The sequence below is a fragment of the Pseudomonas cichorii genome (genome assembly GCF_019719005.1).
Taxonomy (GTDB): Bacteria; Pseudomonadota; Gammaproteobacteria; order Pseudomonadales; family Pseudomonadaceae; genus Aquipseudomonas; species Aquipseudomonas cichorii_E.
Genome location: NZ_JAIGPJ010000005.1, coordinates 144,330 through 202,000, shown reverse-complemented (window position 1 = coordinate 202,000; position 57,671 = coordinate 144,330). Strand labels below are relative to the sequence as shown.

The following is a 57,671-nucleotide window of genomic DNA, read 5'->3' as shown; positions in this document are numbered from 1 at the left end:
CATGACCCTGATCGACACCGCCGAGATGTATGCCGACGGCGGCGCCGAAGAAGTGGTCAGGCAAGCCATTGCCGGGCAGCGCGACAAAGTGTTCGTGGTCAGCAAGGTCTACCCGTTCAACGCCAGCCGCCAAGGCATCCCCAAGGCCTGCGAAGCCAGTCTGCGACGGATGAACACCGACTACATCGATCTTTACCTGCTGCATTGGCCGGGCGAGTACCCGCTGGGGGAAACAGTCGAGGCTTTCGAGCGTCTGCGCGAGGCTGGCAAGATCGGCAGTTGGGGCGTCTCCAATTTCGATGTGTCGGACATGATGGAGCTGGACAACCCGCGCTGCGCCACCAATCAGGTGCTGTACAACCCCGAACAGCGAGGCATCGAGTTCGACCTGTTGCCCTGGGCCAATGACCGGCACTTGCCGATCATGGCGTACTGCCCGATCGGTCAGGCGGGCGACCTGCTCTATCACCCTGCCCTGCACGAAATCGCCAATCGTCACAGCGCCACGCCGGCACAGATCAGTCTGGCCTGGGTGCTGCGCCAGCCGAACATGATCGCCATTCCCAAGGCGACGAATCCTGAGCACATTCGCCTGAATGTCGAGGCCGAAAAAATCGTCCTGACAGCGCAGGATCTGGCCGATCTGGACCGTGCCTGGCCAGTTCCGACCCGCAAGCGGCCATTGGCAATGGTCTAGGCGTCGGGCCTGGAAACAACCCGCAATATTCGTCACAAATATGTAATGACGGCTTGTCATGATGCGCGCTTGACCTCCCCGTTCCGGGCAGGCTTGCACGTGGAAAGCCATGAACCACAGCATTGCGCGGCATCAGGATTCAGACCTTTTCGGCCTGCTGTATGGATTTCGCTTCTGTCCGGGTGAGCGGGGTCGGGAAATCGACTCTGCCGCCGTCATGGATTACCTGCACAACGCCCCGGACAACGACGATTTCATCTGGCTGCACCTGAACCTCTCCCACGCGGCCTGCGAGCGCTGGATGAAGACTCATCTGGAACTGCCGGAAGAGTTTTTTGAAGCGCTCAACGAAGGCTCGCGCTCGACACGGATCGAACACATCGACTCGGCCCTGCTGGCCGTGGTCAACGATGTGGTGTTCGACTTCAACATGCTGTCGACCGATATCTCGACCCTGTGGGTCTGCACCCGCAGTCACATGATGATCACGGCACGCCTGCAACCCTTGCGCTCGGTCGACAAGCTGCGCTCGGCAGTCAAGCGTGGCGAACAGTTCCACTCGCCGTTGGAGTTGCTGGCTCATTTGCTGAGCGATCAGGGCGAAGTGCTGACCCAGTTCCTGCGCAAGACCAGCCTCAGCGTCGACAGGATCGAAGACCAGTTGCTGTCCCAGCGCCTGAGCAACAACCGCTCGGAACTCGGAGCCATGCGCAGGGTGCTGGTGCGTCTGCAACGACTGCTGGCGCTGGAGCCCGGTTCGCTGATGCGCCTGCTGCATCGCCCGCCGCACTGGCTGCGCGAAGAAGACATGCAGGCCTTGCGTCAATCCACGGAGGAGTCGGCCCTGGTCATCAGTGACCTGACAGCCTTGGGCGAGCGCATCAAACTGTTGCAGGAAGAAATCGCCGCCAACCTCAACGAACAAAGCAGCCGCACCCTCTTCACCCTGACCGTGGTCACGGTTCTGGCCTTGCCCATCAACATCGTCGCCGGTTTCTTCGGCATGAACGTGGGCGGCATACCGCTGGCATCCGACCCGGAAGGCTTCTGGATACTGGTGGCACTGGTTGCGACCTTTACCCTGATTGCCGGACGCTGGGCGTTTCGCAAGCGCGGGGATTACTGAGGATCAGGCGGCACCTCACCTTGCGATTGGGTGTCGATCCTGACCACCACTGACATCCCCGGCCTCAGGCGTTCGGCCGCTGGCTGATAGGCATCGACGATGATGCGTACCGGTATGCGCTGGGAGATTTTCACGAAGTTGCCTGTGGCGTTATCGGCGGGCAGCAGGCTGAACTCCGAGCCAGCGGCAGGCGAAATACGCTGAACACGCCCCGTGAGCCGAGCGTTGTCCAGGGCATCGACGGTAAAGCTCACCGACTGGCCGAGGCGTACATTGGCCATCTGGGTTTCCTTCATGTTGGCGATGACCCACAACCGGTTCGGCACCAGCGCCATCAATTGCGCACCCGAGTTCACGTAAGCCCCCAGGCGCACGCCTATCTGCCCCAGTTGCCCGTCGCGGGGCGCCAGGATGCGGGTATTGTCCAGGTCGATGCGTGCCAGTTCGATGGCAGCCTGAGCGTTTTCCACCGAGGCCTGCAGCGAGTCGCGATTGATGATCACGGTCTGCAGGTCTTCCCGGGCGATCTGCAACGCGGCCTTGGCTTCGGCCACTGCGGCAATGGCCTGGGCATCGGCAGCGCGGGTCACGTCCAGTTCGCTGCGCGATACCGAGCCGTCAGTCACCAATGCCTGATTACGGCGCAGGTCTGCTGCGCTCTTGCTGCTCTGGGCGATGCTGCTCTGCAAGGCCGCCTGACGCTGGCCAATGGTCGCTTCGGCACTGCGCCGTTGTTGCAGGTTATTGGCCAGTGCGGCTTTCTGCACCGCCAGTTGCGCCATGGCCTGTTCCAGATTACGCCGATAGATGCGGTCATCCAGACGCACCAGCAGGTCGCCCGCCTTCACGAACTGAAAATCCTGCACCGGCACTTCATGCACATAGCCGCTCAACTGCGGGCCGATGATGGTTGTCTGGCCACGCACCTGAGCATTTTCGGTGCTCTGGATCGGGCTGGTGAACGGTGGCAGTTCCCACGCATACAGCACGATCAGCACACCCGCCAGGGCAATACCGGCAAAGATCGCCGACGAGATGATGCGCTTGCGCCTTGAACGTGGCTCGCTGGTGGGCGGCGTGGTCACCGGTGGTGGCGGTGGCGTGTCGGGGGCCTGAATGGACTCATCGTTGTTTTCAGTTCGGGATGACGCTTTGTCAGGCTGGTTCGGTTCGTTCATGAAGAGGTAGCGCCACTGCTGGGGACGGAAGGTGGATTAACGGCTGAAAGCGGGCGTGTGGTCATCTTCAGCCAGATCATGCGGGCTGAAATCCAGATCATCGTCAGTACGGCGATCACGGCAATCAACATGAAGACATCGTTATAGGCCAGGACATTGGCTTCGCGTGTTGCCAGGGTCGACAGCGAGCGAATCCCCTGGGTCGTGCGCAACGCGGGGTCAGCAATGCTCGAGGCGTAACCGGCAGCAGCGCTTTGCAGACGCGATTGCACCATAGGATCGATCAGGGTCAGGTGTTCGACCAGATGGCTGGAATGGAATTTCTCGCGCACGATCTGGAAAGTGCCCAGCACAGCAGCCCCGATCAGCCCGCCAATGTTCTGGGTGATCCCGAACAGGACGGAAAAACTCACCATGTTGCGCGGGTTGGCGATGACGCCACTGATGCCCAGCACCAGGGTCGGCCCCAGGAAAAACGTCCCGCCGAATGCCAGCAGAAACTGGCTGAGGTACATGTTCGATTGCCGGGTCAGGCTGGTGGAGCCGCTGTCCATCCAGGCCCCGACCGCCATCATGGCCAGGGAAATCAGCAGCGGCTTGATCAGGTGCGCGGGATTGATGGTCAGGGCGCTGACCGCCAGACCGGCAATACTGCCCAGCAGCATGACCATATAAAGAGTATGAAGCTGCTCGCTGCCCATGTTCAGGGTCTGCAGAAAACCCACGGCTCCCGTTGACTGTTCCGACAGCACAATGCGAAACAGGATCACCGCCAACCCCAGGCGCAGGATCGCGCCACTCCCCAGCCAGCGGGTAATCAGCAAAGGGTTGCTGCGGTTATGCTCGATGGCCAGGCCCGCACAGATCAAGGCGATGGAAGCCGCCGAAGCGATGCCTATCCAGGGCGCTTCCAGCCACCATTCGATACGTCCCAGCGACAGCACCGCGCACAACAGGGCAAAACCGCTGGCCAGCAGGCTGAAGGTCAGGAAGTCGAGCTTTTCAAATGCCTTGAAGCGATCACCGGGCGGCAGCTTGAGCATCAGCACGCAACCCAGCGACAACAACGCCATGCCCAGCTCGAACAGGTACAGGCCGCGCCATTCGGCAATCTGTAACAGGTCTTCGGACACCAGTCGCGCCAGCGGCGTCGCCAGTTGCGCTGTACCGAGCCCGAGCACCAGTGCCTTGAGCCGCCACTTCTGGGGGAAGGCCTGAATCATGTAATACAACCCAAGGGTGCTGAGCGCAGCGCCCACCATGCCGTGGGCTGCACGCACGGCAATCGCCGAATCGATGTCATTGACGAACAAGTGAGCCAGCGTCACCAGGGAATAGAGCACCAGAAACAATTCGGTGAAGGCACGCAAGCCATACTGCTGGCGAAACTTCACCAGCAGCAGGTTCATCGACACGTTGGTCATGACGTAGGCCGCAGGCAGCCAGGCGATGTCCGCCGAAGTCGCACCCAGTGCGCCTTGCAGGTAAGGCAGATTGGCCACCACCAACGCATTGCCCAGGCCGCCGGTAAGGGCAACGATAACGCCCACCAGCGCAAAGGCCCAGCGCCTGCGCGTGGAGTGCAGAGGCGTAGACGGCGAGCCCGGCATGGTGGGCCGCTCGTGGGGTTGCCACTGGCGGGGAGCGTATTTGTCGTTCATGGATTCCTTTCTGTTTTTTTCGCGAATGAATTCGCTCCTACTGGGGTTGTAGGAGCGAATTTATTCGCGAAAGATCCAGATAAGCGCTGAAAAATAGTCACTGCGTCTATGCTTAAGCGCAATTTTGTTTTGCTCATTGGCGCTGTTAGGATCTGTTCACGCTAAAAATAATAAGTAGAAGAAGAGCAAACGAACAAGGAGTTCAGAATGAGTTCACAGGTGTCACCCGCTCTCTCGGTTCGCAAACCCGGCCAGAAGCCGATTCTGGTTGAGGTCCGCAATCATATCGGCCATCTCACCCTGAATCGCCCCGCCAGCCTGAACGCCATCGATCTGGACATGATCCGTACCCTGCAGCGCCAGCTCGATGCCTGGGCCGAAGATCCCAAGGTGTATGCCGTGGTATTGCGCGGTGCAGGCGACAAGGCATTCTGTGCCGGCGGTGATATCCGCTCCCTGTATGAAACCTACAAAAGCGGCCAGAGCCAGCACCAGACATTCTTCATCGAAGAGTATGCACTGGATCTGACGATCCACGGCTACCGCAAACCGGTGCTGGCCCTGATGGATGGCCTGGTGCTGGGCGGTGGCATGGGGCTCGTGCAGGGTGCTGATCTGCGAGTGGTGACCGAGCGCAGCCGGTTGGGCATGCCGGAAGTGGCCATCGGTTATTTCCCGGATGTAGGCGGCAGTTATTTCCTGCCCCGTATACCCGGCGAACTGGGGACTTACCTGGGCATCACCGGCGTGCAGATCGAGGCAGCCGATGCCTTGTATTGCGGCCTTGCCGACTGGTCCATGAACAGCAATATGCTGCCTCGACTGGATCACATGCTCGATCACCTGAAATGGAAATCCACGCCCCTCAAGGATCTGCAGGGTGCCATGGCCAGACTGGGTACCCAGCGCCTGCCCTCTCCCCCGCTGGAAGCCCTGCGACCGGCCATCGACCACTTCTTCGGTTTGTCGGACTTGCCGGGCATCATCGAACAGTTGCAGCAAGTGACGATTGCCGACACCCATCAATGGGCCTTGAACACCGCCGACCTGATGCACAGACATTCGCCCCTGGCCATGGCGGTGACGCTGGAAATGATCCGGCGCGGTCGGCACATGTCCTTGCAGGCCTGCTTTGACATGGAACTGCATCTGGATCGTCTGTGGTTCGAGCATGGCGACCTGATCGAAGGCGTACGCGCCCTGATCATCGACAAGGACCGCCTGCCGCAGTGGAACCCTCCCAGCGTGAAAGCGTTGAACGCCGGGCATGTGCAGCGTTTCTTCAGCAGTCTGGAGGTGTGAGTCATGCACGATATCGAACTGAGCGAAGAGCAGGTGATGATCCGCGACATGGCGCGTGATTTCGCCCGCAATGAAATCGCGCCCCATGCACAAGCCTGGGAAAAGGCCGGCTGGATAGACGACGCCCTGGTCGACAAGCTTGGAGAGCTGGGTTTGCTGGGCATGATCGTGCCTGAACAATGGGGCGGGACTTACATCGATTACGTGGCTTATGCCCTTGCGGTCGAAGAAATCTCCGCCGCCGATGCCGCCACCGGCACGCTGATGAGTGTTCACAGTTCGGTGGGCTGCGGTCCTGTTCTCAAGTACGGCAATGAAGAACAGAAACAGACCTGGCTGGCAAAACTGGCCAGCGGCAAGGCCATCGGCTGTTTCTGCCTGACCGAACCCCACGCCGGCTCCGAAGCGCATAACCTGCGCACACGGGCCGAGTTGCAGGGTGATCATTGGGTCATCAACGGTGCCAAACAGTTCGTCAGCAACGGCAAGCGTGCGCAACTGGCCATCGTGTTTGCCGTAACCGATCCCGAACTCGGCAAGAAAGGCCTGTCAGCCTTCCTGGTCCCCACTGACAACCCCGGTTTCGTGGTCGATCGCAGTGAACACAAGATGGGCATTCGCGCTTCCGACACCTGCGCCGTGACGCTCAATGCGTGCCGTATTCCCGCCGCCAACCTGCTGGGCGAACGCGGCAAGGGGCTGGCCATTGCCCTGTCGAATCTGGAAGGCGGTCGCATCGGGATTGCCGCTCAGGCACTGGGCATCGCCCGCGCAGCTTTCGAGGCTGCACTGGGCTATGCACGGGAACGGGTGCAGTTCGACAAGCCGATCATCGAGCACCAGAGTATTTCCAACCTGCTGGCCGACATGCACACCCGAATCAACGCCGCACGCTTGCTGATCCTGCATGCCGCCCGTTTGCGCAGCGCCAGCCAGCCTTGTCTGTCAGAAGCCTCCCAAGCCAAGCTGTTCGCCTCGGAAATGGCCGAGTGGGTCTGTTCCAAGGCGATACAGATTCATGGTGGCTATGGCTATCTGGAGGACTACCCCGTGGAGCGTTATTACCGGGACGCCCGCATTACCCAGATTTATGAAGGCTCCAGCGAAATCCAGCGCCTGTTGATCGCCCGGGAATTGCGCCATTATCTGGTTTAGGCTCGGCGATCAGGTAAACCTCTGTCGCCCCAGCAAAGTAATCAGCAAGGCAACCGAGTCGGCATTGCCCAGCATGATATCGGTGCGCTTGTGGGGATCGGCATAGAACACGTCCCTGGCCGCGTCCAGATGACTCGTGCCCGTGATACGCAGGATCAGTTTCTTTGCATCACTTTGCCTCAAGTCATGCCATTCATAATCTTCAGCCTGCTTGAACAACTTGTCACGATCAGTCTGGTAGGAAAGAGATTTCTGTTGCTGGATGATCTGCTCGTTCTTGATCCGTAACCGATAGCCCGGTGCATCCTCCAGCAGGTCGATAAAGGGCGCGTAGGAATCGACGTAAGCGATATCTTCGGTACCGGCAACCAGATGGGACAGTTCATGGATCAGAATCGTCGAACGATAATGGTCCCCATAATTGAAACTGCCAGACCGGACGACCTTGACCTTGAAGCGATAGCGAGGCACCCGAAAATACTGCTCGGTCAGGAAAATCCTTTTCAAGGGGTCTTTGGCAAAGACAAATGCACTGGATGTCTCATTCCCTCTTTTATTGAAGCCGACCACGTAACGCTCCGAATCGATAGGCGACAGCGACGGAGAAATCAGCTCTTCATAGATGCTTGTCACGATCTGCTTGATGGACTTGTAGGTGTGCGGATTCGGATACCGCTCATCAAAGAAGTGGGCAACAATCTGTTCAACCCGAGGATCGGGCGTGCCATGCGCCGATTGCAGGTTCAGATTATCAAGGCAGTTTTCCAGATAGCGGCGAGCCTGAGCATGCGCCTGCTCGATGCACTGCGCCCTGTCCCGGTAGACCTGACGAATCTCGCGCATGCCTTTGGCATCGACCACCAGATTTTCATTGACCTCCGTTTCCACCATATTGTTTTTTATGCGGGTAACAATACCGCCGCCGCCCTTGAGGCCACCTTGCAACTGAAGCTTCCAGTGCTGGTTCGTATCAAGCTTGATAGAAGGTCCGACCTTGTCCTTTTTGACAATAAACCAGTTGTCCTTGTTGGACATGACCTGATAAACCTTGCCATCGACCGCAGCGTACAGGTTCCCCGTCTTGTCATCCCTGGAAACGTTGAACACCTCATCCTTGCGCAGCCCGTTCAACGCAATATCATGCACCTCGAACTCACTCAGACGACTGCGCAATTCTTCGCTCAGCGCATTGTTGCTCCAGGAGAACTCCGGAAAGGCTGTGCTCTCTTCATCAACGCTGGTGGTCACCTCCTCTGCTGCCAAGAGGCCTTTATGAGGTTCCTGCCGGGCTGCGATCAGTACACTCAACCCTGCTGCCAGTTCCGAGATCGCCTTGCCCCATCTCTGTTCGCCGATGGAAACGACAGAGGAATGAAACAGATCACGACTCTGCCATAGCCCGACCAGTGCGCCGAGACGTCCCGGTGCCAGTGACAGTATCTGTTCAACTGCAAGGCCGAACAGGTACTTTGACGAACGATGCCGGTGCTCGGCATTGGTGACGCTTTGCTGGCGTATATCAAACTTGAACCCCTCCAGAACCCCCGGTAACAGATACTCCAGCGCATTCCCCCGGCAGGGTTCCAGCATGAGCGTCACCGGCAGCGGTCGCTCAAAAGGCAGGCTCATGGAGTCTTCGGTACTGAAAGGCAAATGTGGCTCGTGAAAGCCGCCATTGTCATAGACATGGCGCATGGACGGGTCAATACGATCAAGGATAAATGCCTGAAACGTCTCCGAGGTGCACAGATCGGTCACCAGAGCAGCCTGATCCGCATACTCCTTGAACGTCCATTCCTCATAGAGCGGCGCATAAACCACCCAGGGGCCTGACTGCAAATCCTGTGAGGTAATCACGTAGACGCCGAGCACCGGCGTAGGCTCCCAGCCTTTGGGAGCCGGCAGAATCAATAAGGGACTCAGCACCACGTTCCAGCCACGGACCGGCAAGCGGGCAATACCGTCCGGCATGTTGAAGACCGACTCGATGAAGTCATATCCCTCAGCCGACAGTTTTTTCCTGAGCTTGAGCACAAACGCCTTCAACACTTCCGTGACCGGAATCTGCTCGGCAAAGTTTTTCTTGCGCTCCTGATAAGAAGGCCCTTGAAGGTCGAGCGCCGAGTCCACCAGTTGCCGGTAGCTGGCGGCGACATCCAGTGACTCCAGCAGGTCACGAATATAAGCGGGGGTCAGTGACGCGCTCAGTTTCCTGCCATCCTCATGCGCAACCGAAATGACCCCATCCTGGATGGAAGAAAAACGATTGATGGCAAAATCGGTGAGCGTTTCGCTGATTTTCTGGGTGGCCGCTGGCAAACCTTGAGGTGTCTGGCCTATCGCAACAGGCGCAGCGACATAGTGGGTCATGGTTACAAGCAACTTGTCGGGGTCCAGCTCATCTCCGGGAAAATCAAGCGTGAGCCTGGCGCTCAGTTTTTCCTTTGCATAGTCACGAATGTCGGGAACATCGAACAGGAAATCATCGTAGGTATTACTGGAGATATAAAAGCGCTGCACCATGTTGGTCAGCGTGATCAGATCCTCAAGCGAGGCTTCGGTCACCCAGACGGGCGCGATGGCTTTGTAGATCATGACCTGCAATGCCGCTCCCAGATCATTCACTGCCTGACGGTTGCCGTCGTCGCGTTCAGTGACCGCGAGCACTTTGTCAAACAGATCGGGGGCCAGATTCCAGGTCAAGGCTCGTTTGTAGATAAAAGCCACGGTTTGTTGCTGTCGCTGGTTTTCAACCTCCTGCAAGGCACGGATCAGATTTCCATCAATCACCCGCAGCACGATACTGATATCAAGTGTTTCAGTGCGCCCAAGGTGCTCAAGCAACAGATGCCTGTCCGTACCGGATAAAAGTTCGAGAACATTGTCGATCCTGTCCATACGGGTCAGGCAGCCCAGCAGATTGCCTTCCAGTTCCTGAAGAGAGCTGAAGGTCGTCAGGCCGTTCAGCATTGTCCACAGAACATGACGGTCAGGTTGACTGGCATTGTAGAGAACGAATGCATTGGCCAACGGGAGCGGCGGCTGATCAGGAGCACAAATCAGCGACAACATGGCGACCTCGACCCGGTCTTCGCCCAATGCCTCGCGCAAGGCTGGAAGCGGCCAATCCAGTACTTGTTGAAGCATATCGATGATGCTCGCATCAAACACTTCCAGATACCGCTCCAGCGACAGTTCCAGCCGCAAAGCATCCTCTCGGGAATGCGCCGCCCATACTCCCGGGTTTACTTGTGCATTGCCACGGCGAATCGGCAGTAAATAGAAGTCTCGCTGCTGACGATCGTAGCGCTCTGCAAAATCGTGCAGGACCCATTTGAGTATCGATTCAAGCAACACCAGCGGTAATCGGTGTTCAGGCTGACTCTCAAGAGCAGTGACCTGTCCCTTTAGCACCGTGCCATCGAGCAAGGGAGCCTGGCCGCTCTTGCTGACTCTCTCAAGGGCCAGGGAAAGCAGCTGGATAGCCCGTTTGTCTGGACCGGACCTCATCACCCAAAGAGCACGGACATCCAGAGGATCACCACCGATAAGGGCGAGATAGCGGTCTAGCGCACGATGCATGCATTCCTCGACACCGGCATGCAGCGTCGCCAGACGCTCCATTCGGGCATCCAGGTCGAGCATTCTGTCCGCCCAGGCTTTGAGTGCAGGATAATCGTGGTCACCCTGTTCGACAGCCGATGCTGAAAGCGGGCGCCCCCAGAGCGCTTCAAACTCGGTCTGCCCGGCCTGCCAGCGGCCCGAATCGCGCAGGCGCAACAGCCGGGCATCCAGCAGACCACGCACATCGAGCGCATCGTCGATCCGCACAGGTGCCTTTTGATAACCGATGGCTGGCAGGCTCAACGCATAACGAACGTTTCGCTTCTGCAAGGCGATGATCGACCTGATGAACTCCGGGAACCATGAAACAGTGAATGCATCTACCCGCAGCTTGAGCGCACCTTGCATGCCAAGCAATGCATGGTCGTCCAGGGAGGTAAAGCGCAGCAGTTCGGCTCGCCCCTGAACGCTGGAAAAATGCTCGCTGACCTGCGTCCTGTCAGTGAAACGCCTGAACCCTTGCTGCGATGAAAACAGGTACGACACCGGCAACTGATCGACCCGAAACTCGATCAGGAAGACACCGACCAGCTTGACGGGCTCCTGATCACCAATGCCGACAGACAGCCTGCTGACCAGCATCGACTTCAGATCGGCAGGCACACCGGGGTACGGCAACAGGGCTCGCAACTGACGGCATTCGTGCTCCGTCAGCGAACCCTGCGCGACACTGGTCAACAAGGTCTGACGCAGGGATTCGGCCAGAGCATGAGCCGCCACGTCGCGCATGGTGCGGCCATCCCTGGTGATCTGATTCCAGTAATCATCCAGCAATTGTTCGTAAGTGTCGGTAACGATAGCGCTCAGTTCATTGAGGGCCTGGACGTATGGCTGCGCCTGGATAGCCGTCAGGATACGGCCTTGCACATCCAGAAACCGCAGGGTGAGCCCGCTTTCTGGCTCTTCACCCCCATATTTATGGGCCGCGACCTCAACCAGTGTCTGGGAGCCCACCACCCTGCTTATCAACGCGCCATCATCGGACAACCGCTCTTCGATGATTTGTACCGGGTGATTGAAGACATCAAGAGAGTTGCCGGGCAGAAGCTGTGAAAGCCTGACAGCCAGGGCTTTCCCCAACACAGTGTGCAAGGACGGAAGTCGGTGCAGTCCCTCGGACAGTTGATCAAGATGCTGAACCTGTTGCTGGACGACGGACTCCATCTGTACCTCGAACAGCGGGTCATTGACCAACTGCGCCTCGATCTCAAGGGACATGTCCCGGATCTCGTCGAACCTTTTCTTGAGTCTGACGAGTAATGCAGCCCGGCTCTTGAAGCGCTCGATACCGAATATCAGGGTACTCAGGAACACCGGGGCCTCTCGGTCCCGGGGATTGCTCAGCAGTAACGCACCCGCCAGTTCGGCATTGGGCGTGGAGCCGTCATCCATCACCAGTCTGTCGACCCGCGGGGAAGGCCTTGGGCTGCTCAGGTCGTTGGTATCGTCAACCAGACTTTGCAGCCATCTGCCTTCGCCAGCGCTGATACGAGAGCTGCTGACTGCCTCTTGGATGCTTTGCGAGAACCGCGCCTTGAGTGATGCACTGAAAAAATACGGCGGTGATGACATCTGCGATTTCCTTTTCATGAAGCCTCAGCCCACGCCGGATGACCTGGCGTGGGCCAATAAGAAGGAAACAGCTTATTGAGGGTTCAGAATTGGCTGCGTTACATAAAGCAATTGATTGCCAGCAGGGCCGGACCGCTCGCCTCAGCCAGCCTTGCGGTTTTTCTCGACCCACACAGCGTAGGCATTGATGAAGGTTTGCAGGAACGGGCGAGTCTTCTCCGACAGCGTACCGGCCTCGTCGAAAAAGGTGCCGGCATTGCCCAGATAGGCTTCGGGCTGCTGCAGGCAAGGCACATCCAGAAAGACCAGCGACTGACGCAAGTGGTGATTGGCACCGAAGCCGCCGATCGCGCCGGGAGACGCACTGATCACCGCGCCCGGCTTGCCACTGAAAGCACTTTTGCCATAAGGACGCGAGCCCACATCGATGGCGTTTTTCAGCGCGCCCGGCACCGAGCGGTTGTATTCGGGGGTAACGAACAACAGGCCATCTGCGGCTGCAAGCTGCTCGCGAAATCTCGTGTAAGCCTGCGGAGCCGAAGCGCCATCAATGTCTTCGTTGTACAGCGGCAGGTCACCGATCTCGACAATATTCAACTTCAGTGTGTCAGGGGCCAGATCAGCCAATGCGAGCGCGATCTTGCGGTTGATGGAGTCTTTTCTCAGGCTGCCAACCAATACGGCGATGGAGTGAATCTGGCTCATGGGGCTATCCGTCATCTGATTCAAGGAATCATGAGGTATAGCCCAAGTCGCGTTCAGGGCAAGTGGTGACTAGCGTGATGTCGCATTACCCCACAACTGAAAAGCCCTGTGCTTTAGCAGCAGATGCATGACAGCACAGTGACCGGGCCTTCAAGACACATGAGGGAAACTCACCCGCCCGAGCAAGGACGTCAACAAGGCCAGTGAATCGGCATTATTCAACATGATTTCACTGCGCACGCGAGGATCGGCATAAAAGACATCCCGCGCTTGCGACAGGTTGTTCTTGCCGGTGATACGTAAAACCGCAGCCTTTGCGCCCCCCTCGCGATGTTTCAGATCCTTGAACGTCCCGTCGTTCAGTTGTGCAAACAGTTTGCTGCGATCGGTGTAATAGGACAACGTGTCCCTCTGCGCAGCCACCACCTCGTCCTTGAGACGCTTCCTGAACTCAGCCGTGTCCTCCATGAGATCATAGAACGGTGCATTAGAGTCGACATAAGCAATGTCTTCCGTATTCAGGCACAGATGGGAAACCTCATGAAGCAGGATCGTGCCACGATGATGCGACCCCATATTGAACTCGCCCGTACGAATGGCTGAAACCTTGAGGCGATAGTAAGGCAGACGAAAGAACTTGTCGGTCAGGAAGATCCGCTTCATCGGATCGTAAACGAATACAAATGCCGTGGAGTCATGATGGGCAGGCCTGTTGATCCCGACGACATAACGATCCGAGTCATGGGGCGAAAGCGAAGGGTCCATCAGGGCACCATACAAGGTGGTGAGAGAGTCTCTGACAGAATCGATCAGACGCGCATCGGGGTGTGAATAACTGAAAAACTCCGAGAGGATTTGCATACATCGAGGATGAAGGTTTTCCGAGTGCCCCTTGAGATTATCCAGGGCGTTCTCCAGGTATTTCCGGGCCTGGTTGTGGGCATCGGCGATCAACTCCGTCCGGTCGCGGAATACCTGGCGAATTTCAGACATCCCCCTGGCCTCGATCACCATATACCTGTCGACATCCAGGTTGACCATTCTATTTTGAAAGCGGCTCACGACCGGGCCGCCGCCCTTGAGCCCTGCAAGGTCCAGTTCCCATTGCTGTTTTATGTTGAGCCTGATCCCTGGCCCCGGCTGATCCTTACCGACAATGCGCCAATTGTTTTCACTCAACTGGACCTGATAAACCTTTCCTTGAATCGCGACATACTCTTTTTGGGTACGCTTGTCGCGGTAGGTATTGAGCAGGTTGTCCTTGTACAACTCGTTCAAGGCCACATCCCGGACTTCAAGCTGGCGCAACCGCCCTTGCAACTGCGACGAGAGAACATTGTTGCCCCAGCGAAACCTGAAAGACGTGTCTTCAGGTGCCAGCACCTCTTCAGGCTCTTCAAGCTGTTCGGCAAACTCCTCCTTGGATTTTTTCCGGGAAGATATCACCATGCTCAGCGCCGCCGTGAACTCCGAGGCGGCCTTGCCCCAGTGCTTGTCTGCAACAGCGTGAATAGAAGCCTGAAACAGGGTCCGGCTTTGCCAGACACCCACAAGCGCACCCAGCCTGCCCGGCAGGAACGACAAGATCTGCTCGCCCAGCAGGCCCCATAGATATTTGGAAGCGGCCCGATCATTCTCTGTATTGGTAACGCTGTCATCCTCAATGAGCTGCTTGAAGGTCTCCAGGGTCCCCTTGAACAGTAATTGCAGGGCATTCCCCTTGTAAGGCGTCGTTCTGATATCCACAGGCGCCGGACGTGTCCAGGGAACATCAAGGGAAGACTCGACACTGAACGAAAGATGCGGCTCCAGAAAACCGCCATTGGCATAAACATGCCGAGTTGCCGGATCAAGGCGTCCCAGGATGAAATCCTGCAAACTGCTGGAAGTCCGGATATCGGCCAGCAGCGCATTCCTGTTGGCATATTCCTTGATCGACAATGCACCGCCGAGTACCGAATACAGCACCCATGGACCTTCCTGAGGCGTACCGGGTGCAATCACATAGACACCCATGACGTTGTCGGGCGCCCAACCGGTATCGGCACGTAACAGTTGCAAGGGGCTGATGGTGATATCGCGTCCCTTGAAAGGTACTCGCGCAACACCGTCAGGCATGGTCATGACACTTTCGAGGGCGTCATAGCCTTCCATGGTCATAAGCCCCATGAGCTTGAGCTGGAAAGCCTTCAACAATTCATAAGACGGTACCTGATCGATGTAGTTGTTTTCCCGGACGGCGTAATCCGCGGACTTTTCATCGAGCTTCTGCGCCACCATCAATCGGTAGTTTGCTGCGATATCCAGTGAGCGAACCATCTGGCGAATGTACCCTGCCGTCAGTGAGGAAACCGGCTGAAAGCCCTCTTTCAACGAGATGGACACGACACCATCCTGGGCTGAAAAGAATCGGTCAATGGCAAAGTCGGTGAGGCTTTCACTGACCCGTGTAGTGGCGACAGGTAATGACTGTGGAACCTCTCCCGGTGCGACTGGTGCAGGGGTGTAACGCGTCAGGGTAACGCTCACTTGTTCAGGCGTGAGGTCCTGCCCCGGAAAATCTGCCTCCAGCCTTTCGGACAACTTGCGTTGTGCATACTCGTGAATATCAGGAATTTCGAACAGAAAATCCTTTTTACGGTCGTGGGTTGCATAGAAGCGCTGCCATATCCCCAATAACATTATCTGGTCATCAATGGAGGCGGCTTTGATCCACTTGGAAAGCAGCACATCGCCTTGCATCATTTGCAACCGGGTGCCCAGGCGTCCGACTATCCGCCGCTTGCTGTCATCATGCTCAGCCAGATCAAGTGCATTGCGAAACAGTTCGGGTTTGAGTTTCCATGTGCGCACCCGCTCGTACTGAAGCAGGTCCCCTTGCCGCTGACGCCCGTTTTCGGCATCTTCCAGAAACCGAATGAAATGCTCCTCGATACGTGTCAGTTCAAGATGAACAGTCGGCAGTTCATTGGCCTCGCAATACTGACGCACCACAGGCTTGTCCGACTCATTCAAGAGGTCCAGCACATAACTGCGATGGTCAAGACGAACGAGCCAGGAGCTGACGAGGCTATCGATATCCTGACCGGGCTCAAGCACCTTGAACCCCATGTGCAAGGACCACATGAGGTATTGAGCATCGCGCGTCGAATCAAACAACACGAAGGTATTGGTCAGGGGAATGTGGCGCGCTATGCCATCAAGCTTGAGGGCCAGCGCAAAAGCCTCGACACGCTGGCTGCCAAAAACGGCTCTCAAACTACGCAAAGGCCTGTCCAGAACCTGTTGGAGCATGTCCAGCGCATCCGCGTCGATCGTGCCGCGACGTCGCTCGATCTCCAGTTCAAGGCGTAGCGTTTGCTCACGAACAAGCTCCGACAGCCTGTCTGGATAAATCCGGGTATCGAGCAGCCGCACCGGTTTGCGGTAAAGACTCTTGAGCTGTAACTCATACCTGCGGGCAAAATCGCGCTGCACCAGAGAAACGATTTTCCCTGCCAACCGGGGCGGTAACAGATTCATGGAACTGGCCAGGGCCGGGTCCGATGAATCGCTCAGTTTCCAGCTTTCAGACCAGATACCCGAGCCTTCCTTGACGACCTCTTCAAACGCCATAGAAACAAGGCTTTTGGCTTCTTTGCCCGGAATATGCCCCCAAAGCCTGCGCGCATCGAGAAGGTGATTGCCGATGACTGCCAGATACCGGTTCAGAGCATGGCGCATGCAACTGGCAACCCCCGCGTACAACTGCCCCAAAAGCCGGACCACATCATCCATCTCATGCAGTTGCTCGCCCCAGGAGGCCAGAAAGTCACTTTCGAATTTCTTTTCAGCGAACAGGCTCTTCGGAACCTGCTCCAGACTCAACGAATACTCAGGGAGAAAAACACCCGAGCGCCATCGTCCGGAGTCATGAAGCCCATACAGCCGACTATCCAGCAGCCCCCGAATATCCAGCGCATCGTCGATCCGAACAGTCGCCAGACGATGGGAAACAGAAGGCAACCCCAGCACGTACTCCAGATTTCTCTTCTGCAGGGCGATGACAGATCCGGCATGCTCACTGAACAATGAGTGCTCGATCAGGCTCATTTGTATCTGTACACGACCAGAAGCACCCAGCACCCCATGGTCGTTCAAGGAGGAATAACGCAACAGTTCGAGACGCCCTGCCTCGGTTTCGAAATGCGTGGCCACCGCCTGTTCATCAGCAAAACGGCGAAAGCCCTCCACCATTGAAAACATGTAAAAACCCGGTAACGAGCCCGCCGCAAACTGGATCAGCAGCACACCGAGAATCTTGACCGGCCCTTGCCCTTCAACACTGGCCGCAATCCTGTGTACATGAACCCAATCACTGCCGGGAGTAGTGCTGGGCGATGGCAGGAGAGATCGCAAACGACGGAACTCGAACGAGGTCAGAACCCCCTCCTCCCTGGAGGACAACAGTTTCTGACGAAATGACTCGGCCAGCGCATACCCCGCAAAGGCCGTCATCGTCAGCCCACACTCAAGCTCCTGCCCCCAATAATCGACCAGGGACCTTTCATAGCTGGCGGGTAGCGCTTGCACGGTTCGGGCAAGGGACTGAACGTAGGGAAGTGCCTGATCGTCAGAAAGCACCTGGCCATAGGCTCCGAGAAAACGCTGCGCCGGCTTCGAGGAAGTGGACTGGGCGTCGTACTCATCCAGTACAGTGCTGGACAGATACTGCGCATAAAGGACCGCAGGAGCCGCAGAACCCTGGGTAGCTGGAACAAAGTCACTGAGGGTCTGTGACATGTCGCGATACACGTTGATGGACGATTGAGGCAGTTGCTCGCGCAGGTTCTCCTGCAGTGCCTGCGCCAGCACCGTCTGCAAGGAAGGCAACTGATGCAGACACTCGGACAAGGCATTCAGATGCTCCATCTGCTGCTGAAGAATCAGCTCCATCTGGCGCTCGAACAAAGAGCCTTCGATCAGCTCGGCATCCAGACGAAGCGGTTGGCTCGTACTGTGGGCATAACGTTCATTCAGCAGGTTGAGCAGTGCCTGTCGGTTCTGGAAACGCTCGACCCCAAAAAGCAGGGTGCTCAGAAATACAGGTGCATCGGTGCGGGTCGGATCACTGATCAATAACGCAGAGGCCAGTTCCGCATGAATCGGCGTATCGTCTTCCATGATCAACCTGTCGACCCGCGGATGAGGCGAAGTCTCCAGAATGTTGTTGGATATCTCGACCAGACGCTTGAGCCACTGGCATTCGCCAATACTGATCCGACTGTCACTGACGGCCTCAGTCAGGCTCTGGGTGAATCGGCGTTTGAGCGAATCGCTATAGAAATACGGAGCTGTTGATGCAGGCATAAGCCATTCTCCTTGTTCGCGTTCCCCCGCTTCAAAGGTTTGCAACGGGAATAAAGGAAAACGAGCTTATAGAAGGGCTGATCAGCGACTGCTGTACATATGGCAATTCAAAAAACGCCTGTGTCATAACCCGCGATGTTTAAAAGCTGGCTCATGACTATTTTTTCGTGAACGGCAAACTCACTCTCCAAACGAAGGTCTACAACGCTACATGACGGATGCAGAACACCTGCACCGGCCATGTGAATGGCATGCAAAATCAGTGGTTTTTCAGAGGTTACAAAGCAGATGGCTTCAGTTCTCGTCGGACAGTTTCATGCAAGAGATGCGGATGGTCGTATCTATCCGGTGCATGAATTCCAGGAATCACAGCCAGATGAGGCTGACGGCAAGGAGCCTGTCAAAACGTATCGCCTGGCTATCGGCGACAGGGTCAACCATTTGGGTGGAGATGATTTTGAGGTGATTCAGTCAGGCGTGAAGATGACTCGTATTCCCTGAATGCAAGCCTTGTGGATACCGGCACGGTATCAAGGCCTGGGGCCCTCGCGAGCACTCCTCCCCAAACACTCGTGGGAAGAAGTTCGCTCGCGACGGGTCAAAACGTCGATAACGTATCTCGGGACTATCCAACCATCGCTTCGCGCCCCAGCAACGTCACCAGCAGGGCCAATGAGTCGGCATTGCCAAGAATGATCTTCGCTCGCTTGTGTACATCGGCGTAGAAGATCTCACGCGCTTTCTCCAGCTTGCTTACACCCGTGACCTTGAAAATCAGTTTCCTGGCTGTCTTGTCGGATACGTCATACCAGTTACCGTCATCGCGCTGGATGCGGAACAACTCATTGCGTGGCGTGCGATAGGACAGGCCATGCTGATGGCGAATAATGTCGTTCTTGACCCCGCTGTAATAAGACGACGTGCTTGCCAGCAGGTCGGTAAAGGGCATCGTGGCATCGAGATAAGTGATGTCTTCGGCTCCGCAGAACAGGTGCGTCAGTTCGTGGAGCATGACCGCCGCCCGGGAATGAATGCCCGGATGAAACGTATTCGCCTGAACCACACTGGCCCTGAGAGACACGGGAGGATCCCTGAAGAATCGTTCGGTCATATAGAGGCGTTTTTTCGGATCTCTGGGATAAACGAAGGCTGAAATATCCTCCATGATCGACTTGCGCTGCCCTATCACGTAACGCTCAGAGTTGAACGGCGAGAACGTGGCGTCCGTGAGCGCACTGTAGAGTTTTCTGACCGCACTCAGGACCATCTCGTGAAGCTGAACGGAAACGACGGGCGCATCGAAGAAATCCGCCAGGATGGTCCGGACACCAGTGAGCGCAGCGGTTCCATCGGGATTGCGGTTCTGCAGGTTATCAATGCAGTTTTCCAGGTATTCACGGGCAAGCGCATGGGCCTCGCGAATCTTTTCCGCACGCTCGGGCCATTGGCGTCGTATTTCAGCCATGCTGCTGGACTGAAACACCATGAGGTCATCGGCGCTCATGTCAACGACGCTGCTTCTCAAGTACGACACGGTACCACCGCCGCCACTGAGTCCCTGGTTCAGGTTCAGCCGCCATCCATCGGCATGAAGGCTGACTCTGGGCCCACCGACAATGAACCAGCCGTTCGCATCCTTTTCGATATGAAAGACCGCTCCCGACAGCACGATATAGATATTGCCGCTGGCGGTGTCCCGGTAATAGTTCAACATCGGGTCCTTGACCATGCTGTTCAGTGCCACATCAGTGACCTGCAACGTACGTAATCGCGCCCACAACTCCGGTGTCAGGCTTTTGTTGCCCCACGTGAAGATCTGCGTTTCGATCGCCCATTCCGGTGCAGGTACAGCCCTGGATTCAAGCTTGACGCCAGCAACGGCTCCCGTAGGGGATTCTGACTCCTCAGACTCGGTCAGAACCACTTCTTCCTCTCGGGTCTGCCGGACAAGAATCAGTGAACCTATCGCCGACAGCAACTCCGCAGCGGCCTGGCTCCACTCCATTTTCCTGACATCCCTGATCGAGCTTTCCAGCAGACTGACGCTCTGCCATGCTCCAAGCAGCATGCCCAGCCGCCCCGGAAGCAATGTCATCAACAACTGCGCCCCCATGCCCCAGAGAAAACGGGTATCGGCACTACGCGCTTCAACGTTGGTTACGCTCAACCGGGAAAACCACCATTGCAACAACAGTGCGGTGCTGTCGAACATCGCGTGCAGGGCGTTGCCCATGATCGGCTCGACGACGATCCTGACCGGTTCAGGCCGTGCAGGCATCTCGAAATCAGACCCGTATATGACCGGTAGATGCGGCTCTCTGAAACCGCCGTGTTCATAGAGATAACGCGCTGGCGCAGGAAGACGCTCAAGAAGCATTTTCTGAAAATCGGAGTCAGTGTGGATCGCGGCCAATAATGCGGCTTCGTCCTCGAACTCCCGCACCTGGTAACCGGAGTTGAACAATGTGTAGATCACCCAGCGACCGGATGCTGGCGCACGTGGCGCAATGATGAAGGCCCCGAGCACCGTGTGCGGCGTCCAGTTGGGCGACACCCGAAGTTGCAGCGGGCTGATGATGATATCCCGCCCCTTCACCGGCTGACGTGCAATACCATCGGGCATGCTCAGCACAGACTGAAGTAAAAGGAAGGCCTCAGGGCTTACCTCATCCTTGAGCAACATGGTGTAGTTTCTGAATATCTCCAGCGGCGTTACCTGCTCAACGTAGCAGGTGCGGCGCTTTATATATTCCTCAGTGCCGGGTTTGAACTTCAGGGCGAGCAAGGCGCGGTATCCGGCTCCCAGATCCAGGTCTTCGACCAGATCGCGTACATAATTCATCGTGAGCGGGTTGTCGGCTTTTTCCACGCCGGGAAGGCTGACCGTCAACACACCATCGAGATAGAAGGGAAAGCGACCGACAGCGTAATCCGTGAGGCTGGAGCTCTGACGACTTCTCACCGCTCCAGCCCCATAAGGCGTCTGGCCGACAGGCACAGATTCGGTAATGTAATGCGTTACAGTGACCGTGATCATGTCCGGGTCAAGATCACGGTCCGCGAAATCGGCCTGCAGACGGGGTAGAAGCCTTGAGCGGGAATACTCCGCAGGATCCGGGAGATCAAACAGGTAATTCTCCCCCGACATGCTGGCCACGAACCAGCGTTCGACCAGCCATGACAGGACGCGCAATTGCTCCAAGGGCACACTCTTGAGCCAGCCGGGCAGCAGGACCTCGGAAGCCATCATGTTCATGACGCCGCCAATACGATCCAGCAGAAACCTGTTGTGGCTGTCGCACTCACTTTCCCTGAGGGCATCGCGCAAGGTATTCCAGGGCAGTTTGCGGCGCAACGACTGCTCGCAGACCCGTATGCTGTCCTGGTAATGGCGCTCGATATCGATGCGCTGCAAGGTCTGGATGACAGGCTCGACCACACGGGAGAGGTTCACCTTAACCCTCGGAGGACCTTCAAGGCCGTTGAGGTATTCCTTCACGTAGGCACGGTCCGCAGTTGGCAGTTGAGCAAGCCAGGCCAGACGCAGAGAGGGCGAATGCATGCTGGTGGTCAGGCTTTCTTCCAGAGCCTGGATGGACTCGTAACGACTCATGCCATCGACCATGGACCACATCACACAGGTGTCGGGCATCTCCGGCTGGATCAGTACCAGGGTGTTTGCCAGAGTCCTGGGCGCAAGGTTCGGAGAAACGATCAGGTCCATGGTATAGACGTCTACCAACTGAATGCCCATCGCTTCGCGCAGTTTGAAGGATGGGTGGTCGAGCACCTGCTGGAACATGTCCAGACTCTGCACATCCAGATGCTTTTTGGTCCGTGCAATAGCCAACACCTGACGCAAGGCGCATTCACGTATATGCGAATCCAGCTTCAACGGATTTACCTGATTGTCGAACCAGCGCAAGGGTCTTGAGAAAAAGCTGCGCAGCCTGTGTTCGTAACGCCGAACGAACTCCTTGCCCACACGCTCCAGCATCCACTCCAGCAGATCGATGGGCAGGTTTGGCGCATCCACCCGCACAGCCGGGTCGCTTGCCACAACTCGAGCACTATCAGGCAACGGGCCAGTGGCACGTCCGCAAACCCGCTCCAGGGCCAGAGAAATCAGCCGCACGTTGGTCTGGCTGTCGATCTGCACCGCCAGATCGGCGACATCCATATACATGCTGCCCTGTACGGCCAGATAGAGATTAAGCGTTTGGGTCACGCAGCCCACCACCTTTCCGTGCAGTTGACACTCGGCGTCAATGGACTGATACAGCGATTCCAGCTGTGATCCCCAGGTGTGGCGGGGCTCGTAAAGCACGCGGTCCAGATCTTCGGCAGTAAACTCGGCAGTGGTTTCCATGTCAGCCCAACGCTGTGCAAACTTGCTCTTGCTGGCAGACCAGCGCCAGGTATGTTGCAACATCGGCAGACGCCGATCGATACACTGACGTATGTCCAGCGCATCATCCACACGCACGGCGGCGCGCTGATAATGAATGGGCTGCATGCTCAATACATGGGCCAGGTTTCGCCACTGAAGATCAATGATGGTCTGCAGCATGGCAGGGAATAACGGGGATCTGAGCCGGCCGAGCTCGACGCTCTGGACCGAATGATCGTGCAAGGCACGATGCACATCGATCGAAGTCAAGGGCAGCCATTCGGCAAGCACCGCCACGCTTTTGAAATGCTCGTTGAGCGCCTGTATACCTGAGAATCGACTGAAACCGTGAGCCGTCGAATACAGGTAAAACCAGTCTGGCGCGTCCTTGAAGTGCACCACAAACGAGCCAGCCAGCTTGCAGACACTCAAGTCATTGAACACGAGCGATGGCTGCCAGATGCTGCAGACGAGAGAGTCGGGAGCAATGTGCGGCTTGTGCAGCAAGCCCGACAGCAGACGCCATGCATCGGTGCTCAGCGTCTCTGAAACCTTGTTGTGCATCAATTCATGAGCAAAGGACTCGACCAACGCCTGGGACATGTATTCGCGTAACGAGATCCCGTCGGGCAGATGCACGTTCCAGTAGTCGTCCAGCAACCTTTCGTAAGCAGAAAGCAATCCCTTATTCGCATGAGCCAGGGAACTCACCCAAGGCTCGGCCTGTTGTTCATCCAGCACCGCGCCTCTGGAATCCAGGAAGCGACGGCGTTGCCCCGGATCGAGATTCGCCGTACCGGTGGCATGATCCAGAAATGCGGCATCGGCCAGTGTCAGGGTACCTGCCACTTTATCGTTGTCGGCTAACAGTTGCAGACGATGCTCGAACACATCGACACGCCCCCGCAACAAGCGCTGATCGAGTTCACGCTGCAGGTTGTAGCCAATGGCCTGTGTCAATGACGGCAAACGGTCGAGCTCGGCATGCAGACGCTCCAGATGTCCTGCCTGCTGTTCGACAATGCCCCACATACGCTGGGTGAACAGGTTGCCCGTGATCAACTCGGCCTCCAGCAATGGAGCCTGGGTAGCATGAACCTGAAAGCGCTGATTGAGGGCCTGAAGCAGGCTTTGACGGTCAACGAAACGCTGGATGCCATCCAGCACGGTACAGAGAAATACCGGGGCCGAGCTGTCTTCCGCGTCACTGATCATCCAGGCACTGGACAAGGCACCGCTCAGGGGGGTGCCGGTATTGCTGAGCAGACGATCGACCCGCGGCAGCGGTGGCGAGTGCGATTGAGACTCCGGCTCATCGATCAGACGCTGCAACCATTGCTTCTGAGCGACGCTGATCCTGGAGCTCTCGACAGCCGCGTCAAGGTCATCGGAAAAATGCTGTTTGAGGGTGTCCTGGTAATACCAGGGTATTGTGATCTGGCTCATCAAAAGGATCCTTCCTTCAAGGCCTGCCGGACTGGCACACAGCACGGCAGGTAAAGTGAAAAAGGAACGTAACCAGACTGCACTCAGGCCCTGCCGTATATATAGCAATCAGCCCGAAGCCTTTGGATTACCTCAGACCGGTCTCAGGAAAACCGCTCACGTCCCAGCAGACTCACCAGCATGGTGATCGAGTCGGCGTTACTGAGAATCACCCGGCTGCGCACCTCCGGGTCGCTGAGAAATATCTCTCGCGCTTCTTTCGCGGTCGCCTGGCCGGTCAGACTGTTCATCTTACTGAACAGCCGGCCATCTTGAGGCCGCAAGTCGCGCATGACGTTACCGCTCGGGATACGAAACAACCGCCCCTTGGGAGTCAGGTGTGATAACGAGCGGTCACGCACGACCTGCAATTGCCTGTGGTAGAAACTCCATGCCGGCTGGCCGACATCGATCATCTCGGTGGGTGGTGCAGCGGCCTTGAGATAAGCGAAATCCACGGCATCACAAGCCTGGTGGGACATCTCATGAATCAGAGTCGATGCCCGGTAATGATCGTCGGCATTGAACGCCCGGTTACCGGGCAAAACCGCCTTGAGGGAATAGCTCGGCGGCGAAAAGAAATCTTCGGTGAGAATGATGCGCTTGCGCAGATCGCCAACAACCACAAAAGCGCTCACGGATTCATGCCCGCTCCGGGTCCTGCCCAGGACGAAACGTCCGGAACTCAGCGGTGCCAGTGAAGGCTGCAGCAAGCCATCGTATAACTCGGTGAACCGTTGCCTGACGTTGTCGATCATCGACGGCGTGGCCTTGTCTACACCGAAGAACGATTTCAGCACGAGCTGCACCGGTTCGGACAGGCCTTCGACTGTCGGGGCATTGAGGTTGAACAAGGCATTTTTCAGGTAGCCCAACGCATGAACACGCGCCATCGTGATCTTGCGTGCCTCTTCACGGGAATACAGCCGGATGTTCTTCATGCCGTCGGCACGCACGCTCACGAACTCTTCGATCACCCCGTCGATTTCCCGGTCTATCGGATTTGAAGAGCGCAGGCTACCGCCCAGGCCAGGGTCCAGATCCAGTTGCCATTTCTGTTGGGCGTCAAGCCGCAGATCAGGTCCTGGACCGGCCTTGCCCTTGATACGCCAGACGCCATCGACATGCTCCACCTGATAAACCTTGCCCTCCAGCGCGGCGTAGAGACGCCGGGTTCTGGTGTCCTCATAAACGTTGCGCAATGCATCGTGCCGGAGGGTCGCCATATCGACATCAAGCTCTTCGAACGTGCTCAGATGCCGCTGCAGCACGACAGGAGAGGCCGAACTACGCCAGAGAAACCTGGATTTACGAGCCAGAAACCACATGCGCATCGGCTGGACTTCTACACGTCGGTTCGATACGAGCGTCCCCAGCATCATGGTGAAATCGCTCAATGCCACCCACCATTGCTGCTCCATCACAGCGCTGACCGAACGGGTCAGCAGTTCCTCGCCCTGCCATATCGCAATCAACGCTCCCAGCCTCGCAGGCATGAAGAACATGACGGCATTGGAAAACAGTTCGGTCAGGTGTACGAAATGCGCCCAATCGGCTTCGGCGCTGGTCACAGCCTGGGTACGACTGAGGCCATGCATCACTTTCACAACGGCTTCGAACTGATGACGCATCGCGTTCCCCTCGACGACCATCGTGCCGAGACTGACCTTTTCGGGCCTCTCCAGCGTCGTATCGAAGATCGAGTCAGGTCCCTGGAGAGGCAGGACGATATGCGCCTGATTCAGGCCGCCATTGTCGTAGCGATTGCGCAGCCGGGGCTTGAGACGGCTCAACAGCAGGTCCTGCAAGGCCCCCTTGGTGCGCAACTCGGCCAGCAGATGGTCACGATCGCGAAACTCCTTCAAGGTGAACTGCTCGCTGAATTGAACATGCAGCAGCAACGGCCCCTGTTCCGGGTCCTTCGGGCCGAACAGGTAAAAGCCATCGACCGCATCGGCGGCCATGCCCTGGCGCGGCACAAGGGTCAGAGGACGCATCACGATCTGCTGGCCATCAAGCGGCTCGCGCGCCATGCCATCCGGCATGTCGAGCACGCTCTCGAGGTAATCGAAGGCTTTCTGGCTGATGATTCCCTGCATTTTCAGTTCGATTGCCGCCACCATCAGCAGCGAGGGAATCTGCTGCATGAAGCTTTCGCGGCGACTGGCGTACTCAGGCGTTGAGGGATCAAAGCGTTCGGACAGCAATGTCCGGTAGTGCCGACCGACATCCAGCTCGTGAATCAGTCGGGCTACGTAATGGGCGTCCAGCCCTGCCGGGAGCGGCATTCCGGCCGGTAGACCGACGCTGCTTACACCCTCCTGGATCCCGGAAAAGTGATTCAGGGAATAGTCCACCAGACTCTCACTGTAGACCCGGGTCCCCGCTGGAAAGGACGGCGGCAGATTACCGGTACCGACCATGACGTTCCAGGGGTCATAGATGGTCATGGTCACCGTTATCTTGTCCGGGTCCAGGGCATATCCGGGAAAATCGCGTTGCAGTGCCTCCAACAACCGTGGCCGGGCAAAAAGCTGCATGGGCGGCACACCGGCCAGAAAGTCCGTGGCCGGGTCGAGAGTACGAAAATAGTTCTTTGCCAATTCAAGGTAGCGCTCCAGATCCTCCAGCGAGGCATTCCTGAGCCAGTTCGGCATCGAGCTCATGAACAACAGCCCCTGGACACGGATGGACAGACAATCGAGCCAGGTCAGGAGCCAGTCGTTGTTGCCTGACAGATCCACGCCCCCCTTGAACGACATGGCGGCCAACCGGTGTTGCCGGACATCGTGCAGCGCAGTGGCAAATTCGCTGCTCTGCCCTTGCTGGGCATCCTGTTGCATCAGATGCAGAAAATCCCCATCGACCCGCTCCAGGCTCAGCGTCATGATCGCCCTGGCTGCAAGGGTTTCATCCACCCATTGGCGATCCTGATCGGGGAATACCGCCAGCCATTTGGAACGCCACTCGGGATCAGCCAGACGCATCTGTAGCCACGCCTCCAGCTCCACCCTGGAATCCATCTCCAGAAGCCCCATGAAAGGCGACCAGAACAACAGCCGCTGCCGAGCCTGACCGGGCATCTGCAAGGCCCAGACGACGTTGAGCCCCAAGGGAAATCGCCGACCGCTCAGCATGAGGGTAATCCTCTGGACATCAGCCGATCCACGACGAGTCTCGCTCAAAGGGCGGTCCAGAACAGCCTGCAGCAGGTCAAGCAGCGACGCAGCAATAACCTTATGGCGTCGTGCCAACGCCAATTCCAGGCGTAACATCTGCTCGCGAGAGTTACGTAACATCTGGCTGACCTGCCTCTGTGTATTGGCAATTCGCAATGGCCGGTCGTAGAAGGCCTTGAAACCGGCAAGACATGACGCCTGCTGGGCATTGGCCACCCGATCCACGATCGTTTCGAGCAACGGGACAGGAAGCGCTGCCGATCCATCGTCTCCCCTATGCTCTGCTGGTAGCTGAATCCTGCTGTTCGGCGGTATAGGCCTGCTGCGCGCACCACTGAAGCGTTCGATCACAAGGTCCGCCAGGCCATGAGTCTGAGGGCTTTCACAATGCACTCGCACATCGCTTCCCCCACAAACGCCCTGCTCGCTCCAGATCAGGCGGATGTTCTGTCCCTCGTGAGGTACGGGATAGTCGAGCGCTGCCAGGTAAGGACTCAAGGCCTGCCGGACAAACATCTCCATGGACGGCCGCAGGTCACCGATCTCACGCAGCGTATCTTCGATCCGGCTCAGTTGCTCTCCCCACGACAGAGCCGGGACGACAGTCGGGCTGGAAGGTGCCGACCTGGCACCTTCCATGGGCGGCCAGGACACCAGAAAGTGCGTCGGCTCGTTCAGCCAGCGGCCACCGATGCCGATGTGCGGCAGACGCTCATCGAGCAGCGCCCGTACATCCAGAGCATCGTCGAGCATTGCACGCAGCTCGCCCTCGTCCCGGCAATGGCGCTTGAGCGCTTCGGCCAGACTGCGCTCCTGCAGACCGATGATGCCGTCGATGCAGTCGTAGAACAGGGGTTTGTCCACCCGGTAATCATTCACTTGCAGACCCACTGCGGTTTCCAGGGTCGCCAGTTCGGCCTGATCATTCAGCGACAGGTAATGGCGCAATTCGCTACGGCCTGCCGGGCTGTTGAACAGATCGACCAACGCCTGGCGGCTCTTGAGCTGGCGCACACCCTTGAGAGGGGAATAGAGCGCATACGCACCCTGTTCCAGTGGAATCAGGTAGAGGCTGACCAGCTTGTACGGCCCCTGCCCTGCGACGGTCAGCGACAGCCGGTTTATGGGTAAGGCCGAATGCTTGTAAAGAGGTAGCGCAGCAATCCGTGCCAGGATGGTTGTGGAGGAAGGCTCAGACTGTTGCAGCATCCAGACCCTGTGGCTGAACGCATCGGCCAGCGCCTGCGCGAATCGATGGCGGCGCGTCAGGCCGTACCTGTCGGGATTGCGCCAGTAATCTGCGACCTGCCGTTCATATTCGTCCTTGATATCCGCCAGACGCAGGTTGAAATCCGACACCCCTGCCGACTCCAGCGGTTGACCTCTGCGACCAATGAAACGGCAGCGCTGACCTGCGGGTAAAACCTTGCCAGTCAATGTGTCCAGGGCCAACTGTTCAAGGCTCTGAGTCCGAACGAGGATTTCCCGGAAGGTACCATGCTCAGCGGCCGTCTGCTGCACGATCTGCACCCGTGGCCCATGAAGATCAAGATCGCCGGTGGACCAGAGGTCAGCATGCCTCGATGCCAGCAGCCGACCCAGAACATGATCGAGGGACGGCAGCGTCTGCAAGTCATCCGCCAGCCAACGCAAGGTCTGCGCCTGATGGTCGATGACCTGCCACATGCGCTGCTCGAACAATGCCCCCTCTACCAACTGGAGATGAAAACCGGGGTGCTTGTCGGCTTTCACGGAAAACGCCTGCGTCGCGTAAGCAGTGAGCTGCTGGCGGTCGGAAAAACGCATCAGGCCATCGGCCAGCGTATCGACATAAACCACGGAGGTGCCAGAGTTCCAGCGCTGAATCACCCACGTAGTGACCATGGCAAGAGGTTCGGGCGAGCCGTCTTCCAGGATAGGACGATAAACTTCCAGATGCCCCGGTTGCTCGGTGTCGGCCAGATACTGCAGATAGCCGAACTCTTCGTCCGAGATCCGCTTCCGGGCCTTGGCGAGTCTGAGATTACGTTGAAAACGCTGACGCAGCGCCTCGGTCTGAAAATAGGGTGTAGCAGGCATGGCAAGCTTCCTTTTGCACAAAGTGCCACAGGCATCGAAACGCCCATGGCAAATAACGTACAAGGGATCCTAACCAGCACATGCCTTGACATTGCACTACATATGACAACGCTCCAGACGCAGTGCATGAATCCAGACGCCGCTCAGGAAAAACGTTCACGCCCCAACTGACTTGCCAGCATGGCGACCGAGTCGGCATTGTGAAGGAGCACCCGGCTGCGTACCGCAGGATCGGTGATAAAGACCTCACGCGCCTCTTCCAGAGTCTGTTTGCCGGTCAACCGGACCATACTGTCAAATATTCGGCCATCGCCGGGCTGCAAGCCTCGCCAGCCTCTGCCAGTGGCAACGCGGAACAACCAGGGCTTGGGCGTTCGATGCGACAGCGCCTGCTCACGCAAGGTCTGCAATTGCGCCTTGTACGAAGACCATTCCGGCAAGCGCTCATCGAGCATATTCACCGGCGGCGCGCCGGAATCCAGATAAGCGAAGTCCACGGTATCGCAGACCTGATGAGATATCTCATGGATCATGGTCGCAGCCCGGAAATGCTCATTGGGACTGAAAGCACGGTTATCGGGTAGCACATCCCTGAGGGGATAGGCAGGCGGAAAGAAAAACATGTCGTTGAGAAAGAGACGCCTGCCCGGGTCGCCCACAAGCACAAAAGCGGCTACTGACTCATGCCCGCTCTTGCTCTCACCAATGACGAAACGACTGGAGCTCAGCGGTGCCAATGAGGGCTCCGACAAGCCGACGTACAATTTGGTGAGCCGTGTCCTGACGTCGTCGACCATCTGCGGTGTAGGCTCATCCACGCCGAAGAACTCTTTCAGCAAGGCTTGTGCCGGCTTCGCCATGCCGTGTATGGTCGGTGTATTGACATTGAACAAGGCGTTTTTCAGGTAACTCAGTGCCTGGAAGCGGGCCATGTTGATCTTGTGGGCCTCTTCACGGGAATAGAGGCGAATGTTCTTCATGCCCTCGGCGCGCACGGTAATGAGCATGTCGATCCGCTTTTGCATCGCCTGCTCGCTCGGGATTGGCAAGGGCGAGCCACCGCGCAACCCCAGCTCCAGCTCCAGATCCAGTTGCCATTTCTGCTCACCATCAAGCCAGATCTTGGGGCCTTGAGCGGTATCGGTAGTGATACGCCAGGCACCCTCGAACTGCTGAACCCTGTAAGCCTTGCCTTCAATTGCGGCGTAAAAGGTCTGAGTCTTCGAATCCTTGTAGAGGTTGTACAAGCCATCGTATTGCAGGGACGACAGTTCGATATCCAGTACTTCGAAATCGCTCAGGCGCAACCTCAGCGCAGCGGACAAGGCTGAATTGCGCCAGGAAAGTGTTTCCGGCCGAAGCTGGAACCGGGTGTGCATCGACTCGACTTCGGATCGCCGGGTCGAGACCATCATACCCAGCGCCATGGTGAAATCGGACAGCGCCTGCGCCCATTGCCTTTCGATCGCGGCGTCAATCGATTCGCGCATCAGACTCCCGCTTTGCCACATCGCGATCAGCGCTCCCAGCCTGCCCGGCACGAAAAGCAGCGTCACATCGGACAGCAGAGCCATCCCGCGCACGAACTGCGACCACTCAGCCTCGGCACTGGTCACCGACTGCTTGCGACTAAGGTTACGCAACAGTTGCACGATGGCTTCGAACAGGTGACGCAATGCATTACCTTCGATGATCACAGTGCCAAGACGGACCTTTTCGGGCCTGTCCAGCGTCGTATCGAAAATCCATTGGCTTCCTTGAGCCATGAAGGGAATGTGCGCCTCGTTCAGACCACCATTGTCATAGCGGTCGCGCAATCTTGGTTCAAGCCGGTTCAGCAGCAGCTCCTGCAAAGGCCCCTTGATACGCAGCTCAGCCAACAGGTGATCATGGTCGCGGAACTCTCTGAAAGTGAATTGCTCGCTGAAATGGATATGCAGCAGCACCGGTCCCTGTTTCTGATCCTTCGGACCGATCAGGTAAAAGCCCTCTACCTTATCGGCGGACATGCCCTGACGCGGCACCAGAGTCAGGGGACGCAGCACGATGTACCGCCCATGGACTGGCTGGCGGACCGTGTTATCCGGCATGTCGAGCACACTTTCGAGGTAATCGAAAGCTGTCTGGCTGATGATCCCCTGCAATTTCAGCTCCATGGCCGTGACCAGCAGCCGCGGGGGAATCTGGCGCATGAAGCGCTCTCGGCGACTGGCGTACTCAGGCTTTGCGGGATCAAAACGTTCGGCCAGCAATGTCTGGTAATGCAGACCGACATCCAGATCGTGGATCAGCTTTGAAACATAACGGGCGTTCAACCCCACCGGTACTGGCTTGCCAGACGACATGCTGACACTGAGCACACCATCCTGAACCTGAGAAAAGTGATTGAGGGAAAAATCCACCAGATTTTCGCTCTGGACTATCGTGGCCCCCGGAATGGAGATCGGGATTTCACCGGTCGCCACCGAAGCTGCGACATAGTGGGTCATGGTCACCTTTATGGTGTCCGGGTCCAGGCCCAGGCCAGGAAAATCGCGTGTCAGCGCCTCCAGAACCCGCTCTCGGGCAAAGTGCTGCAAAGTCGGCACACCGGCCAGGAAGTCATTGGCCGGATCGTTATTGCGAAAGTACTCCTTCAACAGATCGGTATAGCGCTCCAGATCATACAGCGAGGCCATGGTCAGCCAGCCCGGCATCGTGCTGGTGAACAGCATGTTCTGGACACGGATGGACATGAAATCCATCCAGATCAGGAGCCAGTCGTTGTTATCTGCAAGGTTCACGCTGTTTTTGAAAGGCTCGGCAGCCAGACGATAGTGGCTGGCATCTCGCAACGCAGCAGAAAAATCTGCGCCCTGCCCTTGTTGGTAATCCTGCTGCATGCGGTACAGGAAATCCCCGTCGACCCTTTCCAGTTGCACCGTCACAGTCGCGCTCGCCGCCAGACTCTTGTCCAGCCACTGACGGTCTTCGCCGGAAAATATCTTCAACCACTTGAAACGCCATTCGGCGTCAGACAAGCGTCCCTGCAGCCAGGTCTGCAACTGTTCTCTGGAATCCATCAGCTTGAGCCCGATGTACGGCGACCAGAACAACAGGTTCTTTAACGACCAATCCGGTGGCTGAAGGGCCCAGGCAACGTCAAGTCCCAGAAGAAACTGTTTGCCGCTCAGTTTTATCCTGATGGCATAGACATCGGCCGATCCTGAACGTGTGTCGCTCAAGGGACGATCCAGGGCACTCTGCAGCAGATCGAGCAGTGATGATGGAATACCATTCTTGCGACGCGCCACACTCAGTTCCAGACGCAACAGATGCTCGCGGATGCCGCGTAACGTCTGGCTGACCTGCTTCTGCGTCCTGTCGATGCGCAACGGCAGGTTGTAGAACGCCTCGAAACGGGCCGGGCCAGAAGCCTGCAACGCCGTGGCAACCCTGCTCACGACAGGTTCCAGCAACCCGGCAGTGATGGCGCCCACCCCCTCTGCCCCTTGATACTCGGTCGGCACTTGCACCTTGCAGTCTGGAGGGATCGGCGTGCGACGCGAGCCACTGATGCTTTCGAGCACACAGTCCGTCAGGCAGATACTCTGCCCGCCCCATTCCAACCGGATATTCTGGCCTTCATGAGGCATGGGATAGCCGAGCGCACCCAAGTAGGGACTCAAAGCCTGCCTGGCAAAAACCTCAACAGGTATGCGCTGAGCATTGATATCGCGCAGGGTATTCTCGACCCGGATCAATTGCTCACCCCATGACTGTAGGGGGGTGACGACAGGGCCGGGCGAAGATTGGGGACCTGACGCAGACTGCCAGGTGGTCGTGAAGTCCGTCGGCTTGTTCAGCCAGCGGCCACCGGTACCAATATAGGGCAGACGCCCGTCGATCAGCGCCCGTATATCAATGGCATCGTCAAGCAGCGTGCTCAGTTCGCCTTCATCCCGGCCATGGCGCTTGAGCGCTGCGACCAGACTGCGCTCCTGCAAACCGATGATGGCATCGATGCAGTCATAGAACAGAGGCTTGTCCAGCGGATAGGCATCCACTTTCAGGGTCACGACAGTTCCCGGGACCGGCAGTTCGTCCCGGTCGTTCAGCGAGAGGTAACAGAGCAGTTCCTTGCGACCTGTCGGGCTGTTGGCCAAATCGGTCAGCGCCTTGCGACTCTTCAGGAGTCGCACTCCCTTGAGAGGGGAGTAAAGCGCATAGGCTCCCCGCTCCAGATGAATCAGATAAAGACTTGCCAGCTTATAAGGCCCGCGACCATCGACGGTCAGCGACAGTCGGCTGACAGGCACGGGGGATACCTTATACAGCGGTGACGCGGCAATACGTGTCAGAGCGTTGGTGGATGTCGCGTTCTGTTGCAGTATCCAGACCCGGTGACTGAAAGCGTCGGCCAGTGCCTGCGCGAACCGGTGGCGGCGCGTCAGACCGTGTGCGTCTGCATGGTTCCAGTAATGCCCGATCAGGTCTTCATAGTCGTCTCCCAGATCTTCCATGTGCAGGTCGAGGTCGGACATGCCGATACTCTCCAGCAGTTGCCCTTTGGAGCCCATGAAGCGGTACCTTTGCCCGTTGGGCAAAACCTTGCCGGTCAATATGCCCATCGCCAGTTGCTCATAGCTCTGGACCCTGATGCAATTTTCGCGGTTTGCGATATGCCTGCCACCGATCTGCTCCACGATCTGAACCAGCGGAGCATGAAGATCAAGACCAGCATCGGACCAGACGTCGCCGAGCTTAGAGGGCAACAGCCTGCCCAGAACCTGACTCAGCGACGGCAACTCCTGCAGATCAGCCGCCAACCATCGCAGGCTCTGCGCCTGATGGCCGATGACCTGCCACATGCGTTGCTCGAACAGGGCCCCTTCCACCCGCTGGAGCTCGAAGGTGGGGCTTTGATCGACCTCAACGGAAAATGCCTCTTTGACGTAGTCGCTGAGTTGCTTGCGATCAGCAACGCACATCAGGCCATCGGTCAGGGTATCGACGTACAGGAACCGGCCACTGGCAATCCGGCACTCGATCACCAGCGTGGAAACCATTGCGAGAGACTCGGGCGAGCCATCCTCCAGAAGTGGGCGATACAGTCCAACGGATCCTTGCTGCTCGACACTCGGCTGTTCCGTGTCGCAGAGATGCTGCAGGTATCTGAACTCTTCGTCAGTGATCCGTCTTTCAGTCTGAGCGATTCTCAGGTTGCGCTGGAAGCGCTGGCGCAGCGCCTCGCTATGAAAATAAGGGGTGACAGACATGGCAAACTTTCCTTTTGCACAAAATGCCACAGGACACAAAAGCTCCTGTGGCGGATACAGTGCAAAGAAGCGTAACCAGTGACCGCTCGATAATTATCGTACATATATCAACACCGATAACTTTCCGGCGCGGCCACATTGACGTCACATCCCCCCTGTCAGAGGAACCGCTCGCGCCCCAGCAAGGAGATCAGCATCGCTATAGAGTCGGCATTGCTCAGGATCACCCGGCGTCGGACAACAGGGTCGATCAGAAAGGACCAGCGGGCGCTGGCCAGACTCGACTGGCCGGTCAAGGTGAGAATCTTCGTGAAGAGGTCGCCGTCACCGGGAGTGAAATCCCGCCAGTTACCATTGCCTCCGGTAACAAACAACTCGGTAGACGGGGTTCTGTGCGACAACGTGAGTGTGCGCATGTTCTGCAGGGCCTGCTTGTACCAGGCCCTCTGCGGCTGGCTGTCATCGAGCAGATACGCAGGGGGGGCACAGGCATCGAGATAGGCGATGTCATCGGTACCGTTGTACAAGTGCGACAGCTCATGCAACAGCGCCATGACCCGGAAATGATCGTTGGCATTGAAAGCCCGACTGTCGGGCAACGGGCTTTTGAGATTGTAGATCGGTGGCGAGAAAAACATGTCACAAAGAAATACACGTTGCTGCGGATCATTCTGAAACACGAAAGCTGCCAGTCCCTCATGGCCAGGCTTGACTGCACCGACCACGAAACGATTGGAGTCCAAGACTGATAATGAAGGGGCCGACAGGCCATTGAACAGCTCGATGACACGCTGCCTGACAGCGTCGATCAATTCCGGCTCGATTGTCTGTACACCGAAAAAATCCCTCAGTATGACTTTCACCGGCTCGGCCAACCCTTGGGCGAACGGTACCCGCAGGTTGAACAATACCGTCTGCAGATACCTCTGCCCCTGATGGACCGCGATACTGATCCCCCGGGCCTGCTCGCGGGAATAAGCACGAATGTCCGTCATCCCCTGCGCAAAGACATCCATGTAACTCTGGATCTCCAGTTGCAGGTTACGCTCCCGACGGGCGAACATCGGGGGACCGCCGCCAAACAGCCCAAGATCCAGTTTCAGTTCCCAGCGCTGGTTCTGGCTCAGTTTCACCTTCGGTCCGTTCTTGCCATTGCCCTGGATACGCCAGTCTCCTCCCTGCTCGAGGACCTGATAGACCTTACCGTCCACGGGAGCGTATCTGGCCTGAGTGACCGGGTCCCGATACAGGTTGTACAGGCTATCGTATTGCAGACTCGCCAGTTCGACGTCATGCTTTTCGAACTCTCTCAGTCGCTCCGCCAGCTCTGGGGTCAGGGACGAACCGGCCCAGGAAAACACCGACACGCGGTTGATTGGCCGGCCACGCGACACCTCATGCTCCTCCTGGGTCCGAGAGGTCACCAGCATGGCCAGAGCCGCCGAAAACTCCGACAAGGCCCGTCCCCAACGCTGCTCGGACACCGAACTGGCCGACGCGCGCAACAACGACTGGCTCTGCCACAGCGCAATCAGAAAACCCAGCTTGCCAGGCGCAAATACCAGAATCTGCTCGGCACTCAATGTCATCAGATGCAGGAACGACGCCCAGTCGGCCTGGGCAGTCGTCACTGACTGCTGGCGGCTGAGCATCTTCATCAGTTGCAGACTGCTCTCGAACAGATGACGCAAGGCGTTGCCCTCTATGATCCGGGTACCCAGACTGACCTCGCCAGGCTGGCCGAACGGCACGTCCACGATGTCTTCGGTACTCCAGGGGATGTGCGCCTCGATCAGCCCATTGTTGGCGTAACGCTGACGCAACAGCGGATCGACCCGGTCAAGCACCAGTTGCTGCAAGGGGCCTTCAAGACGCATGTTCTCCAGCACATCGCGCAGGTTGCGAAATTCCTTGAAGCTGAACGACTCGCTGAACAGGCTATGCAGCACCACCGGCCCTTGAGCCGGATCCTGCGGGCCTATCAGGAACAGGCCTTCAACAGGGTCAGCGGCCATATCCCTGCGCGGCACCAGGGCCAGAGGGCGCAGCACGATGTTCTTGCCGTGCGTGGGAGCCCGGGCCTTGCCATCGGGCATGGTCACCACACATTCGATGAAATCGTAGGCCTCCTGGCTGATTTCACCTTGTAACTTCATTTCCAGTGCCGGGGCCAACAAACGTGCCGGGGCCTGAAGCATGAAACGCTCACGCCGCTTCATGTAATCGGTTCGTCGAGAGTCGAAACGTTCGATCAACAGGTTCTGGTAGCGCAGACCCACATCCAGGGTGCGCACCAGTTCAGCCAGGTACCGGGCTGTCAGACCTGCTGGCATCGGGGTATCGGGTGATGCGTTCAGTAGCAGGCTGCCACCCTGAGTCGTGGAAAAATGATTGAGCGAATAGGCCACCAGGTTCTCGCTGCGCTCCAACACGGCTGCCGGTATGGACAATGGCACCTCACCAGGAGGTACCGGGGCAATGATGTTCTGGCGCATGGTCACGATAATCTGCTTTGGGTCCAGCACATGACCGGGAAAATCCCGCTGCAGCGCCTCCAGCAGTTGCTGATTGGCAAATGACTGTAACGTTGGAATATCGCTCAGGAAGTCCTGGGCGGGATCGCTGTAATGAAAGTACTCGGCCAGCACATCGGCATAGCGCTCCAGATCCGCCAGCGAGGCGTTGCCAAGCCAGTCCGGCAGTGAGCTCGAAAACAACTGGTTCTGGATGCGAATCGCCAGCGCATCGATCCAGAAATAAAGTCTCTCGTCTCTTATGGCCAGATCCACGTAACGACTGAACGGTATCGCCGCCAGACGACTTTCTTTGCCATGACGCAAGGCGCTGGAGAGCTCCTGCTCCTGACAATGTTGTTCATCCTGTTGCATCCGACGAATAAAGTTTCCGTCTACACACACCAGCGACAGAGTCAGCGTCTGAGAGGCCGCCAGCGCCTGATCCAGCCATTGCCGGTCTTCGCTGGCGAACAGCAGCAGCCATCTGCCGCGCCAGGCCGTATCCTGCAACCGTTGCGACAACATATCCTGAAGACTCGCTCTGGAGCGGAGCTCCTGCAGTCCGCTGAACATCGACCAGAACAACAGGGCACTTTCCGGGTGCTGCGGCTGCTGAATAACCCAGGCCGTATTGAGTCCAAGCGGCAAACGCCTGCCTCCGATCTCGATCCACAGGGCATACGCCTGGGCCACATTGCAGCGCCCCCTGCTCAGGGGGAAGTCCAGCACCTGCTGCAATTGATCGAGCAACGGTGCCGCGATGACGTTCAGGCGACGTGCGACAGACAGCTCCAGACGCAACAGGTTGTCACGCATGCCATGCATGACCCGGTCTAACTGCCATTGGCGCTTGGGGGTGCGGTTGGGACGGTTGTAAAATGCGTCGACACTGCCTGCGCAGAGGGCCTCCAGATCGGCACCGCCGCGCTTCACGACATAGTCGAGCAACGGAATGGTCAGCGATGCGCCTTCGACGCCATGTACTTCCCGTGGCAGATTCAAATGACTATCAGGCGCAATCGGAGTGGTCGATTGGCCGCTCACCCGCTCCAGTAACAGATCGGCCAGACTCTGGATCTGAATGCCTGGTACCTGTGTCTGCACATCGGTGCCGACACCGGCAGCCCCCCCCTGACGGGACCAGCTGAGCAGGACTTTCGCCCCCTCATGAGGCCTTGGATAACCAAGCGCCGCCAGATAAGGACTGATGGCCTGACAGGCCAGTCTTTCAAGTGAGGGGCGCTGATCCTTGAGCTCGCTCAGCACCGCGTCGGCCAGTCTCACCTGCTCCATCCATACACCGGCATAAGTTGTCGGCGGTGTCCGCATGCCAATTCCGTAGGATGGAGGCCAGTTGGCCATGAAATTCGTCGGTTGCGCCAGCCAGCGCCCCTTGGTTCCAATGTAAGGCAGACGGGCATCGAAAAAGGCGCGAATATCCAGCGCATCATCGAACATGGCCAGCAACTCGCCCACTTCTTCGCAGCAGCGCTGCAGAGCGACGTTGATGTTGCGCTGCTGCAGCCCGATGATCGCGTCAAGGCAATCCAGAAACAACGGTTTGTCCAGTGGGTATGCACGCAGTTGCCAGCTCTGCGCAGCCTCCACGACAAGCAGGTCATCAAGGGACAGATACTCATGAAGCTCGCTGCGTCCCTCCGGGCTGTCGATCAGACGGGTCAGGGCATTCCAGTCGCTCAGGTAACGGAGCCCCCGCCGCGGCGAGTACAGAACGTAGGCTCCCAGTTCCAGTTGAATCAGATACAGGCTGACCAGCTTGAACGTCCCCTGCCCACCGATCATCAGAGACAGACGGTTGATGGGGACCGGCGACAGTTCGTACAGGGCCGCTCCGGCAATCCTGATCAAAGCGGGCGCTGCGGCAGCCAGAACCTGTTCCTGCATCAAGACCTGATGGCTGAAAGTATCGGACAGCACCTGAGCCACGCGCTCGCGTCGGCTCACGCCTTGACGGTCACGTGCAGTCCAGTGGTTATCCAGCAATTGCTCCAGATCACCCGTCAAGTCTACAGGACGTAAATTGAAGTCATTGAGGTCAAGCGAATTCAGCGGCTGACCATTGAGGTCAAGCGAATTCAGCGGCTGACCATTGAGGTCAAGAAATCGAAACCACTGATTCTCTGGCAGGATTTCACCCGTCAGAGCGTCCAGAATGAATCGCTCGAAGTGGGTGACCAGTAAAACCTCATCCCGGACCTCACCGGATGGCTCATGAGATCTTTCGACCAGTTGCACCAGCGGAGCATGAAGATCGGGATGGCCATCGGGCCAGATAGCGATGAGCTTCGAGGCCAGCCGCTGCGGCAGCGCCTGAGGCAACGTTGGCAATTGCTGCAGGTCATTGGCCAACCAACGCAGGTTCTGGGCCTGGTGATCGACGATCCGCCACATGCAGGCCTCGAACGGCGATTCTTCCAGGACCTGAAACTCATAGGCAGGCTCCAGATCGGCACGCACGGCGAACAGTTTTTTGGCGTACGCCGCGAGCTGTGAGTGATCGGTAAAACGCTTGAAACCTTGAGCCAAAGTGTCTAGGTACAGCGTTTCAGTCTCACCATGGCGACGCACGATCAGCAGAGCCGAGGCAAGCCCGAGAGGCACGGGTGAACCATCCTCCAGGATTAGACGATAAAGTGTGTGCTGCGTCTGGCTTGCCGAAGGCGTTTGTTCGGCAGTGAACAGACGCTGCAGGTCTTGCATTTCATCGGCAACGATAAGCCCCTTGGCGTAGGCGTCCTGCAGATGCTGTGTGAAGCGCCGGTGAAGCGCTTCGCTTTGAAAATACGGAGTGGTGGGCACGACAAGATTCCTTTTGCACAAAACGCCACCGGGCACACAGGGCAACGGCGGCAGAAAAAGTGAAAAAGGAGCCTAAAGAAAGATTGCCGGGCAACTGCTGTACATATGGCAATCGACAATCAGAGACTGGCGCAGGTAATGACCCGAATCCCGTCAGGGTATCTACCTCATGGTTCAGGAAAGATCAGATACCAGAAAATCGCTGTTTCACGGGTTTTCGGATCTATGGCGCGATAGCGCATCTGATCGAAACCACTCACCACATACCCACAGCGCTCATACAGCCTGCAGGCCGCAAGGTTGTTGTTCTGGGTTTCGAGCATGATCCCCGGCAGATTGCGCTGGCGGCTCCAGAACTGCGCCACCTCCAGCAATGACCGGGCAACCCCGCAGCGACGGGCCGATTCATCCACCGCCAGTTCATCGATATGGGCAAAACCATTCCAGTGGGTGCTGAGCACGATATGCCCGACCGCCTGTTCGCCCAGCCAGGCGACCAGTATCGTACTGTCGGCGGCATCGCGGTAATCACAGAACTCCTGTGAGTCGATGCCGTAGTTCTTGAGATAGGGCTCTACGGAATCGACCACCCAGGATTCGACACTCTGCCCCACGACCACCCGGGCATAGCCACGGACCGTGAAGGTGAATTCGCTGTTGAGGATGTAATCCTCGAAGCATTCGTCTGCAACCCGAATGCTCAGAGAAGGGTTTGCTACCGTCATTTCACCGCTGCCCTGTTCAGACGATGTGAACACTACTCCGCTCGGTCATGCTGCGTTTTCACACAGTCTGTATGGGTGCAAACCTTTGCCCGGTCAGGACGAAGCCTGAGCCTTGGCCTCTTCCAACTGAACCCATAACGGCGGCGCACCTGCTGCCTTGGCGATAATGGCCATGCGTGCCTCGTGCTCTGCCAGCTCACTTTCAGTCGCCCGGATGATGCGCGACGGCTGACGGCCGGACAGGCGGCGAATCTCGCTGCCGCGATTGGCACTCCCACCGCTGGAACCGTTGTCATCGCTCGCGTTGCCAGCCAGAGACAGGCTGGTCTGCCCGCCGGTCATGGCCAGATAGACATCCGCCAGGATCTCGGAGTCGAGCAACGCGCCGTGCAGTTCACGACCCGAGTTGTCTACGCCATAGCGTTTGCACAAGGCATCGAGGCTGTTGCGCTGGCCGGGATGACGCTCACGGGCCATCAACAGCGTATCGAGCACCGAGCAATGCTGGGTGATGTCGGTCTTGTCGTGGGCACCCATCAACGCGAATTCGTTGTTGATGAAACCAACGTCGAACGCCGCGTTATGGATGATCAGCCGCGCGCCCTTGATGAAATCGAAGAACTCCTCGGCGACTTCATTGAAACGCGGCTTGCCCACCAGAAATTCGTTGGTGATGCCGTGAACGCCAATCGCACCTTCATCGCTCTCGCGATCAGGTTGCAGATAAACGTGAAAATGCCGCCCGGTCAGGCGGCGGCCGATCAACTCGACGCAACCGATCTCGATGATGCGGTGGCCGTCGGTGACGGGCATACCGGTAGTTTCGGTATCGAGTACTACGGACCTGTTATCTGTGTTTTGCACTGCCATTGACTGTTGCCTCGTCTACAGGCCGCGATATTAGCATGCTGCAAAGCCCGATGAGCCGTTCAGCTCATCGGGCAAGCGGTCAGCCCTGCTTGATGCCGCGCACCTCATCCACGCCACGGTTGGCCAACTGGTCGGCGCGCTCGTTGCCGGGGTGGCCGATATGGCCGCGCACCCATTGCCACTTCACGGTATGGCGGCTGACCTGCTCGTCCAGCAGTTGCCAGAGGTCGGCATTCTTGACCGGCTCCTTGGCAGCGGTCTTCCAGCCGCGCTTCTTCCAGTTGGTCATCCACTCGGTAATGCCTTTCATGACGTATTGCGAGTCCGTCACCAGGGTCACTTCGCAAGGACGCTTGAGCTCTTCCAGGCCGCGAATGGCACCTGTCAGCTCCATGCGGTTGTTGGTGGTATTGGCTTCACCGCCCCACAATTCCTTTTCGACGCCCTTGTAGACAAGCAATGCACCCCAGCCGCCAGGGCCGGGGTTGCCCTTGCAGGCGCCATCAGTGAAGAGTTCAACGCTTTCGCTCATTACAACCGTTCCAGAATCAAAGGGATTATTCGGCAGGACGGCAGGCCTGGCGCTCAAGGCTCCAGCGTGTTGCGATTGACCTTGGCCATCGGCAGCGGAATCAGCTTGCCCATCGGCTCGCGACGAACCTGACGCAACGGACGCAGGCCCACCACCAGTTTGCGCGCCACCAATAGATAGAAGCCGCCGCCGGGGCTTTGCCGACCTTCGCCCAGGCTTTCCAGACCGCCAAGGCGTGCCTGCCATGCTGCCGAAGAAAGAGGCGGACGATAGCATCCGAAGCGCCGCTTCTCCAGCGCGAACCCCAGCAGGTTCAGCCAGTCGGCGACACGTGACGGCGAAATACAGCGCGCCTTGCGCAAACCATCACGGGCGAAGACATGCCGCAAACCCCAGGTGCTCCATGGATTGATACCGATAATCAACAGATGCCCGCCCGGCCTGACGCTGCTGGCGGCCTCGCGTAGCAGGCCATGGGGCGAAAGGCAGAAATCCAGGCCGTGCTGCAGGACCACCACGTCAGCGGCATGCTCGCTCAAGGGCCAGGCCTCTTCTTCGCAAACGATCTCGACGCCCGGCAAGGGAGCCCCGAGCCGGACATTGCGCTGCACCTGCTTCGCTACGGGCGGGTTTTCGGCAGATGGCCCGTAATGCACCAGATAACCACCGAAATAGCGCCCCAACTCATCTTCGAGCACCCGGCGCTCCTCTTCGAGCAGCAGTTGCCCCAACGGCCCGGACAGCCAGGTGCGTGCGGCCTGCATCAGGGCCAGCCATTCAGGATCGGCCTGGGCGAACGCTTCATCGGTCATGTGGGGTCTCCTTGGGTTCGCTTGCAACCGCATCAAAGACTAAGATGCACCATTGTTTCCTGATGTGCGAACTGCGCCATGATACAGATTCACGCTCTGCACGCTTTCAACGATAACTACATCTGGTTGTTACAAGACCTTTCCACTCAGCGCTGCGCAGTGGTCGATCCGGGTGACGCACAGCCGGTCCTCGACTGGCTGGAGCACAATCCTGGCTGGCAACTGACCGACATCCTGATCACTCACCATCACAACGACCATGTCGGTGGTGTCGTGCGTCTCAAGCAGGCCACAGGTTCCCGCGTGCTCGGCCCGGCCACGGAGAACATTCCGGCCCGTGATGTCGCGCTGACCGACAATGACCGGGTATCGGTTCTGGGCCAGGACTTCGTGGTCCATGCCGTACCGGGCCATACCCTGGGCCATATCGCCTTCTATCACCATGACACCACCACTCCCGTGCTGTTCAGTGGCGACACCCTGTTCGCCGCAGGCTGCGGTCGTCTGTTCGAAGGGACGCCTCAGCAGATGCATGAATCCCTGAGCCGACTGGCGGCATTGCCCGACAGCACACTGATCTACTGCGCCCACGAGTACACCCTGAGCAATCTGCGTTTCGCCCAGGCCGTTGAACCGGACAATCGGGACATTGCCGAACGTCTGGCGCAAGTCAGCCAGTGGCGCAGCGAAAATCGCATCAGTCTGCCTTCCAATCTAGCTCTGGAACGACGCACCAACCCCTTCCTGAGGGTCGGGGAAACATCTGTTAAAGAAAAAGCGGACGAACGGAGCGGCCACGAAAACCGCTCGCCGAGCGAGGTTTTTGCTAGCTTGAGGGCATGGAAAGATACGTTCTAAAGCCCGAGTGATCGGCACAAAAATTCTGAAAGGTTGACCGCTGGGGGGACGCTTTCTAGAATCGCCCGACATTTTCGCCTGGAAGTCCCCCCCAGCCAATGTCGTCACTCACACACAAACACCTTAATCCGGACGCATTGACTCGGCTCGCGCAGGCTGTGGCTGTAGCCGCGAGCGCCCTGCTGGCAGGCTGTCAGACCACCAGTCACGTCGAGCCCAGCAGCACTTACCGCACGTCCAACCTCGCTACCCATATCAAGCAAAAACCCATCTTCATCACCCAGACGCCAAACCCTTCGGCCCCACCCCAGGATATCTGGGACCGGATGCGCCAGGGCTTCCAGCTGCAACAGAACAACGACCAGAACCCGCGCATCGACCAGCAGCGTCTGTGGTTCGCCAACAACCCCTCGTTTCTGGAAGGCGCAGGCGAGCGTGGCAGCCTCTACATGCATTACATCGTCGAACGCCTTGAAGAACGCAACATGCCCCTCGAACTAGCCCTGCTGCCAGTGATCGAAAGCGCCTACAACCCGATGGCCATTTCCCGCAGCCAGGCTGTCGGCCTGTGGCAGTTCATCCCGTCCACCGGGCGTTACTTCAATCTGCGCCAGACCAGTTTCTATGACGGTCGACGCGATATCCAGGCGTCCACCGTGGCGGCGATGGATTACCTGACCAAACTGCATGACATGTTCAACGGCGACTGGCTGCTGGCACTGGCCGCCTACAATGCCGGCGAAGGCACGGTCAGCCGCGCCATCGAGCGCAACGAGAAGCTCGGCCTGCCTACGGACTACTGGAACCTGCCGCTGCCCCAGGAAACACGTGACTACGTGCCCAAGTTGCTGGCCTTGTCCCAGGTGGTTCTGTCGCCGGATGCCTATGGCGTCAACCTGAACCCGATTGCCAACGAACCCTATTTTGAAGTCGTCGAGCTCAACAAGCGTGTCGACCTGTCCAAGGTCGCGAGCCTGGCCAATATCGACGAAGACGAGCTCATCCAGCTCAACCCGGCCTTCAAGAAGCGCCTGACCATCGACGGCCCTCAGCATTTGCTGGTGCCGACCTCCAAGGCACAACTGTTGACGGCAAGCCTGTCGGCCATGAAGCCCGAAGAGCTGACCGCATGGCAACCCTACCGCGTGCGCCGTGGCGATACGCTGGAAAGCCTTGCCGGTCGTTATCAGGTGACGGTCAGCTCGATCAAGAGCAACAACAGACTGGAAGGCAACAGGCTGAAGGCAGGTCAATCCCTGAACATTCCGGTCCAGCCCGGTACGAAGTCTTCGCAGCCTGTGTTCGAAGAGCTGGCCAGCAACGACAAGCCGGCCACCGGCCGCAGCTACAAGGTCAGGAGTGGCGACAACCTGTCGAGCATCGCTCAGGCACACAAGGTTGATGTCGTAGAGCTGCAACGCTGGAACAAGCTTTCCGGCAACAAGCTCCAGATCGGCCAGACGCTGGTCGTACAGGGCGGCAAGGCCAATAACACGGCAACCGCCAGCGCCGAGCCCGGCGACAAGAAATCCATGCAGTACAAGATCCAGAAAGGCGACTCGATGTATCTGGTCGCCAAGCGCTTCAATGTCGACATGAAGCATCTCAAGCGCTGGAACCCGCGTACCGGTCAGGCCCTCAAACCCGGCCAGACCCTGACTGTCTACCTGCCTCATTGATGACGTCGGCCACCTGCCCTGGAGCAACCTCGGGGCAAGTGGTCGTTCAGACCATTCCACCTGCATTGCCTGCGGTCTTTTTCCAGCCGGGACAAGCTGTTACTGTTAGCGACCCGAAAGCCCAAGCCGTCTGGATCGTGATACGTCCCTTCCTGCTGTTTATCTGTCTGGTCTTGAGCTTCTGTGCCAACGCAGCCATCAGCGAAAGCAATGGCTATGCGCAATTTGGCGTTCTCAAGTACCCGGCCAGCTTCACTCATTTCGACTGGGTCAATCCCGAGGCGCCGAAGGGTGGCACCTTGCGAATGATGGCCTTCGGCACGTTCGATACCCTCAACCCTTACACCTTCAAAGGCACCAGCCCGGTTTCCACCGGTAACTTCCTGCAATATGGCGTCAACGAGCTGAACGAGCCCTTGATGGTCGGCACCGGCCAATACGACCCGTCCGGCGATGAGCCGACTTCGAGCTATGGGCTGATCGCCCAGTCGGTGGAGTTCAGCGAGGACCGTAGCTGGGTGGTGTTCAACCTTCGTCCTCAGGCGCGCTTCCATGATGGCAAGCCGATTACCGCCTATGACGTGGCCTTCTCCTACCGCACGTTGCTCAAGGACGGTCATCCGCAATACCGCACGGCCTTGCAGGAAGTGCAACGGGTCGACATTCTCAACCGCCATCGCATCCGCTTTGTTTTCAAGCGCTCCGGCAATCCGCTGCTGATCCTGCGCCTGGGTGAGCTGGCGGTACTGCCGCAGCATTACTGGAAAGACCGCGACTTCAAGGCCACGACGTTCGAACCGCCCCTGGGCAGCGGCCCCTACCGCATCACCCGCGTGCAGCCCGGACGCCAACTGGTATTCGAGCGGGTGAAGGACTACTGGGGCAAGGACTTGCCGGTCAATCGCGGCAAATACAATTTCGACCGGGTAGAAGTGGAGTTCTACCGCGACAGCGATGTGGCGTTTGAAGCCTTCAAGGCCGGTGAATTCGACATTTATATCGAACATCAGGCCAAGAACTGGGCCAATGGCTACAACTTCCCGGCGGTCGCCAATGGGCAGGTGATCAAGGCGCAGATCCCTCACAGGATTCCGACTCAGACTCAGGGACTGTTCATGAACACCCGGCGCGGCACCTTTGCCGATATCAGGGTTCGTGAAGCATTGGGGCTGATGTTCAATTTCGAGTGGACCAACCGGGCACTGTTCAGTGATGCCTACTCACGTTCCACCAGCTATTACCCCAACAGCGAGTTTTCTGCGACAGGCCAGCCCACCGGTCGCGAACTGGAACTGCTGGAGCCTTACCGGGACCAGTTGCCAGCCAGCCTGTTCACCGGGCCTTTCAGCCCCTCGAAGACCGATGCTCGGGGCATCCCGCGGGAAACCCTGCGCCAGGCACTGGGCCTGCTGACCCAGGCAGGCTGGAAGCTTTCCGAGCAAGGCCTGCTCAATGCGGACAAACAGCCGCTGCGCTTTGAAATCCTGCTGGTGAACCCCAACCTCGAACGCATTCTGCAGCCTTATATAGAAGATCTGCGCCGCATCGGTATCGAAGCCAGCCTGAGGACCGTGGACCGCGCCCAATACAAGCAGCGGCTGGATCACTTCGACTTCGACATGATCCTCATGACCCTGCAACAGACACTCAGCCCTGGCCTTGAGCAGTGGCAGTATTTCCACTCCAGCCAGGCCTCGGTCAATGGCAGCAAGAACTACGCAGGTGTCGCCAACCCAGTGGTCGACGGCCTGCTCAACAAGTTGCTGGCCGCACAGACTCATGATGAACAAGTCGCAACGGCACGCGCACTTGATCGTGTGTTGCTCTCCCAGCATTACAGCATCCCGAACTGGTACCTGAACAATCATCGCCTGGCCTATCGCAATCGATTCGCCATGGTCACCACCCCGCCCTATACCCTGGGGCTGCGTGCGTGGTGGCTCAAGACTCCGGAGAAGACCCGATGACCCTACTGCGCTCCCTGTTCATACAGGCATTCCTGGCCGGTATCGTCTGCACCGCCCAGGCTGCTCCCCAGCACGCCGTGACGCTGTATGACGAAGCCCCGAAATATCCGGCCAACTTCAAGCATTTCGATTACGTGAACCCCGACGCACCCAAGGGCGGGACGTTCCGTCAGGCAGGCTTCGGCAGTTTCGACAGCCTCAACCCGTTCATCAACAAGGGCGTGGCCGCTGACGATGTCAGCCTGATCTACGACACCCTCACCAGCCGCAGCCTGGATGAACCCTTCACCGAGTACGGGCTGGTTGCCGGCAAGATCGAAAAGTCGCCGGACAATGACTGGGTGCGCTTCTACCTGCGCCCTGAAGCACGCTTCCATGACGGGCATCCGATACGTGCCGAAGATGTGGTGTTCAGCTTTGAAACCCTGATGAAACATGGCTCGCCCATGTACCGCGGCTACTACGCCGATGTGGATCAGGTGATTGCCGAAGACCCTTTGCGCGTGCTGTTCAAGTTCAAGCACAAGAACAACCGCGAAATGCCGTTGATCATTGGCCAGTTGCCGGTGCTGCCCAAGCATTTCTGGGCCACTCGCGACTTCAGCAAGAGCAATCTGGACGTCCCGCTGGGCAGCGGCCCCTACAAGGTGGCCGAGGTCAAGGCCGGACGCTCGGTGCGCTACGAGCGGGTCAAGGACTACTGGGCCAAGGATCTGGCGATCAACAAAGGGCTCTATAACTTCGACTTCCTGACCACCGATTACTACCGTGACAACACCGTCGCGCTGGAAGCAGGCAAGGCCGGGCAGTTCGATTACTGGCTGGAAACCAGCGCCAAGAACTGGGCCACGGCTTACAACACCCCAGCCGTGCGCGATGGCCGCCTGATCAAGGAAGAGCTGCCCAACGGCAACCCGACCGGCATGCAAGGTTTCGTCTTCAATCTGCGCAAACCAGTGTTCCAGGACATACGGGTGCGCGAGGCCCTGACCCTGCTGCTGGATTTCGAGTGGACCAACAAGCAACTGTTCAACGGCTCCTACAGCCGGACCAAAAGCTATTTCGACAATTCCGAGATGGGCTCCCGCGGCCTGCCATCGCCACAGGAACTGGCCATTCTGGAGCCATTGCGCGGCAAGATTCCTGACCGGGTCTTCAGTGAAGAATACAAACTGCCAGTCAACGACGGCAGCGGCATGATCCGTCCACAACTGCGCCGGGCCTTCCATCTGTTGCAGGAAGCAGGCTGGAAAATCGTCAATGACAAGATGGTGGATACCCAGGGCAACCCGGTCAAACTGGAGTTCCTGCTGGCCCAGACCGAGTTCGAGCGGGTCCTGCTGCCCTACAAGCGCAACCTGAATGACCTGGGGATCGAACTGAGCATTCGCCGTGTGGACGTCTCGGAGTACATCAATCGCCTGCGCTCGCGGGACTACGAGATGATTGTCAGCAGCTATCCGCAATCCAGCTCACCGGGCAACGAACAGCGGATCTACTTCCATTCCTCCAGCGCCGACAACCCTGGCAGCCGCAACTTCATGGGCCTCAAGGACCCGGCAGTCGACACGCTGGTAGATGGCCTGATCAATGCCGACTCGCGCCAGAACCTGATCGCCCATACACAGGCCATGGATCGCGTGCTGCTCTGGGGTTTCTATGTGGTGCCCAACTGGCACATCAAGACCTGGCGCGTGGCCTACTGGGACCATATCGCCCACCCCAAGGCAAAGGCACTGTCGGATATCGGCGTGATGACCTGGTGGGTGAAACCGGACGCAAAACCGGCAGTCCCCGAGCAACCTGCTAACGGGCAGGCTGAACCTGCGAGTACGGAGCAATAACATGCTGGCTTATATTCTCCGGCGCCTGCTGCTGATTATCCCGACCCTGTTCGGCATTCTGATCATCAACTTCATCATCATCCAGGCCGCTCCCGGTGGACCTGTGGAGCAGATGATCGCCAAGATCGAAGGCTTCGACGGTGCCACCAGTCGCATCGCCGGTGGCGGTTCGGAAGTCTCGGTGGCCGGCTCCAACTATCGCGGCGCACAGGGCCTGGACCCGGCGCTGGTCAAGGAAATCGAGCGCATGTACGGCTTCGACAAGTCGGCACCGGAGCGCTTGTGGATCATGATCAAGAACTACGCGACGCTGGATTTCGGTGACAGCTTCTTTCGCGATGCGAAGGTGATCGACCTGATTGTCGAGAAGATGCCGGTGTCCATATCCCTCGGGCTGTGGAGCACCCTGATCATGTATCTGGTGTCGATCCCGCTGGGCATCGCCAAGGCCACGCGCCATGGCAGCCATTTCGATGTCTGGACCAGCTCGGCCATCATCGTCGGCTATGCCATTCCTGCCTTTCTGTTCGCGATCCTGCTGATCGTGCTGTTTGCCGGCGGCAGTTACTTCAACTGGTTCCCGTTGCGCGGCCTGACGTCCAACGGCTTCGACGAGATGAGCACCCTGGGCAAGATCGGCGACTACTTCTGGCACCTGGTGCTGCCGGTGACAGCGCTGGTGATCGGTAACTTCGCCACCATGACCCTGCTGACCAAGAACAGCTTCCTGGACGAAATCAGCAAGCAGTACGTCGTGACCGCAAAGGCCAAGGGCCTGAGCAATAACCGCGTGCTGTACGGCCATGTGTTCCGCAACGCCATGTTGCTGGTGATCGCCGGTTTCCCGTCCGCCTTCATGGGCATCTTCTTTACCGGATCGTTGCTGGTGGAAGTGATCTTCTCTCTCGACGGCCTGGGCCTGATGAGCTTCGAGGCAGCCATAAACCGCGACTACCCGGTGGTCTTCGGCACCCTGTTCATCTTTACCCTGCTGGGGCTTCTGGTGAAACTGATCGGCGACCTCACTTACACCCTCGTGGATCCGCGCATCGACTTTGAAAGCAGGAAGCATTGATATGAAGCTGTCTCCTCTCAATCGCCGCCGCTTCGAGCGTTTCAAGGCCAACAAGCGCGGCTGGTGGTCGCTGTGGCTGTTTCTGATCCTGTTCGGCCTGAGCATGGGCGCCGAACTGATCGCCAACGACAAGCCGCTGGCCGTGCGCTATGACGGCGAATGGTTCTTCCCTGTAGTCAAGCGCTACCCGGAAACCACCTTTGGTGGTGAATTCCCGCTGGAAGCCAACTACAAAAGCCCGTACATCAAGGAATTGCTGGCGCAGAAGAACGGCTGGACCCTGTGGGCGCCCATTCCGTTCAGCTATCAGAGCATCAACTATGACCTGAAAGTCCCGGCCCCCGCGCCGCCCTCACGGGAAAACCTGCTGGGCACCGACGATCAGGGACGCGATGTTCTGGCCAGGGTCATCTACGGTTTCCGCATCTCGGTGCTGTTCGCCCTGATCCTGACAGTGCTCAGCTCCGTCATCGGGGTGATTGCCGGGGCATTGCAGGGTTTCTATGGCGGCTGGGTGGACCTCCTGGGCCAGCGCTTCCTGGAAGTCTGGTCAGGCCTGCCGGTGCTGTACCTGCTGATTATTCTGGCCAGCTTCGTGCAACCCAATTTCTGGTGGCTGCTGGGCATCATGCTGCTGTTTTCCTGGATGAGTCTGGTGGACGTGGTACGCGCCGAGTTCCTGCGCGGCCGCAATCTGGAATACGTGCGCGCCGCCCGGGCGCTGGGTATGGAGAACGGCGCAATCATGTTCCGCCACATCCTGCCCAATGCCATGGTGTCGACCATGACCTTCATGCCGTTCATTCTGACCGGTGCCATCGGCACCCTGACGGCGCTTGACTTCCTGGGCTTCGGCCTGCCCGCTGGCTCGCCTTCCCTGGGCGAACTGGTTGCGCAGGGCAAATCCAATCTGCAGGCTCCCTGGCTCGGGATCAGCGCCTTTGCCGTACTGGCACTGATGCTGAGCCTGCTGGTGTTCATCGGCGAATCCGCCCGCGATGCTTTCGACCCAAGGAAATGAAATGAACAATGACAATCTGATCGAAATCCGCGATCTGGCGGTCGAGTTCGTGACAGGCGAGTCGCGCCAGCGCGTGGTCGAAAACATCAGCTTCGATATCCGCCGCGGCGAAACCCTGGCTCTGGTCGGCGAAAGCGGCTCCGGCAAGTCGGTCACTGCGCACTCGATCCTTCGCCTGCTGCCCTACCCCATTGCCACCCATCCTGCCGGCACCATCCGCTATGCGGGCGATGACCTGTTGAAGATGGACGAGAAAAAACTGCGCTCCATTCGTGGCAATCGCATTGCCATGATTTTCCAGGAGCCCATGACCTCGCTCAATCCGCTGCATTCGGTGGAAAAGCAGATCAACGAAGTGCTCGGCCTGCACAAAGGGCTCACCGGCAAGGCCGCCACGGCGCGCACGCTGGAACTGCTGGAAATGGTCGGCATCCCCGAACCGCACAAGCGCCTCAAGGCCCTGCCCCACGAGTTGTCGGGCGGCCAGCGCCAGCGCGTCATGATCGCCATGGCCCTGGCAAACGAACCCGAGCTGCTGATTGCCGACGAACCCACCACTGCGCTGGACGTCACGGTACAGCTGAAAATCCTTGAATTGCTCAAGCAATTACAGGCTCGTCTGGGTATGGCATTGCTGTTGATCAGCCACGATTTGAACGTTGTGAGGCAAATAGCCAACCGCGTATGTGTCATGCAGCGCGGTTGCATCGTCGAACAAGCATTGTGCGAAGAACTGTTCCGTTCACCACAGCATCCGTACACCCAGGTGTTGCTCAGTGCAGAGCCCAGCGGCGGTCCTTCGACCAACCCGGCTGGCGCTCCACTGCTTGAAGTCGAGGACCTGAAAGTCTGGTTCCCGATCAAGAAAGGCCTGCTCAAGCGAACCGTCGATCACGTCAAGGCGGTGGATGGTATTCGCTTCAGCCTGCCTCAAGGCCAGACACTGGGGATTGTCGGTGAAAGTGGATCGGGCAAATCGACGCTGGGCCTGGCAATACTCAGGCTCATCGGCAGCGAGGGCGCCATACGGTTCCAGGGCAAACCGCTCAATGGCCTGTCGCAACAGCAGATTCGTCCGCTGCGCAGACAGATCCAGGTGGTGTTCCAGGACCCGTTCGGCAGTCTGAGCCCGCGCATGTCAGTGAGCGATATCGTGGGCGAAGGCCTGCGCATTCATGGCATGGGGACGGAGGCCGAGCAGGAAACGGCTATTATCGAGGCACTCAGGGAAGTAGGTCTGGACCCGGAAACCCGGCACCGCTACCCCCACGAGTTCTCGGGTGGGCAAAGGCAGCGAATCGCCATAGCCCGTGCATTGGTGTTAAAACCGGCGCTGATTCTGCTGGACGAGCCGACCTCGGCCCTCGACCGGACAGTGCAGCGCCAGGTAGTCGAGTTACTGCGCTCGCTGCAAACCAAGTACAACCTGACGTATTTGTTCATCAGCCATGACCTGGCTGTCGTCAAAGCGCTGAGCCACCAGTTGATGGTGGTCAAGCAAGGCAAAGTGGTCGAACAGGGTGTGGCGCAGGATATCTTCGCCGCACCGCAACATCCTTATACACAGCAGCTACTGGAAGCCGCCTTTCTGGCGCCGGTAGCTGTCGATTAACCTGAAGAGGAACAACACATGGGTTTTCTCGCCGGTAAGCGCGTCCTGATCGTCGGTGTCGCAAGCAAACTGTCCATCGCATCCGGCATCGCTGCCGCCATGCATCGTGAAGGCGCCGAGCTTGCGTTCACCTACCAGAACGACAAACTCAAGGGCCGTGTCGAAGAGTTCGCAGCAGGCTGGGGCTCGGGCCCTGAGCTGTGCTTCCCTTGCGACGTAGCCAGCGACGAAGAGATCAACAAGGTCTTTGAAGAGCTGAGCAAGAAGTGGGACGGCCTGGACGTCATCGTTCACTCCGTAGGCTTCGCTCCGGGCGACCAGCTCGATGGCGACTTCACTGAAGCCACCACCCGTGATGGCTTCCGCATCGCTCACGACATCAGCGCCTACAGCTTCGTTGCCCTGGCCAAGGCCGGTCGCGAACTGATGAAAGGCCGCAATGGCAGCCTGCTGACCCTGTCGTACCTGGGCGCAGAGCGCACCATGCCTAACTACAACGTGATGGGCATGGCCAAGGCCAGCCTGGAAGCCGGTGTTCGTTACCTGGCAGGCAGCCTCGGCCCGGAAGGCACTCGCGTCAACGCCGTATCGGCTGGCCCGATCCGTACTCTGGCAGCTTCCGGCATCAAGAACTTCCGCAAGATGCTGGCAGCCAACGAAGCGCAGACCCCGCTGCGCCGCAACGTCACCATCGAAGAAGTCGGCAACGCCGGCGCCTTCCTGTGCTCGGACCTGGCGTCCGGCATCAGCGGTGAAATCATGTACGTCGACGGCGGTTTCAACACCACCGCGATGGGCAACATCGAAGAGTGATCTTCGATAGGGGCCGGCGTCTGACGTCGGCCCTGAAAACAGAAAATCCGGACGCCCGCCAGGGATCCGGATTTTCTGTTTCTGCCCCCACGCCTATTTAGGCTTGGGTATGCCGAACTGCTCCAGAGTCGGGTTGACGGTACGGCTGAAGGCCTTGCGCTCTTTACGCTCCTTCACCGCATTGACGATCTCCGAAATGCCCATACCGATGCTGATGGCACCGCTGACCACCCAACCCACCGGTCCTGCGGCCGCACCGATTGCCGAAGCCGCCGCTGCACCTGCGGCCTGACCGGCAACCGCACCGACAATGCGCCCGCCAACAGCCGCGGCTACACGCCCACCGATCCCTACCGCTGCGTTTGCACCGGCCCTGCGCACCCCCACCTTGTCCCCAAAGTCGATCACGTCGTGAATAGTGCTGGCAGCCTGCTTCAGATCATCCTTGGCCTGATTCGTATCCTTGCCAGTGCCACCAGGGGTAAATGCGGTGCTCATTCCGGTGGCACCCGCCGCTGCTTTTTTGGTCGTGGTTTCATTCACCACCTGAGCCAGTGCCGGGTCGCTGTTGATGATCAGCTCTGCCTGCCGATCGGTATTCTTGCCTAGAAAGTCCTGCACGGAAGGATCGTTCTGCAACTGAGTGATCTTTTCATCCAGAGCGGTTTCGGTGGCCGAGGTATTGCGGATGGAGCGCCCTGCAACGACCTGCTCGGAAATCTGCTGCAACTCCACCAGCACGGCCGCCTTCTGTTCGCCGCTGTAGGCCTGCGGGTTGCTAAAGACATCGCCATTCAACTGGCTGATATCCACCTTGGAAACCGCACCGACAGTCGCCGCATCCGTGAGGACTCTGGAGAAGTCGTCTTCATTGGCAGGCGCCTTGTGCTTGATCCAGGTGCTGATATCCCGTTTGATCATCACGCCGTCAGGAGCACGCATCGCCAGCTTTTTGCCGCGCATGTTGCCCTGGTCCATCATCTCGAACATGCCCGGCTGCGCCCAGGTCGCGGCAGAGTCCTGCAGCACACTGGAAAGCCCCGGGTTATTCGAGCTCACCGACTCAAGCCCCGCGATGGTGGTACGCCCGTTGACCTTGGTCTGCCCTTCTACACCCTGAGCGTTGGACGGATCACCGGCTTCAGTTATGGGCTCATGAGCCAGCAGCACGGCAGCAGAACGCACCAGTTGTACCGATTGCGCATCGGCATCCGGATTGTCCTTGCGAAAGTCATTGAGGCTGTCTGTGCCCTTGTCGACCTGCTTCTCCATGTTTTTGGCGAAGGTCTTGGCGTCCTTCCTGGTAATCTTGCCGTCCGCCTTGCCGCCCTGGGCTGTGTCCATGGCAGTTTTCAAGGTCGGGTTCTCATCCAGAAAGGCCCATGCCTTGTCCGCATCCGGGTCATTGGCGGCAATCATTCTGGCGGCGGCAATCGGGCGATTCAGCTCCTTGGCGGCCTGTTCACGCTTGGAGGCCGGCATATCACCCAGCAAACCGTCCCATTTGGCCAGCTCTTCGGGCGAGCTGTATTTCGACTCATCGAGGTACTGATGATTTTCCCGCACAGGAGGCTGGGCCTTGCCTGATAGCTGGCTGCTCAAGGCGCGCAGCAGACGCTGAAGAATCGAGTCTTCGGCAGCCTGAGGGGATTGCGATGCAGTCCTTGTCGTCGTGCCAGCCTGACCATACTCGACACTGCCAAGGCCACCGGCAGCTTTGTGGAATTCGCCCGAGGTCAGGGTAAAGGGGACTTCAGTAAGGTTTTCCGGAACCGGAAAGCTCCCAAAACCACTTGGGCCACGACCGGTACTTGAAATGGGATCGCTCATGCGGGTTATCTCCCTCGGACACGAAACAAGGATCTACATGCTCGACTGAGTGGCCAGCGCGCAGAAACGGTTCCATGGCGGCAAAAAAGAATATGACCGTTCGTCCATTCCCGTCGTGAGCTGGCCTGCGTTTGGTCGGTGATACAGAGGGGCAGCTATTACTTGTGCAGTTATGAGTGTAAATTGCGACGCGATTTCTCCGATCACGCCACGTGCGGCGCTGAGCGAGAGCGGCTGTTCATAGCTGTGCCCTCACCCTTATCAATCGCTCACGCCGGATGCTTATATGCCCGAATTGTCACCAGACGAAGTTGTTCGTGCCGCCCTGCAAATTTCGCATACCAGGTTACGCAGACAGCATGAGCTGGTCGTCGGGTTTGGTGTGAAGTCGCTACAAATGACAGATCTCGATGACTTCCTGACACAGGCCTGCATGACCGCCGCGTCGGGAATGAATACGCAGTTCGCAAAGGTGCTCCTGCCGGTTCCTGACGAACCGCTGTTTCTCCTTTCACATGGCGTCGGCTGGAAGTCCTCGGATATCGGAACGGCGACAGTCGGGGCTGATGAAGCCAGTCCGGCGGGGTATGCCTTTACAACCAACCGGCCAGTGATCTCGAATCATCTGGGCCAGGAGATGAGATTTCGCACCCCTACCCTGCTCAGGGACTATGGGATCGAACGGGCCATCAACGTACCCGTGCGAGGTACAGCGGCGACTTACGCAATACTTGAAGTCGACAGCCGTGACGGCGACGACTTCATCGAAAGCGATATCGTGTTTCTGGAAGGGCTGGCCAATATCATCTCTCTGGCGATTGAACGGCTCACGGTCAAGCTGGAAGCTGACAGCCCTCACGCTTATTCGCAAAGCGTCCTCAATGCCAGTCCCGATTGCGTGAAAATCATTTCCCGCCAGGGCCTTGTCGAGTTTTTCAACGAGGCCGGGTTATGCCGAATGCAGCTCGACAGCCTGGACATGGTCACGGGTCAGCCCTGGGCAGCGCTATGGCCTGAAAGCTCCAGACACTTGATCCACGATGCCGTCTTTCGAGTCGTCGCGGGAGAATCGGTCCGATTCGAGTCGTTCTGCCCAACGGCCAAGGGCGAGCCAAAGTGGTGGGATGTAACCGCAGCCCCCATTTTCGACAGGCAAGGGCAGGTCGACAAGATCATTGCCGTGTCTCGGGATATCACCGAGCGTCATGATCAGGAGGTCAAACTCGCAGCCCTGGTTGATGCGCAAAATACAAAGCTCACTGAAAGCGGCCTGCACATGGAGGAGATCCATCATCGGGTCAAGAACAGCCTGCATCTGGTCAATACCCTGTTGCTGCTACAAGCCAACCTCGCTGTCGAAGATGCGGTCAGGATTCAACTGCAAACGGCAGCCAATCGGGTTCTGACCATTGCGAGCGTACACGAGCGGCTTTATCAGGATACCGACACCAGCAATGTCAGCGCTCCTCAGTATCTGGGCGCATTGCTTGCTGATATCGGTAACGTCTTCGGTGAGCGCGAAATCGAACTTGAGGCAGACTCTTTCTTGCTGCCTTCGGAAAGGATGGCCCCATTGGGATTGGTGGTTTCGGAGCTCGTCACCAACGCGCTGAAGTACGGCAGAGGCACGATCACTGTCAAAGTGACGAGCGACGGAAAAGACGCGGCGATTGTAGTGACAGACGAGGGAGAAGGCTTTCCGAAATCCTACCCGAAACCCAGCGGGACCGGGCTGGGCATGCGGCTGGTCAAAAGCTATTCGGGTTACGGTGACCAAGCCATTACCGTGAACCCTTCCACCGAGTTCAGCAGCATACGCGTGCGCTTCAAGCTCTAGCCACTGATGCTGAGCTTCTGAACAGAAAATCGCGAACCCCGGAAAGCAGAACGCATCGGGGCAGTGCCAGGGGGGCGGGGTGGGCGCGACACCAAAAGGG

Annotated in this window: 28 protein-coding genes (1 of these 28 only partly in view); 14 read left to right on the top strand and 14 right to left on the bottom strand. The window is 58.0% G+C overall.

The annotated features are described in order from the left end of the window. Together K5D32_RS07025 and K5D32_RS07020 are read left to right on the top strand one after the other, a co-directional pair. Positions 1-697: the 3' portion of an aldo/keto reductase gene (locus tag K5D32_RS07025; protein ID WP_221593494.1), read on the top strand. 125 nt of this gene lie to the left of the window's left edge; the window shows 697 of its 822 coding nt (coding positions 126-822); the start codon falls outside the window, past its left edge; its stop codon occupies positions 695-697. Positions 698-806: 109 nt separating this feature from the next. After that, a complete protein-coding gene (locus tag K5D32_RS07020; RefSeq protein ID WP_221599572.1) occupies positions 807-1,823 on the top strand; it encodes a transporter in 1,017 nt (338 codons plus the stop codon). Here K5D32_RS07020 and K5D32_RS07015 read toward each other — a convergent pair. Then, positions 1,817-3,001 carry an HlyD family secretion protein gene (locus tag K5D32_RS07015; protein WP_221599571.1) on the bottom strand — a complete coding sequence of 395 codons (1,185 nt, stop codon included), beginning with the start codon at positions 2,999-3,001 and terminating at the stop codon, positions 1,817-1,819. The two genes, K5D32_RS07020 and K5D32_RS07015, sit on opposite strands and share 7 nt — an antisense overlap. After that, the gene (locus tag K5D32_RS07010) at positions 2,998-4,662 is read right to left on the bottom strand and encodes an MFS transporter (protein ID WP_221576450.1); all 1,665 of its coding nucleotides are present in this window, start codon (positions 4,660-4,662) and stop codon (positions 2,998-3,000) included. Before K5D32_RS07010 ends, K5D32_RS07015 begins: the two co-directional genes overlap by 4 nt. 207 nt (positions 4,663-4,869) lie before the next feature. Here K5D32_RS07010 and K5D32_RS07005 point away from each other — a divergent pair, with 207 nt between their 5' ends. Beyond that, on the top strand, positions 4,870-5,964 hold the full coding sequence (locus K5D32_RS07005) for an enoyl-CoA hydratase/isomerase family protein (RefSeq protein ID WP_025259247.1): 1,095 nt from the start codon (positions 4,870-4,872) through the stop codon (positions 5,962-5,964). 3 nt (positions 5,965-5,967) lie between these two features. Next, positions 5,968-7,119: an acyl-CoA dehydrogenase family protein gene (locus tag K5D32_RS07000; RefSeq protein WP_221599570.1), complete on the top strand. Its 1,152-nt coding sequence runs from the start codon at positions 5,968-5,970 to the stop codon at positions 7,117-7,119. Positions 7,120-7,128: 9 nt separating this feature from the next. Here K5D32_RS07000 and K5D32_RS06995 read toward each other — a convergent pair whose 3' ends face one another. The 3 genes from K5D32_RS06995 to K5D32_RS06985 form a co-directional block, all read right to left on the bottom strand. Then, positions 7,129-12,315, bottom strand: coding sequence for a M35 family metallopeptidase (locus K5D32_RS06995; protein ID WP_221599569.1), 5,187 nt, complete (start codon positions 12,313-12,315; stop codon positions 7,129-7,131). Positions 12,316-12,456: 141 nt separating this feature from the next. Beyond that, the gene (locus K5D32_RS06990; protein ID WP_216705275.1) at positions 12,457-13,020 is read right to left on the bottom strand and encodes an NADPH-dependent FMN reductase; all 564 of its coding nucleotides are present in this window, start codon (positions 13,018-13,020) and stop codon (positions 12,457-12,459) included. 150 nt (positions 13,021-13,170) lie between these two features. Next, a complete protein-coding gene (locus tag K5D32_RS06985) occupies positions 13,171-18,369 on the bottom strand; it encodes a dermonecrotic toxin domain-containing protein (protein WP_221599568.1) in 5,199 nt (1,732 codons plus the stop codon). A gap of 288 nt (positions 18,370-18,657) precedes the next feature. Here K5D32_RS06985 and K5D32_RS06980 point away from each other — a divergent pair, with 288 nt between their 5' ends. Continuing rightward, positions 18,658-18,870, top strand: coding sequence for a hypothetical protein (locus K5D32_RS06980; protein ID WP_200994291.1), 213 nt, complete (start codon positions 18,658-18,660; stop codon positions 18,868-18,870). 124 nt (positions 18,871-18,994) lie between these two features. On the opposite strand, the gene K5D32_RS06975 is transcribed toward K5D32_RS06980, so the two are convergent. From K5D32_RS06975 to K5D32_RS06940, 8 genes are all read right to left on the bottom strand, one after another. Beyond that, positions 18,995-24,205 (bottom strand): dermonecrotic toxin domain-containing protein, encoded by a 5,211-nt coding sequence (locus K5D32_RS06975; RefSeq protein WP_221599567.1) that lies wholly within the window; start codon positions 24,203-24,205, stop codon positions 18,995-18,997. Between the two features lie 143 nt (positions 24,206-24,348). Then, a complete protein-coding gene (locus K5D32_RS06970) occupies positions 24,349-29,502 on the bottom strand; it encodes a dermonecrotic toxin domain-containing protein (protein WP_221599566.1) in 5,154 nt (1,717 codons plus the stop codon). 143 nt (positions 29,503-29,645) lie between these two features. After that, positions 29,646-34,760 (bottom strand): dermonecrotic toxin domain-containing protein, encoded by a 5,115-nt coding sequence (locus tag K5D32_RS06965; RefSeq protein WP_221599565.1) that lies wholly within the window; start codon positions 34,758-34,760, stop codon positions 29,646-29,648. A gap of 158 nt (positions 34,761-34,918) precedes the next feature. Then, positions 34,919-40,096: a M35 family metallopeptidase gene (locus K5D32_RS06960; RefSeq protein WP_221599564.1), complete on the bottom strand. Its 5,178-nt coding sequence runs from the start codon at positions 40,094-40,096 to the stop codon at positions 34,919-34,921. A 167-nt stretch (positions 40,097-40,263) separates the two neighbouring features. Next, complete coding sequence (locus tag K5D32_RS06955) at positions 40,264-40,821, bottom strand: GNAT family N-acetyltransferase (protein ID WP_221599597.1); 558 nt, start codon at positions 40,819-40,821, stop codon at positions 40,264-40,266. Between the two features lie 93 nt (positions 40,822-40,914). Beyond that, positions 40,915-41,691, bottom strand: a complete 777-nt coding sequence (gene dnaQ, locus K5D32_RS06950; RefSeq protein WP_221599563.1) for a DNA polymerase III subunit epsilon — start codon at positions 41,689-41,691, stop codon at positions 40,915-40,917. A 79-nt stretch (positions 41,692-41,770) separates the two neighbouring features. After that, positions 41,771-42,223: a ribonuclease HI gene (gene rnhA / locus K5D32_RS06945; protein WP_221576442.1), complete on the bottom strand. Its 453-nt coding sequence runs from the start codon at positions 42,221-42,223 to the stop codon at positions 41,771-41,773. A 53-nt stretch (positions 42,224-42,276) separates the two neighbouring features. After that, positions 42,277-43,035, bottom strand: coding sequence for a class I SAM-dependent methyltransferase (locus K5D32_RS06940; RefSeq protein WP_221599562.1), 759 nt, complete (start codon positions 43,033-43,035; stop codon positions 42,277-42,279). 78 nt (positions 43,036-43,113) lie between these two features. Here K5D32_RS06940 and gloB point away from each other — a divergent pair, with 78 nt between their 5' ends. The 8 genes from gloB (at position 43,114) to fabI (ending at position 53,904) form a co-directional block, all read left to right on the top strand. Continuing rightward, positions 43,114-43,893 (top strand): hydroxyacylglutathione hydrolase, encoded by a 780-nt coding sequence (gene gloB / locus K5D32_RS06935; RefSeq protein ID WP_221599561.1) that lies wholly within the window; start codon positions 43,114-43,116, stop codon positions 43,891-43,893. A 98-nt stretch (positions 43,894-43,991) separates the two neighbouring features. Next, a complete protein-coding gene (locus K5D32_RS06930; protein ID WP_221576439.1) occupies positions 43,992-45,572 on the top strand; it encodes a LysM peptidoglycan-binding domain-containing protein in 1,581 nt (526 codons plus the stop codon). Positions 45,573-45,709: 137 nt separating this feature from the next. Then, entirely contained in the window at positions 45,710-47,539 is a 1,830-nt protein-coding gene (locus K5D32_RS06925) for an extracellular solute-binding protein (protein WP_221576550.1), read from the top strand. Next, a complete protein-coding gene (locus tag K5D32_RS06920) occupies positions 47,536-49,383 on the top strand; it encodes an extracellular solute-binding protein (RefSeq protein ID WP_221599560.1) in 1,848 nt (615 codons plus the stop codon). The genes K5D32_RS06925 and K5D32_RS06920 overlap by 4 nt, the downstream gene beginning before the upstream one ends. A 1-nt stretch (position 49,384) precedes the next feature. Further along, a complete protein-coding gene (locus tag K5D32_RS06915) occupies positions 49,385-50,458 on the top strand; it encodes a microcin C ABC transporter permease YejB (RefSeq protein ID WP_025259232.1) in 1,074 nt (357 codons plus the stop codon). Between the two features lies 1 nt (position 50,459). Continuing rightward, a complete protein-coding gene (locus tag K5D32_RS06910) occupies positions 50,460-51,479 on the top strand; it encodes an ABC transporter permease (RefSeq protein WP_095068168.1) in 1,020 nt (339 codons plus the stop codon). Between the two features lies 1 nt (position 51,480). Further along, entirely contained in the window at positions 51,481-53,091 is a 1,611-nt protein-coding gene (locus tag K5D32_RS06905) for an ABC transporter ATP-binding protein (RefSeq protein ID WP_221593489.1), read from the top strand. Positions 53,092-53,109: 18 nt separating this feature from the next. Continuing rightward, the gene (gene fabI / locus K5D32_RS06900; protein ID WP_201019791.1) at positions 53,110-53,904 is read left to right on the top strand and encodes an enoyl-ACP reductase FabI; all 795 of its coding nucleotides are present in this window, start codon (positions 53,110-53,112) and stop codon (positions 53,902-53,904) included. A 93-nt stretch (positions 53,905-53,997) separates the two neighbouring features. Here fabI and K5D32_RS06895 read toward each other — a convergent pair whose 3' ends face one another. Continuing rightward, positions 53,998-55,734, bottom strand: coding sequence for a type III effector HrpK domain-containing protein (locus K5D32_RS06895; RefSeq protein WP_221599559.1), 1,737 nt, complete (start codon positions 55,732-55,734; stop codon positions 53,998-54,000). Positions 55,735-56,020: 286 nt separating this feature from the next. Between K5D32_RS06895 and K5D32_RS06890 the strand changes: the two genes are divergently transcribed. Beyond that, the gene (locus tag K5D32_RS06890) at positions 56,021-57,571 is read left to right on the top strand and encodes a sensor histidine kinase (protein WP_221576434.1); all 1,551 of its coding nucleotides are present in this window, start codon (positions 56,021-56,023) and stop codon (positions 57,569-57,571) included. Positions 57,572-57,671: the final 100 nt, after the last annotated feature.

Coding starts and splice junctions, on each gene's coding strand:
- K5D32_RS07020 (WP_221599572.1), top strand. CDS start 807: ATGAACCACAGCATTGCGCGGCATCAGGATTCAGACCTTTTCGGCCTG.
- K5D32_RS07015 (WP_221599571.1), bottom strand. CDS start 3,001: ATGAACGAACCGAACCAGCCTGACAAAGCGTCATCCCGAACTGAAAAC.
- K5D32_RS07010 (WP_221576450.1), bottom strand. CDS start 4,662: ATGAACGACAAATACGCTCCCCGCCAGTGGCAACCCCACGAGCGGCCC.
- K5D32_RS07005 (WP_025259247.1), top strand. CDS start 4,870: ATGAGTTCACAGGTGTCACCCGCTCTCTCGGTTCGCAAACCCGGCCAG.
- K5D32_RS07000 (WP_221599570.1), top strand. CDS start 5,968: ATGCACGATATCGAACTGAGCGAAGAGCAGGTGATGATCCGCGACATG.
- K5D32_RS06995 (WP_221599569.1), bottom strand. CDS start 12,315: ATGTCATCACCGCCGTATTTTTTCAGTGCATCACTCAAGGCGCGGTTC.
- K5D32_RS06990 (WP_216705275.1), bottom strand. CDS start 13,020: ATGAGCCAGATTCACTCCATCGCCGTATTGGTTGGCAGCCTGAGAAAA.
- K5D32_RS06985 (WP_221599568.1), bottom strand. CDS start 18,369: ATGCCTGCATCAACAGCTCCGTATTTCTATAGCGATTCGCTCAAACGC.
- K5D32_RS06980 (WP_200994291.1), top strand. CDS start 18,658: ATGGCTTCAGTTCTCGTCGGACAGTTTCATGCAAGAGATGCGGATGGT.
- K5D32_RS06975 (WP_221599567.1), bottom strand. CDS start 24,205: ATGAGCCAGATCACAATACCCTGGTATTACCAGGACACCCTCAAACAG.
- K5D32_RS06970 (WP_221599566.1), bottom strand. CDS start 29,502: ATGCCTGCTACACCCTATTTTCAGACCGAGGCGCTGCGTCAGCGTTTT.
- K5D32_RS06965 (WP_221599565.1), bottom strand. CDS start 34,760: ATGTCTGTCACCCCTTATTTTCATAGCGAGGCGCTGCGCCAGCGCTTC.
- K5D32_RS06955 (WP_221599597.1), bottom strand. CDS start 40,821: ATGACGGTAGCAAACCCTTCTCTGAGCATTCGGGTTGCAGACGAATGC.
- dnaQ (WP_221599563.1), bottom strand. CDS start 41,691: ATGGCAGTGCAAAACACAGATAACAGGTCCGTAGTACTCGATACCGAA.
- rnhA (WP_221576442.1), bottom strand. CDS start 42,223: ATGAGCGAAAGCGTTGAACTCTTCACTGATGGCGCCTGCAAGGGCAAC.
- K5D32_RS06940 (WP_221599562.1), bottom strand. CDS start 43,035: ATGACCGATGAAGCGTTCGCCCAGGCCGATCCTGAATGGCTGGCCCTG.
- gloB (WP_221599561.1), top strand. CDS start 43,114: ATGATACAGATTCACGCTCTGCACGCTTTCAACGATAACTACATCTGG.
- K5D32_RS06930 (WP_221576439.1), top strand. CDS start 43,992: ATGTCGTCACTCACACACAAACACCTTAATCCGGACGCATTGACTCGG.
- K5D32_RS06920 (WP_221599560.1), top strand. CDS start 47,536: ATGACCCTACTGCGCTCCCTGTTCATACAGGCATTCCTGGCCGGTATC.
- K5D32_RS06915 (WP_025259232.1), top strand. CDS start 49,385: ATGCTGGCTTATATTCTCCGGCGCCTGCTGCTGATTATCCCGACCCTG.
- K5D32_RS06910 (WP_095068168.1), top strand. CDS start 50,460: ATGAAGCTGTCTCCTCTCAATCGCCGCCGCTTCGAGCGTTTCAAGGCC.
- K5D32_RS06905 (WP_221593489.1), top strand. CDS start 51,481: ATGAACAATGACAATCTGATCGAAATCCGCGATCTGGCGGTCGAGTTC.
- fabI (WP_201019791.1), top strand. CDS start 53,110: ATGGGTTTTCTCGCCGGTAAGCGCGTCCTGATCGTCGGTGTCGCAAGC.
- K5D32_RS06895 (WP_221599559.1), bottom strand. CDS start 55,734: ATGAGCGATCCCATTTCAAGTACCGGTCGTGGCCCAAGTGGTTTTGGG.
- K5D32_RS06890 (WP_221576434.1), top strand. CDS start 56,021: ATGCCCGAATTGTCACCAGACGAAGTTGTTCGTGCCGCCCTGCAAATT.